Annotated in this window: 41 protein-coding genes, 1 tRNA gene and 1 pseudogene; 18 read left to right on the forward strand and 25 right to left on the reverse strand. The window is 64.1% G+C overall.

The features are described 5' to 3' along the window. Positions 1-314: 314 nt before the first annotated feature. The 4 genes from AB3X99_RS23850 to AB3X99_RS23865 form a co-directional block, all read right to left on the reverse strand. The gene (locus AB3X99_RS23850; RefSeq protein ID WP_342949740.1) at positions 315-1,061 is read right to left on the reverse strand and encodes an endonuclease/exonuclease/phosphatase family protein; all 747 of its coding nucleotides are present in this window, start codon (positions 1,059-1,061) and stop codon (positions 315-317) included. Next, a complete protein-coding gene (locus AB3X99_RS23855; protein WP_368618335.1) occupies positions 1,058-3,097 on the reverse strand; it encodes a VTT domain-containing protein in 2,040 nt (679 codons plus the stop codon). Before AB3X99_RS23855 ends, AB3X99_RS23850 begins: the two co-directional genes overlap by 4 nt. Positions 3,098-3,435: 338 nt before the next feature. Beyond that, the gene (locus AB3X99_RS23860) at positions 3,436-4,683 is read right to left on the reverse strand and encodes a phosphatidylserine decarboxylase family protein (RefSeq protein ID WP_368618336.1); all 1,248 of its coding nucleotides are present in this window, start codon (positions 4,681-4,683) and stop codon (positions 3,436-3,438) included. Between the two features lie 147 nt (positions 4,684-4,830). Continuing rightward, positions 4,831-5,832, reverse strand: a complete 1,002-nt coding sequence (locus AB3X99_RS23865; RefSeq protein WP_368602777.1) for an SDR family oxidoreductase — start codon at positions 5,830-5,832, stop codon at positions 4,831-4,833. A gap of 215 nt (positions 5,833-6,047) precedes the next feature. Between AB3X99_RS23865 and AB3X99_RS23870 the strand changes: the two genes are divergently transcribed. From AB3X99_RS23870 to AB3X99_RS23890, 5 genes are all read left to right on the forward strand, one after another. Continuing rightward, positions 6,048-6,239 carry a hypothetical protein gene (locus AB3X99_RS23870; protein ID WP_342949736.1) on the forward strand — a complete coding sequence of 64 codons (192 nt, stop codon included), beginning with the start codon at positions 6,048-6,050 and terminating at the stop codon, positions 6,237-6,239. A 235-nt stretch (positions 6,240-6,474) separates the two neighbouring features. Next, the gene (locus AB3X99_RS23875) at positions 6,475-6,987 is read left to right on the forward strand and encodes a DUF421 domain-containing protein (protein WP_368618337.1); all 513 of its coding nucleotides are present in this window, start codon (positions 6,475-6,477) and stop codon (positions 6,985-6,987) included. A gap of 91 nt (positions 6,988-7,078) precedes the next feature. Next, positions 7,079-9,475 (forward strand): FdhF/YdeP family oxidoreductase, encoded by a 2,397-nt coding sequence (locus AB3X99_RS23880; RefSeq protein WP_368618338.1) that lies wholly within the window; start codon positions 7,079-7,081, stop codon positions 9,473-9,475. Between the two features lie 580 nt (positions 9,476-10,055). Then, on the forward strand, positions 10,056-14,207 hold the full coding sequence (locus tag AB3X99_RS23885; protein ID WP_368618339.1) for a CheR family methyltransferase: 4,152 nt from the start codon (positions 10,056-10,058) through the stop codon (positions 14,205-14,207). Between the two features lie 103 nt (positions 14,208-14,310). After that, positions 14,311-15,309 (forward strand): chemotaxis protein CheB, encoded by a 999-nt coding sequence (locus AB3X99_RS23890; protein ID WP_368602780.1) that lies wholly within the window; start codon positions 14,311-14,313, stop codon positions 15,307-15,309. A gap of 78 nt (positions 15,310-15,387) precedes the next feature. Here the strand turns inward: AB3X99_RS23890 and AB3X99_RS23895 are convergent, their stop codons facing one another. From AB3X99_RS23895 to AB3X99_RS23910, 4 genes are all read right to left on the reverse strand, one after another. Continuing rightward, positions 15,388-16,503 carry a glycosyltransferase family 4 protein gene (locus tag AB3X99_RS23895; RefSeq protein ID WP_368602781.1) on the reverse strand — a complete coding sequence of 372 codons (1,116 nt, stop codon included), beginning with the start codon at positions 16,501-16,503 and terminating at the stop codon, positions 15,388-15,390. Positions 16,504-17,184: 681 nt separating this feature from the next. Then, entirely contained in the window at positions 17,185-18,096 is a 912-nt protein-coding gene (locus tag AB3X99_RS23900) for a manganese catalase family protein (RefSeq protein WP_368618340.1), read from the reverse strand. A gap of 82 nt (positions 18,097-18,178) precedes the next feature. Continuing rightward, a complete protein-coding gene (locus tag AB3X99_RS23905) occupies positions 18,179-18,679 on the reverse strand; it encodes a ferritin-like domain-containing protein (protein ID WP_368604743.1) in 501 nt (166 codons plus the stop codon). A gap of 148 nt (positions 18,680-18,827) precedes the next feature. After that, positions 18,828-20,063 (reverse strand): DUF2252 family protein, encoded by a 1,236-nt coding sequence (locus AB3X99_RS23910; RefSeq protein ID WP_069263053.1) that lies wholly within the window; start codon positions 20,061-20,063, stop codon positions 18,828-18,830. A 184-nt stretch (positions 20,064-20,247) separates the two neighbouring features. Between AB3X99_RS23910 and AB3X99_RS23915 the strand changes: the two genes are divergently transcribed. After that, a complete protein-coding gene (locus AB3X99_RS23915) occupies positions 20,248-21,540 on the forward strand; it encodes an Nramp family divalent metal transporter (RefSeq protein ID WP_069263492.1) in 1,293 nt (430 codons plus the stop codon). A 37-nt stretch (positions 21,541-21,577) separates the two neighbouring features. Here AB3X99_RS23915 and AB3X99_RS23920 read toward each other — a convergent pair whose 3' ends face one another. From AB3X99_RS23920 to AB3X99_RS23940, 5 genes are all read right to left on the reverse strand, one after another. Further along, the gene (locus AB3X99_RS23920) at positions 21,578-23,920 is read right to left on the reverse strand and encodes a PAS domain S-box protein (protein WP_368618367.1); all 2,343 of its coding nucleotides are present in this window, start codon (positions 23,918-23,920) and stop codon (positions 21,578-21,580) included. Between the two features lie 960 nt (positions 23,921-24,880). After that, on the reverse strand, positions 24,881-25,687 hold the full coding sequence (locus tag AB3X99_RS23925; protein ID WP_368618341.1) for an oxidoreductase: 807 nt from the start codon (positions 25,685-25,687) through the stop codon (positions 24,881-24,883). Between the two features lie 33 nt (positions 25,688-25,720). Then, positions 25,721-28,861: an efflux RND transporter permease subunit gene (locus AB3X99_RS23930; RefSeq protein WP_069263050.1), complete on the reverse strand. Its 3,141-nt coding sequence runs from the start codon at positions 28,859-28,861 to the stop codon at positions 25,721-25,723. Beyond that, a complete protein-coding gene (locus tag AB3X99_RS23935; RefSeq protein ID WP_368618342.1) occupies positions 28,858-29,973 on the reverse strand; it encodes an efflux RND transporter periplasmic adaptor subunit in 1,116 nt (371 codons plus the stop codon). The genes AB3X99_RS23930 and AB3X99_RS23935 overlap by 4 nt, the downstream gene beginning before the upstream one ends. A gap of 83 nt (positions 29,974-30,056) precedes the next feature. Beyond that, the gene (locus AB3X99_RS23940) at positions 30,057-30,674 is read right to left on the reverse strand and encodes a TetR/AcrR family transcriptional regulator (protein ID WP_069263048.1); all 618 of its coding nucleotides are present in this window, start codon (positions 30,672-30,674) and stop codon (positions 30,057-30,059) included. A gap of 76 nt (positions 30,675-30,750) precedes the next feature. Here AB3X99_RS23940 and AB3X99_RS23945 point away from each other — a divergent pair, with 76 nt between their 5' ends. Next, positions 30,751-32,211 (forward strand): efflux transporter outer membrane subunit, encoded by a 1,461-nt coding sequence (locus AB3X99_RS23945; RefSeq protein WP_368618343.1) that lies wholly within the window; start codon positions 30,751-30,753, stop codon positions 32,209-32,211. A 36-nt stretch (positions 32,212-32,247) separates the two neighbouring features. On the opposite strand, the gene AB3X99_RS23950 is transcribed toward AB3X99_RS23945, so the two are convergent. From AB3X99_RS23950 to AB3X99_RS23970, 5 genes are all read right to left on the reverse strand, one after another. Then, complete coding sequence (locus tag AB3X99_RS23950; RefSeq protein WP_368618344.1) at positions 32,248-32,541, reverse strand: DUF6566 family protein; 294 nt, start codon at positions 32,539-32,541, stop codon at positions 32,248-32,250. A gap of 81 nt (positions 32,542-32,622) precedes the next feature. Continuing rightward, the gene (locus AB3X99_RS23955; protein ID WP_368618345.1) at positions 32,623-33,036 is read right to left on the reverse strand and encodes an Hsp20/alpha crystallin family protein; all 414 of its coding nucleotides are present in this window, start codon (positions 33,034-33,036) and stop codon (positions 32,623-32,625) included. A gap of 34 nt (positions 33,037-33,070) precedes the next feature. Then, on the reverse strand, positions 33,071-33,511 hold the full coding sequence (locus AB3X99_RS23960; RefSeq protein WP_368618368.1) for an Hsp20/alpha crystallin family protein: 441 nt from the start codon (positions 33,509-33,511) through the stop codon (positions 33,071-33,073). A 289-nt stretch (positions 33,512-33,800) separates the two neighbouring features. Continuing rightward, positions 33,801-33,873: transfer RNA gene (locus tag AB3X99_RS23965), tRNA-Lys, on the reverse strand. Between the two features lie 44 nt (positions 33,874-33,917). Continuing rightward, the gene (locus tag AB3X99_RS23970) at positions 33,918-34,481 is read right to left on the reverse strand and encodes an Hsp20/alpha crystallin family protein (protein WP_069263043.1); all 564 of its coding nucleotides are present in this window, start codon (positions 34,479-34,481) and stop codon (positions 33,918-33,920) included. A gap of 180 nt (positions 34,482-34,661) precedes the next feature. Here AB3X99_RS23970 and AB3X99_RS23975 point away from each other — a divergent pair, with 180 nt between their 5' ends. From AB3X99_RS23975 to AB3X99_RS24010, 8 genes are all read left to right on the forward strand, one after another. Further along, positions 34,662-35,306, forward strand: coding sequence for a diguanylate cyclase (locus tag AB3X99_RS23975; protein WP_368618346.1), 645 nt, complete (start codon positions 34,662-34,664; stop codon positions 35,304-35,306). 168 nt (positions 35,307-35,474) lie between these two features. Next, positions 35,475-35,792, forward strand: coding sequence for a co-chaperone GroES (gene groES, locus AB3X99_RS23980; protein WP_238468788.1), 318 nt, complete (start codon positions 35,475-35,477; stop codon positions 35,790-35,792). 75 nt (positions 35,793-35,867) lie between these two features. After that, a complete protein-coding gene (groL, locus tag AB3X99_RS23985; protein ID WP_368618347.1) occupies positions 35,868-37,490 on the forward strand; it encodes a chaperonin GroEL in 1,623 nt (540 codons plus the stop codon). A 111-nt stretch (positions 37,491-37,601) separates the two neighbouring features. After that, positions 37,602-37,862 carry a hypothetical protein gene (locus AB3X99_RS23990; protein ID WP_069263040.1) on the forward strand — a complete coding sequence of 87 codons (261 nt, stop codon included), beginning with the start codon at positions 37,602-37,604 and terminating at the stop codon, positions 37,860-37,862. Between the two features lie 288 nt (positions 37,863-38,150). After that, positions 38,151-39,092 (forward strand): LysR family transcriptional regulator, encoded by a 942-nt coding sequence (locus tag AB3X99_RS23995; protein WP_368618348.1) that lies wholly within the window; start codon positions 38,151-38,153, stop codon positions 39,090-39,092. 73 nt (positions 39,093-39,165) lie between these two features. Further along, the gene (gene tcuA, locus AB3X99_RS24000; protein ID WP_368618349.1) at positions 39,166-40,575 is read left to right on the forward strand and encodes an FAD-dependent tricarballylate dehydrogenase TcuA; all 1,410 of its coding nucleotides are present in this window, start codon (positions 39,166-39,168) and stop codon (positions 40,573-40,575) included. Continuing rightward, the gene (tcuB, locus tag AB3X99_RS24005; protein WP_368618350.1) at positions 40,562-41,776 is read left to right on the forward strand and encodes a tricarballylate utilization 4Fe-4S protein TcuB; all 1,215 of its coding nucleotides are present in this window, start codon (positions 40,562-40,564) and stop codon (positions 41,774-41,776) included. The genes tcuA and tcuB overlap by 14 nt, the downstream gene beginning before the upstream one ends. 68 nt (positions 41,777-41,844) lie before the next feature. Next, entirely contained in the window at positions 41,845-43,161 is a 1,317-nt protein-coding gene (locus AB3X99_RS24010; protein ID WP_368618351.1) for an MFS transporter, read from the forward strand. 241 nt (positions 43,162-43,402) lie between these two features. Here AB3X99_RS24010 and AB3X99_RS24015 read toward each other — a convergent pair whose 3' ends face one another. After that, positions 43,403-44,356 carry a LysR family transcriptional regulator gene (locus tag AB3X99_RS24015; RefSeq protein ID WP_368618352.1) on the reverse strand — a complete coding sequence of 318 codons (954 nt, stop codon included), beginning with the start codon at positions 44,354-44,356 and terminating at the stop codon, positions 43,403-43,405. A 101-nt stretch (positions 44,357-44,457) separates the two neighbouring features. On the opposite strand from AB3X99_RS24015, the gene AB3X99_RS24020 reads away from it, so the two are divergent. After that, on the forward strand, positions 44,458-45,879 hold the full coding sequence (locus AB3X99_RS24020; protein WP_368618353.1) for an aldehyde dehydrogenase family protein: 1,422 nt from the start codon (positions 44,458-44,460) through the stop codon (positions 45,877-45,879). A gap of 84 nt (positions 45,880-45,963) precedes the next feature. Here the strand turns inward: AB3X99_RS24020 and AB3X99_RS24025 are convergent, their stop codons facing one another. Continuing rightward, on the reverse strand, positions 45,964-47,697 hold the full coding sequence (locus tag AB3X99_RS24025; RefSeq protein ID WP_368618354.1) for a methyl-accepting chemotaxis protein: 1,734 nt from the start codon (positions 47,695-47,697) through the stop codon (positions 45,964-45,966). A gap of 149 nt (positions 47,698-47,846) precedes the next feature. Further along, positions 47,847-48,752, reverse strand: coding sequence for a class A beta-lactamase (bla, locus tag AB3X99_RS24030; RefSeq protein WP_342949334.1), 906 nt, complete (start codon positions 48,750-48,752; stop codon positions 47,847-47,849). A gap of 97 nt (positions 48,753-48,849) precedes the next feature. Here bla and AB3X99_RS24035 point away from each other — a divergent pair, with 97 nt between their 5' ends. Continuing rightward, a complete protein-coding gene (locus AB3X99_RS24035) occupies positions 48,850-49,728 on the forward strand; it encodes a LysR family transcriptional regulator (RefSeq protein ID WP_069263031.1) in 879 nt (292 codons plus the stop codon). A gap of 28 nt (positions 49,729-49,756) precedes the next feature. Here AB3X99_RS24035 and AB3X99_RS24040 read toward each other — a convergent pair whose 3' ends face one another. Genes AB3X99_RS24040 through AB3X99_RS24055 form a run of 4 tightly spaced genes read right to left on the reverse strand, consistent with a single transcriptional unit; the run spans position 49,757 to position 53,314 of the window. Continuing rightward, a complete protein-coding gene (locus AB3X99_RS24040) occupies positions 49,757-50,254 on the reverse strand; it encodes a DUF523 domain-containing protein (protein ID WP_342949335.1) in 498 nt (165 codons plus the stop codon). 36 nt (positions 50,255-50,290) lie between these two features. Continuing rightward, on the reverse strand, positions 50,291-51,319 hold the full coding sequence (locus tag AB3X99_RS24045) for a Zn-dependent oxidoreductase (protein WP_368618355.1): 1,029 nt from the start codon (positions 51,317-51,319) through the stop codon (positions 50,291-50,293). A gap of 35 nt (positions 51,320-51,354) precedes the next feature. Continuing rightward, entirely contained in the window at positions 51,355-52,563 is a 1,209-nt protein-coding gene (gene manD / locus AB3X99_RS24050; RefSeq protein ID WP_069263028.1) for a D-mannonate dehydratase ManD, read from the reverse strand. 19 nt (positions 52,564-52,582) lie between these two features. After that, positions 52,583-53,314, reverse strand: coding sequence for a GntR family transcriptional regulator (locus tag AB3X99_RS24055; protein WP_368618356.1), 732 nt, complete (start codon positions 53,312-53,314; stop codon positions 52,583-52,585). Between the two features lie 135 nt (positions 53,315-53,449). On the opposite strand from AB3X99_RS24055, the pseudogene AB3X99_RS24060 reads away from it, so the two are divergent. Next, positions 53,450-54,049 (forward strand): annotated as a pseudogene (locus tag AB3X99_RS24060) (mannitol dehydrogenase family protein); the annotation flags it as partial. Between the last annotated feature and the right edge of the window lie 346 nt (positions 54,050-54,395).

The following is a 54,395-nucleotide window of genomic DNA, read 5'->3' on the forward strand; positions in this document are numbered from 1 at the left end:
GCGACTCGCTGCGCGACTCCCGGCGCTTCCCGCAAACCGCGGCGTCGAAAACGGCGTCAACAATGACTTTCAGCATTGGCCCTCCCGATGGAATCCTGAACAGCACACCCCAGAGTGGACGTAGAGAGCAATTTCTGAGCCTTGGGTGAATTCGTCCCGAGCCCGACATTGGAACAAGCCGTATTTCCGTGAACGAGTCCATCCGCGGCGGGCATACGGCCAGGGGCGATATCCTTCACACAAATAATCTGCCAGTTTGGAGGGATGCCTCGGCGCCTGTTATGTCGCTTTCCCACGCATTTGGCTGAGATAGCTCATCTATCGCGCGCCCCTGCCGCGATGTGTGCGACGACCGGCAGATGATCCGAGGCCACCGGTGCCTCGCCGTGGCTCCAGGCCTGCACGCTCGCCAGGCGCGACGCTGGATGCATCCACACGCGATCGAGCGCGAGCATGGGCCAGCGCGAGGGAAAAGTGGCTGGTGCCGGCGCTGCCCGGAAATGCCCGGCCAGCATGCGCAATGCGCGGCCCCATAGCAACCACTCGTTGATGTCGCCCGCAAGTATGACGGGAAGCCCCGGCCGGTCGAATGCTGTCAGCAGCTGGGCAATCTGTGCGCGCCGCTCACGCGGCCGCAAACCGAGATGCGTCGCGACCACACGCAGCGCCTCGCCGTTGCACAGGAGGTCGACGTCGAGTGCGCCGCGTGGCTCGCGCCCGCCAAAGGAGAGGTCGAGCGTGCGCGCCTCGGTCACAGGCCACCGTGTGAGCACCGCGTTGCCAAACCGGCGCTGAGGCGTATCAAGCGTCGGGCCCGCTACGGCCCGGCGGTTCGTGGCGCGGGCGAGTCCCGCCAAAACATCGGCGCTCGCCGCAGCCGCGCCGCCGAGTGGCACTTCCTGCAGCGCAACGATGTCGGCATCGATTTCGATAAGCACGCGCGCAATGCGCTCCGGTGCGCGCGCGCCGTCCGTTCCCACTGCGCCGTGAATGTTCCAGGTGACAAGCGTCAGCTCGCCGCCCCGCCCGCCTTGCACCTCCTTCACGAGACCGGCTGTCACTTCGGGCCGCCTTTCGCCGCAGCGTTTCCTTGCGATGCACGCGCTCCGAAAAAGCGCTGCAGCGCTGCGGACAGTGCCACCAGCACGGCACCGATTGCCACAAGCAATGCCACCGACCCGACTCCCGGATGGTGCACAGCGGCGGCAAGCTGTTGCGCGAAGGTGGCACCGAGGATAATGCCAGGCCCCATGCCAATGAGCGTGCCCAGCAGATAGTCGCGCAGTCCGATGTGCGAAGCGCCCGCCGCCAGATTGACGAGCACGAAAGGGGCCAACGGGAGAATGCGCAGCACGACCACCGCGGCCACGCCTTGTTTGCCAAGCCGCGCCGAAAGCAGGTTCAGGCGCGAACCGGCGTGCCGCCGCACCGCGTCGCGGCCAGCCCATCGGCCGATCGAATAGGTGATCAGTGCGGCGAGCAGCGATCCAGCCAACGCATAGAGACTACCCGCGAACGCGCCGAATAACACCCCCGCGCAGACGATCAGAACCGTGACAGGCACCGAAGCGACTGCCGCAAGCGCATAAGCGCCCACCACGAGCACGGGCCCGAAGCGCACGGCCGCCAGCGCCCGGGCCGCGTTGCCGATACTGGCGAGGTTCGCATAGCGAGCGAGCCCTGTGTAGTGCCACGCGAGCGTCATCAAAACGGCAAAGAGCGCGCCCAGGCCGAGCAGCATGAGCCGTCCGGTAATCGAGCGTCCCCCGCGGCCGGGCACGAACTCGCGCACGACTTCGTCCGGCACGGCAGGTTGCTCCGGATCGACTACGGCGCTTTCGGGAACCCATTGGTCGAGCATCGCACTCACCTTCGGCTCGAGCACGTGCAGACCGCGCGTGCCGCCTGCACAAGCACCGATCACGCGGTGGATGTCGCCCTCGAATCGCACGAAAGCGGCGTCGACCTGCGCGCGATCCACGCCCAGATGCTCGGCAAGCAGCGCATTGCGCATCGCCGCGATCGCGGCGCGCACACGTTGGTCGCCGGCGGCTTCCAGCACGACGTTGCATTCTGTATCGAGCACCATCGATCGATTGTTGAGGTTCGCACTCCCAACGATCAGCAGCGCATCGTCGACGATCATGAGCTTGCTGTGGACGTTTATGGATACGTCACCTGAGTCGCCGCTCCAAGGCGAGTACAGTCGTAGCCGCGCATACCGGTCCATATCACGCAGTCTACGATAGAGTCGCGCGCGCAGCGTGCCCATGGTCGCGGCTTGCAGCCAGCCGGTCTGTTCGCGCGGCATGACGGCGGCGACCGCGGGCGGATCGGGCTGCGAAAGCCGCTGCGCGAGTGCGTCGCCCACGGCACTCGCCGTAAAGTACTGATTCTCGATGTAGAGGGTTCGGCGCGCAGCGTCAATCGCGGCGCGATAGAGGGCGCCGATCTGCTGGACCCCTTCGCGGTGGTCATGGGGAGCGCACGTAAGCGCAATCCCCAGCTTCACGTCCTCGATATCGGGCGCGTAGCCCGGGGGCCAGGGATCGACGCTTGCAGATGGGGATGCCGGCGAGCGGACCGGCTCAGTCGCAGGCCACGGGGACACTTCCTGCGCGCGCGGGGCCCTCCGCGAGATCCTCTGCGCCATATGCCACCGCTCGTTCGCTATTGCCGCTACAGTGCGGGCGGCCTCGCCGTCGAACATGGCCTGTATGTCATGGGTCGGTCCATAGTACTGGCGCGGACCGTTGCTCCGGCGCGGCTCATATGGCGCGTGCGCGGACGAATCCCAACGTGAACGGGCAAGATCAATGCCTCCCACGAAGGCCAGCCGGTCGTCCACGACCACCATCTTCTGGTGATGCGAGGCACCCGGTGGGTGATGGCTGTCCAGCCGCACGTCCATGCGCTTGCCGCTGCGCCAGCCCAGCTTGTATGCGGGCAACCATTCGCGCTCGAGCGCATACAGCATGGCAAAATCCCACGCCAGAATCCGAACGTGCAACAGAGGACGGCTGGCCACCACGGCGGCAAGAAAATCGCCGAGCGGCTCGGGGAATCCATCGCCCGCGCCCGCGGGCACAAGCGTCATGCGGCTGTCAATGTCCCAGCCGACAATGATCACGCTGCGGCGCGCCCGGACTATCGCTACACGTAGCGCCGCGAAATAGTCCGCCGCGTCGATCAGCAGACGGAAACGCGCGGCATGACGAACGCATTCGCAGGTCTGGCCAGGCTGGAGCAAGTTTGGGGAACCGGCGCGCGGGTCCTCGAGCGCACCGCTTGGACGCCTCTTGATCTGCGGGTTCATGCGTGGACCGGCGCAATTCGCGGTCCCGAATCACTTAGCCTGCATACGACCGGATCAGACCACGGCTGGTCTCGGCGCAAGTGGCCCCGTGTAGATCACGGTTGCCACTGCGTTCCGGTTCAAGCGCCGCTGCGCGCGAAAGCCAACGCCGAATTGACGCGGAGTGGCGGCACGTCGTCATGCCACGGTGGTCGCGGCGCGAAGCGCTCGACGACGCCCGGCTGGAAAATCAGGCAGTAGGTGCTTCCCCCGTACTGAAACCACCCGAGCTCGTCGCCCTTTCCAAGCTCATCGCCTGGGCGTACGCATATCTGGCATGACGAAACCTCGGCCATGCCCACGAAGACGCACGCAACTTCCCCAATGACAGGGTTGTCGCTTTCGATGACGATCACTGCGCGAGCGGCAACGGCAGTGGTGTAGCCCTGGGAGTCGTTAAGTCCACTCGGGTCTTCGCCCTCCGCTTCGGCATCCGAATAGTAGGTGCCGTCGACGTTGTAGGCTTCGCGGACCCTGCCGTCGACAGGAGCGTGCCACCGATGGTAGTTGTACGCGCTCAGATAGCCCTGGTACACCGTGCCACCGACAAAGCGTCGGGCAAGCGCCTCGTCGCTCGACGTCAGTATCTCCTTGAGCGAATAGGGCTGCGACTTGATCCAGAAGCGGTCGATCAGCTGCACGCCCTCGCGCACGTCGAAGGGCGACGCTTCGCACGCGTTCACGATCACGGCAGGATCGTCCGGGCTCGCCACCGGCCGGGCGCCGGGACGCAGATGGCGCGTAAAGAAACCGTTCCACGAATCGAAGCCCCAATGCGCTCGCGTACGATCATGGACGAAGTCGTCCATCCCGAGCTTCTCCAACGCGGGAGGGCTGAACCAGCCCTTCGGCGCATCGTTGAGCCATACGCGTGACCGTGGGCCGCTGAGAAACGCGCACCACGTATTGAGGACGCGACGCAACTGCGCATTGAACGCCGGATCCCGGAAAACCGCATAGCCGGACGGCATGCACATTGGCCATTCAAGAACGGTATTGAGTGGCGTGGCCATCGGTGCATCGCTGTCGAATGGCGGGCTGTATGTCGTCAGATAGTCAATGATGGCGAGCAGCTCGTGGATATCCGAATACCCCAGCTGCTTACCCTGCTCAAGCGCCTCGCTTATCGCTCGCGCGAGGTTCATCCGTAGCACCGGATCGCCGTCAATGAGTTTTCCGAGATCCTGCACGACGCTGGACAGCGCTGCACGCGCCGCGCGCGCTCGGGCCTGCCGCGCGATTTCCAGCCTGAACGTCGCGCTTTTTTGCTCCTCGCCTGGCATCCAGTTACCGAGGCGCCGGCGCACTGCTCCCGTTTCCATACTCATTGCCCTCCTCCACGCAATGTCGAAGTCCCAGCAATCCGCAAGCCCGCTACGTTGGCCAGCCGCGTTCACGAACAGCCGTCCTGCCACTGAGCGAACCGTCAATCTCAGCATAGAGAGTGGCAACACGACGACCATTCGTCGCGATACTCACGGGTTGCCCGCTCCACCCGAGGCGCCATAGATCTGTCCGGTAATGTACGAGGCCTGCGCCGATGCGAGTTCGACATAGATCGGCGCGATTTCTGCCGGCTGACCCGGCCTGCCCATCGGCACCTGCTCGCCGAACTTCTGCACGTTCTCCATGGTCTGGCCACCACTCACTTGTAGTGCGGTCCAGAAAGGTCCTGGCGCCACACCATTGACCCGGATTCCCCGCTTGATCATTTGCTTCGCGAGCCCCTTGGTGAAGTTCGCTATTGCCGCCTTGGTCATGGCGTAGTCGAGCAAGTTAGCAGACGGGTCGTAGGCGTTAACGGAAGTCGTGTTGATAATTGCGGCGCCTGCCTGCATGTGCGGAATGGCCGCCCTGGTGATCCAGAACATCGCATACAGGTTGGTCTTGAGGGTCCAGTCGAACTGCTCGGTGCTGATGTCGAGGATCGAGTCGTGACTTTGCTGTCGTCCCGCATTGTTCACGAGGACCTCGAGGCCGCCTAGCCCTGACACCGCGCGTTCCACCAGCGATTGACACGCCGCTTCGCTGCGGATGTCGACTGCCAGCGGAACCGCCTTGCGGCCTGCAGACTGAATCAACTGTACAACTTCGCGGGCATCCGGCTCCTCCTGCGGCAGGTAGGCGATCGCGACATCGGCGCCCTCCCGCGCGAACGCGATGGCGGCTGCACGTCCAATGCCCGAGTCGCCGCCCGTCACGAGCGCCTTGCGGCCGCTTAGACGCCCGGTGCCGCGATAGCTCGTTTCCCCGTGGTCGGGCCGCGGCGTCATGCGTCCCGCGAGTCCGGGCCAGGGTTGCTGCTGGGCGGGAAATGGCGGATGCGGATAAGCGGCGCGGGGATCCTCCTGCGGCGTCGGACCACTCGCGGTACCCGGCTCCTGCGCCATCGCGGCGGGCGCTACTGCGGCAAGGACACCTGCCGAGGCGGCTTGCATCCAGTTGCGACGGGACGCCGATATTTCGCGGGAAGGCATGCTGGACTCCAATAGGGATGGGCAACGGAAAGGCGAACCTGTTTGTTTGTGCCCGCCTTCTGCGCATTCACCGTACCCACGGCCTCGGCCGGTACGCCGTCGCGGTGGGCGCTGCGGGAGGGTCTTCGCGGGCTGGGCATGGCGACTGCGCTCAATCCTGCCTGATCGTCAGGCCTGAAAACGCCAGACGGGCATTCACTTTCAAGGGGCTAGCCATGCAACGTTCAAAGCCGGAATCTGGCCAGAATGAAATTCCATTGAATCCGGGTGACGAAGGCCAACCGGGCGCGCCAGGCGTAGGCGAGGACCTGTGCGGAGCCTGCCACGGCACCGGGCTGGTGCAGGGCAAGCGCTGTGCCGTTTGCGGAGGCACGGGAAAGGTCATGCAAGGAATCGGCGGCGGCTGAACCGCCATCGCTGCGCGCGCCGCTTACGCTCACGTCGTGCGAGGCACGGCACAATGACTTTGCCTCGACGTCTGCTTGCTGGCGGTTGCGGTCCTGATCGCGCTGCTGGTTCATTGCATGCCGGGTATCGTTCCCGCGCCACGCACGGTTGATGCGTGGGAACGGGGCGGCGAGGTCCAGGCGCTCGCGTCGCCTCGCCCCCCGGTGCTCGAAGCAAGGACTGGAGGTGCGAAAAATGAACACACTGAACGCGGTTTTCGGGGAAGGCAAGGATCTCGACGCGTGGCAGATGGCTGCCCGCGCCGCAGCAGCGTTCCTGCTTACCCTCGTCCTCATCCGTATTTCGGGCAGGCGGTCCTTCGGGCAGCGCTCGACCTTCGACTATGTCGTTGCCATCCTGCTCGGCGCAACCCTGAGCCGGTTCATTGTCGGCGCGTCGCCTGCCGTCCCCACCGTCGCGGCGTCCCTCGTGCTCGTGCTGATGCACCGGGCGCTTGGGTGGCTGTGTGTGCGCTCACGCTTCGTCGAGCGCGTCATTGGCGGTGAGGCCCGTACGGTGTACCGCGACGGGACCTTCGATGATGCGCAGATGTCCGCGGCGCTCATCACGCGGGCCGATGTGCTCGAAGCCGTCCGCGTCGGACTTCACGGTTCCTCGCTCGATAGGGTCGAGGCTGCGCTGCTGGAAAGGAATGGCGAAATCAGCCTGATCGTGAAGCCCAGCGCCGACGAACGCAACAGCCGCTGACAAGGCACTGCAAATTTCGCCCCGGACGGCCGAGCGCGTGGAATGGGGCTTGCGCACCGGAAGCGCGTTCACGTCCCGCGCGAGGCATGCCATGGCAAAAGGTCAGAGATCGAAGGAAACGCCCCAGGCGCGGGAGAGCCGCCGGACTTCGGATTATCCCTACGCCTCCGGTGGCTGGGGATCGCTGAAGGCCGTCACCCGTATCCTCGTGAAGGAGAAGGTTGCGCTCAAGGACATGAGTCTGCTTCCCCTTCAAAACAAGCCGGAAGGCTTCATGTGCGTGAGCTGCTCGTGGGCCAAACCAGCCAGGCCACACGCCTTCGAGTTTTGCGAAAGCGGAGCAAAAGCCACGGCGTGGGACACGACGCCGAAACGGGCCGACCGGAAATTCTTTGCTGCACACAGCGTGACCGAACTCATGCAATGGCACGACCATGACCTCGAAGAGGCGGGCCGCCTGACCGAACCGATGCGCTACGACGCGGCAACCGATCATCTGGTGCCGGTCTCGTGGGAAGAAGCATTTGAGTCGATCGGCGCCGAACTTCGCGGGCTTGATCCGAAGGGCGTTGTCTTCTACACCTCGGGCCGCGCGTCACTCGAGGCGTCGTACATGCTCCAGCTTTTTGCGCGAATGTACGGGACCAACAACCTGCCCGACAGTTCGAACATGTGCCACGAAAGCACGAGTGTCGGCCTGAAGGAGGCCATCGGCGTGGGCGTAGGAACGATCGGCCTCGATGATTTCGACACGACCGACCTGATGTTTTTCTTCGGGCAAAACGTAGGCACGAATAGCCCCCGCATGCTCCACCAGTTGCAGGATGCGCGTCGGCGCGGCGTGCCGATCATCACCTTCAACCCGCTGCGCGAACCGGGCCTCGTCGCCTTTGCCAATCCGCAGTCGCCTCACGACATGCTGCTGCCTGCGAACACGCAGATCAGTACCCAGTACCATCAGTTGCGTGTGGGCGGCGACACGGCGGCGATAACAGGAATCTGCAAGGCCGTTATCGAAGCGCATGACAAGGCAGTTTCACTGGGGCAGCCGCCGGTACTCGATCTCGTCTTCATCGAAGCACACACCAAGGGTTTTGACGAATTCGCGCACTTCGTCCGCGAGACCGGCTGGGACGCCATCGAGCGAGAAAGCGGCTTGCAGCGCGTTGCGCTGGAAGCCGCCGCGCGCGAGTATAGCGTCGCCAACGCGGTCATCGTCCATTACGGCATGGGCCTCACGCAGCACCGTCTGGGCGTCCAGAACGTTCGCATGATCTGCAATCTCCTGTTTCTGCGTGGCAACATCGGCAGGCCGGGCGCAGGTCCCTCGCCAGTGCGCGGACACTCCAACGTGCAGGGACAACGCACGGTCGGCATCACGGAGAAGCCCGAACTCGCCCCGCTGGACGAGCTCGCGAAGCAGTTCAACTTCGAGCCGCCGCGCGATAAAGGGTTCAACACGGTCGAAGCCTTCGAAGCGATGCTGGAGGGCACGGTGAAGGCCGTCGTCAATTTCGGCGGCAACCTTGTGCGTTCGGTGCCTGACAGGAACCGCACACAACCTGCATGGGCGAACCTGCAACTTGCTGTGAACGTGGCGACGAAACTCAACCGCAGCCATCTGGTGCACGCGAAGACCACCTATGTGCTGCCTTGCCTGAGCCGTATCGAAATCGATCGAACCGGTGGACATGAACAGTTCGTCTCGATGGAGGACAGCACGGCGCGTTTCCATGGCTCGCGGGGCGTGGCCGAACCTGCCGCGCCGACTGTACGGTCCGAACCCTTCATCATCGCGGGGCTTGCTCGCGCCACGTTGCGCGAGCGTTCGACCGTCGACTGGGAGGACTGGTGCGCGGACTACGCGCGGGTGCGTACGGAAATGGGCAAGACATGGCCCGCGATGTTCGCCGGCTTCGAGTCGAGCATGTGGACACCTGGCGGGGTTGTACGGCCGCTGCCCGCGCGCGAACGCACGTGGAAAACCAAAAGCGGCAAGGCAGAATTCATGGTTCCCGAAGCGCTTTCAGAAGATCCCGACATGAATGAGCGCGAGCCCGACGCGCTGCGGCTGATGTCCCTGCGCGCGGATGGCCAGTTCAACACGACGCTTTATAGCCTTGATGACCGCTTCCGTGGCGTGAAGGGCTCGCGCATGGTTGTACTGATGAACCGCGATGACATGGAGGCACGCGACATAGAAGAGGGCGACCGCGTAACACTGCGCACCATCGCGGACGATGGCGTTGTGCGTGAGGTTGCGGGCCTTGCGGCGAAGCCCTACGATATCCCCCGCGGATGCGCCGCAGGTTACTATCCCGAATGCAATCCCCTGCTCCCGCTGTGGCACTACGCAAAGGAAAGCAAGGTCCCCGGTGCGAAATCGATACCGGTGCGCGTGGTCGCGATTGAACCAAAGCGTGCGCGCGGAAGTGGGTCCGACAGTGCGGGCAGCGACAAGTTGCCTGGAGCAACCGCTTCGCAATAAGTGCCACGACAGCGGGCAAGTGGCTCCAACGGTGAAACTCGTAGCGCCGGCAATGCGCCGCGGCGGCGGCCTGCTGGATGTCGACAAGACAGGATGGCCCCCCCTGGAGAACACCTGCCGTCGAGCGCCTGCTTCATCGCAACCCTGACGGCTGTCGGCCGTTCCGCGCGTTTCGTCTCGTCCGTGCGTGCGTCGTCGAACCCGCTCCTCCGAAGCCGGATCGCTTCGCGCCCGCCGTCCGGACATACAAACAACGCTTTTATCTGGTGATATCCCCTGCGTTCAACCGTGCCAGGTCGCCGAAAAACGCCATCCCTGTCATGTGGCCGCCTTGTCAGACAAGCGGGCAATGATGGTGAGCTGCGAAGAGCGGGCAAGTGCCGCGTTCCATGCAACCGGCCCTCCCCGGCGCGCCACGGCGGGATCAGTGTCGAGCGCCGTTGACCGTCGGTCTCATCGGCAGTAATGTGCGATTCCGTCAGCGCATACGGGGCGCCCTCGCCGTCGGTACGCTCCGCAATGAAGCCGGACTGATGGACCCCGCGTGCCGGGCCGGCGGTGACAACGAAAGGACTTCAGCATGACAACTAGTGCTCCAGGCGAAGACAGCCATGCCAGCGGCGCGCGCCGCGTGACGACTGGCTCGCCATTCGCGGTCGTCGGCATTGGGGCGTCTGCCGGCGGCGTCCCCGCGCTGGTCGACTTCTTCAGTAACGTGCCCGCCTCAATGGAGATGGCGTTCGTCGTCATTCTGCACCTCTCACCGGAGCACGAAAGTCATGCCGACGCGATCCTTCAACGGGCGACCTCCATGCCCGTGAAACAGGTCACCGCGTTGACGCGCCTGGAGAAGGATCACGTCTACGTGATCGCGCCAGGCAAGCAGCTGCACCTGTCGGACGGCTGCCTGAAGGTGACCGATCGCTACGAACATGACCGCAGGATTCTCACGATTGACGAGTTCTTCCGCACCCTGGCCGACGCCCAGGGCATGCGCGCCATGGGAATCGTGCTCTCGGGCACCGGTTCGGACGGCGCAGCGGGGCTCAGTCGCATCAGGGAAAGCGGCGGCGTGACGATGGCTCAAGACCCGAGTGACGCCGAATATCCGGAAATGCCTCAGCATGCCATCACGACCGGTCATGTCGACATCATCCTGCCCGCGGCTGCAATGCCCGGCAAACTCCGCGAATTAAGGAACAACGCCCAGCGGATCCACGTGCCCGAACTGGACGGGATGACGCCCGGGAAGGACGCACCGGATATTCCGCGAACCGGTGACGAACGCGCGCTCCAGGATATCCTCATGCACCTGCGAGTACGTACCGGCCACGATTTCCGGCATTACAAGCGCGCAACGGTGCTGCGCCGCGTCGAGCGGCGACTGCAGGTGAACGGGCTGACCGATCTCGAGAGTTATCGCAATTTCCTGCGTAGCACGCCGGACGAAACCAGTGCGCTGCTGGCCGATATGCTGATCGGCGTGACGCAGTTCTTTCGGGACCGGGAGGCCTTCGATGTTTTGCGGCACGCAGTGATCCCCGGTTTGTTCCGTACTGCCGCCAGCGATGGGCAGATCCGGGCCTGGGTTGCCGGCTGCTCGACCGGCGAGGAGGCGTATTCCGTCGCGTTGCTGATGGCGCAGGCGCGCGAGGCGGCCGGATCGGCTTCGGCGATGCAGGTATTCGCGACGGATATCGACGACGCGGCCATTGCGCGGGCGCGTTCAGGATCCTATCCCGAGTCGATTGCTGTCGACGTGCCCGCCGACCTGCTGCGACGCTACTTTACGCATGAAGGGGGGCGGTATGCCATTGTCAAGCCGGTACGTGAGCGCATTCTCTTTGCCGCGCACAGCCTGCTCAAGGATCCGCCGTTTTCCCATCTCGACCTGATTACGTGCCGCAACGTGCTGATTTACCTGGAGCGCTCGGTACAGAGACAGATCCTCGAACTGTTCCACTTTGCACTGCGCCCCGACGGCTATCTGTTCCTTGGGTCCGCAGAATCGGCCGATGCTGCCGATGATCTTTTCGCCGTCGTCGACAAGAAACATCGCGTTTATCGAGCGCGCAAGATCGTCAATCGTGCAAGGCAAGCTACGGCCTTTCCCTCGCTCGCGCAGGCGAGCGGGGTCCCCGAGGAGGTGCAGGCGGTCGCGGGAAGCGCAGTCCCGCCGCCTCCGGTCGAGCGCCGGAGCTTCTCCTTCTCCGCCCTGCACCAGCGGGTCCTGGAAGAATACGCGCCGCCGAGCGTCATCGTGGACCGTGATTCGGCGATCGTGCATCTATCCGACAACGCGGGCAGGTTCCTGCACCACGCCGGGGGCGAGCCGTCGACGAATATCATGACCGTCGTCGTGCCGGAACTGCGTCTCGATCTGCGTACGACATTGTTCCGTGCCCTGCAGACCGGAGCGAGCGTCGAGGCGAGGCGCGTGAAGATGGTCCGCGACGGCCGCCCGTCGTGGATCAACATGACTGTTCGCCCGTTCCATGATCAGGGCGTGAACGCCGACTTCTTCCTGGTGCTTTTCGACGAGGTGCAGGAACGCATGTCGGACGAAGGCGAAGCCGAGCAAAAGGGGCAGGACCCGGTTCTCATGCAGCTCGAACAGGAGCTGCAGCACAGCCGCGAGCAGCTGTCCACTACCATCGAGCAGTACGAAACTTCCGTCGAGGAACTCAAGGCTTCGAACGAAGAACTCCAGGCAATCAACGAGGAGCTCCGCTCGGCGACTGAGGAGCTCGAAAGCAGCAAGGAAGAGCTGCAGTCCGTCAACGAGGAACTCACCACGTTGAACTCGGAGCTGCACGCGCGTGTCGAGGAAACCGCCAAGGCTAACGATGACCTGCAGAACATCATCGTCTCGACCGAGATTGCGACCGTGTTTGTCGACAGGAAGATCCAGGTCAAACGCTTCACCCCGAGCGCCACACACATCTTCAAGCTGATCGAGTCCGACATCGGACGCTCGCTGTTCGACATCACGCACTCCCTGAATCACCCCACGCTAGCCGCGGACGTCAAGGAAGCCTTCGAGACGCTAAAGCTGATCGAGCGCGAACTGCAAAGCCAGGATGGGCGTTGGTATCTGATGCGTCTGCTTCCCTACCGAACGGCCGACGACCGTATCGACGGCGCCGTGCTCACGCTTATCGATATCACCGCGCGCCACGAGGCAGAAGAGCAGGCACGCATCGGCGAGCAGCGGCTGCGGCTCGTGGCGCAGTCAACCAACGACTATGCCATCATCGTTCACGATCGCGCCGGCAGCATTGTCAGCTGGAATACGGGCGCGGAACGGATCTTCGGCTACACCGAACGCGAGGTCATGGGCCAGGATATCGCGCTCATCTACGAGCCGGACGACCGCGACGCGCACGTTGCGGCGAGCCAACGGGAAGCCGCCGGCATTGAGGGCCGCGCTGACGATGAGCGCTGGCACGTCACCAGGGACCAGCGGCGCGTATGGTGCAGCGGCGTCGTCACGCCGATCGCCGATGCCTCCTTCACCGGCTTCGCCACGATCCTGCGCGATCTCACGCAGCGCAAGCAGCGCGAGGATGCAAAAGAGATCGCGTTGCTGCACGAACAGGAGGCAAGGCAAAGGCAAAGCGAATCGAACCAGCTCAAGGACGATTTCATTGCGGTCCTTTCGCACGAGCTGAAGCACCCGTTGAATCTGATAGGCATGAAGGCAGAAATATTGACGCGGCAGCCCGAGACCCGCGAGATCACGTTTGTGCGGGAAACCGCCGACGCGATTCGCCGTGCGGTTCGGGGCCAGGCGCAGATCATCGACGACCTGCAGGACCTGTCGCGGGTGCGCACCGGCAAACTGGCGCTGGAGCTGGAGCCGCTCGACATTGCCTCGATGCTGCAGGGCATCGCGGGCGCCTGCACACAGGATACAAGGGCGAAAGGCATCGACCTGTCGGTAACCGTCCCCCCACCGCCGGTTATGGTCCATGCGGATCGCACCCGCTGCGAACAGATCCTGTGGAACCTCGTTTCCAATGCGATCAAGTTCACCGGTGACGGCGGCAGGATCGAGCTGCGCCTCGCTCCTGAAGCGTCGATGGTGCGGATCGATGTGATCGACAGCGGCCAGGGCATCGCCCAGGAGGAACTCCCGCACATCTTCGACATGTACCGCCAGGGAATCCGCGGCCGCTCAAAGACAGGCCTCGGAATCGGGCTTGCACTGGTCAGGCAGCTGGTTGAAATGCATGGCGGGCGCGCGGTCGCCCATTCCGACGGTCCGGGCCTCGGATGCGCGATGACAGTGTGGCTGCCGGCCGTCGAAGCGGCAGGCGAGTCCGGCGCTGCAGCGCTACCGGCCGGTTCGCTCTCAGGTGTACGAGCCATGATCGTACTTGATGATCCGGATACCGCAGCCTCGTTGGGAAAACTTCTCGAACTGGAGGGCGCATCGACCGTGATGCTGGCTGGCGCAGACACGGTCCTGGCGGCACTGGAAGCAGAAGTCGTTGATGTCCTGATTTGTGACATCGGCAGCTCTGGCATCGACGCCGCCACGATCACCGCCCATCTGAGGTCAGATCCGCGGCTTGCGAATCTTCGATCTGTCGCGGTGACCGCGAACGACACCGAGGCGAACCGGCGCGCCGCACGCGAAACTGGCTTCGACGCGCATGTGAGCAAACCGGTCGACTTCCAGACACTGGTTCGGGTGCTCCGCGACCTCCTGCCAGCGCTGCGCCGGTAAAAAAGGGCGGCGTGCCTGAGCGCGACGCGGCCGCTGCATGCAGCGGTGTGCCGTTCCTGCCGGTCGCTGCACAGCGGGACCGCCAAATGCGCTCGCTAGAGGCATGGAACAACGTGACATTGTCGTCATTGGCGGCTCACGCGGTGCGTTCGGCGTTTTGCGCATGATCGCCGCCGGTCTGCCCGCCGATCTCCCGGCCGCCATCTGCATCGTGCTGCACGTTGGCAGGCACGATAGCGTGCTGCCTCAGTTGATGTCGAATTGGGGCCCCCTGCCTGCCAGCCATCCCGCCGACGGCGAAGCGCTCGAGAATGGCAGGATTTACATCGCGCCGCCTGACCGGCACATGCGGGTGTCGCAGGGGCGACTCAGACTGGATAGCGGAGCCGCCGAGAACTTCGCGCGACCCGCGGCGGATCCGCTATTCAGGTCGGCCGCGCTGGATTACGGAGCCCGCGTGGTCGCCGCCGTCCTTACCGGCGACCTCGATGACGGCGCGGCAGGCCTTGCCACCGTCCGGGCGCATGGCGGCTACTGCATCGTGCAGGATCCTGACGATTGCGAGGCGCATTCGATGCCCCGTTCGGCGCTTGCGGCCGCAGGCGCGGACGCTATCGCCGACGCGGCGCATCTGGCAGCGCGCATCGTCGCCGCAGTGCGCGGCGCTCCAGTGAAGGAGCCGCTCCCGATGTCCACGAACGACCTTTCTCTTGAGGCACGTCTGGACCAGCTTGACGTGCTGCAGCCCGAGGACCTCGACCGGATCGGCGAGCGCTCGCCGCTCGCCTGCCCGGAATGCGGCGGCATGCTATGGCGCGTGCTTGACGATCGGGTGCTACGTTACCGCTGCCACACCGGCCATGCATACAATGCACTCTCCCTCGAAGATGGCCATGAAAAGGCTGAAGAAAACGCGATCTGGACGGCCATACGGACGATCAACGAACGCATTGTCTTTGCAAGAGAGCGGCAGAAATGGGCCGAGCGCGTCGGTGACAAACAGCAGATAGAGATCGAACAGGCGCGCATCAACGAAGGGATGACGCTCCTTGACGCGCTCCGGCATGCGTTTCCCGCAACCCGCACTGACCGGCGGCCTTGAAGCCGATACGACTACCGAGGCATACCCGCGTAGTGGATAGACAACCTGCCGCTCTCCCATGCGTGCGGCCAATCGCGGTTATGACGCGAGCCTCGTTCGGCTCGCCTCACTCGCTTGCGATAGGCAGCTCCCGACCCATGCTGGCGCTGTATGCATCGCGCCGCGTCGCGCGATCAGCGTGTCGTATGCGGCGAGATAGTCATCGCACATGCGTTCGGCCGTAAAGCGTCGCTCGAATTCGGCGCGGCAGCTGTCGCGGGAAAGCGAAGGCAAGCGTGCTACCGCATCGACGGCCGCTTCCAATCCATCGACGATGAACCCGCTGACCCCATTGCGGAGGACCTCGGGCACAGCGCCGCGCCGGTTGGCAATCACTGGCGTTCCGCTCGCGAGTGCCTCGATCATGACAAGTCCAAACGGCTCGTCCCAGGTGATCGGCATCAACAACGCTTCAGCGCGGCTCAACAGCATCGTGCGCAACTCGCCGCCCACTTCCCCGAGATACTCCACGCAGCTGGCATGTCGCCTGAGCAGTGGACGCATACGATCCTCGAACCAGGCGCGCTCTCCCGAATGGACTGCTGCCGCCATCTTCAACGGCTTGCCGGATCGTCGGGCGATTTCGATGGCCGCGTCGGGCCCCTTGCCGGGCATCATGCGGCCCATCCACAGCAGATAGCCGTCGTGAACCGCGCTGGGCCTGAACAGATCGAACGGCAAGCCGTGCCCGATCGTCGAGAGCCAGTTCGCGTGCGGAGCGCCCTCGCGCTGCGCTTGCGACAGTGCGACGAGCACCGCGTCCCGCGATACATCCAGCAGCACGCCCAGATCTTGCGGGCGGATTACGCCGTGCAGCGTCGTGAGCGAAGCGACGTTCAGTCGGCACGCCAGCGGCAGATGCAGCGGTTCGGTGTGAAAATGCATGACGTCGAACTCGTGCGCTCGCGCGGCCACCCGCTCCAGCTGCGCAACATGGTGAACCAGTGTGTCGGTAACGTCCCGGTCGTGCCATAGGGCCCGCGCGCAGCAGGGGATGAGGGTGGCGTGAGTCTGCGAATCGCCACTCGCGAACAGCGTCACCTCGTGGCCGCGCTCGACGAGGGCTTCGGTCAGGTAATGCACGATCCGCTCAGTGGCACCGTAACGCTGCGGCGGTACGCATTCATAAAGCGGGGCGATCTGGGCAATACGCATGTCATTCCTTCGCAAGCGCTACCGGCACCGGGAAATGTCGGCGCACTAGTCGGGGCCTGGTACGCGGCGCGCGACTCGATGGATGAGGGGCGAACGGTTCCGACGCCACTGTGAGCGTCGGAGCGCGCACCCACTCGGTCGTGCCGGGCAGGACGACTTCACTGCGTCGAGCTCGCCTTCGGATGGGTCGTCTTCCGGTGGTGCATCGTCCCGCTCGACGGGCCAGAATTGCCCATGGTGTTGCCACCCTGGGCATTCGATTCCGTGGCCGTAGAGCCGCCGGAGTTGGGCGCGCTCATGCCTGTGCCGCCGCCACCGCCAGAGCCTCCTCCGGTGCCTCCTCCGGTGCCGCCTCCACTGCCACCTCCACTGCCGCCACCGCTACCCCCACCTCCACCGCCTCCGGCGGCGAATGCGCCACCGGAAAGCGCAATACAAGCCAGCGCTGCTATCAATTTAGACTTCGTCGTCATGTTTGCCTCCATTCCAATCGATTCGAAACTCAAGGGGTCGTCTCGCGACATCGACGCCGCCAGAGTCAAAGCCAGCGAGTGCGCCATGCAAAGCGCGGCAGTCGGCGTCCGCGGCGGCAGCAGTCACAATCCGCAAGGCACATGCCGGGTGACGGGGCCGGCGCATACGCACCACGCAGCCAGTCGACAATATGCTTCTGCGCTGTGGTCATTTTGAGTCTCCCTCAGGCGGCACCTCAACAGGGCTCTTGGGCCGGATGGCTGCCTCGCCAAGCTCGGCTCCCGTCTGCGGGTCAACGGCGGTCTCCGAACTCAGTCGCTCGCGCATGGCTTTCAGCGCGGCCTGCTGGCTCTCGTCCAGGTTGACCCACGCGTTGCCGTCGCCGCCATCAACCGCCGGTTCACCCTGGCGCATCTCCAGGCCGTTGCCGCTGTTCCATGGCGCGGCGATCGTTTCGCCTCCGTGCGACATCTTGTAGTAGACGTTGGCGAATTCGGCGACGGGCGGACGCTTTCCCGGCGGGAAGTTGCCCTGTATCGCATACAGGGCCTTCTCGAATGACTTCTGGTGCGAGACCTCGCGCGTCATCAGGAAGCCCAGGGCGTCACGGATACCAGGATCGTCCGTCACATTGATCAGCCGTTCATACACGATCTTTGCCCGTGCTTCCGCCGCGATATTCGAGCGCAGGTCTGCCGTCGGTTCACCGATGGTGTCGATGTAACCTGCGTTCCAGGGCACGCCTGCGGAGTTGACCAGCGGCGGCCCGCCACCGAACAGGACCTGCGTGACGTGGCTGTCGTTGCCAGCGCCGTTGAGCTTGCGGTAAAGCTCAGCCTGCTCATCTACGGCTTCGGCAAGCTCGCCCTTCGCACCCTTGTTGAGCATGGCGACGATCGACCCGATGATTTCCAGATGGCTGAGTTCCTCCGTGGCAATATCGAAGAGCATGTCCTTGCGGCCGGGATCTTCCTCGGCAACCGCCTGGGTGAAATAGCGCATCGCAGCGGCCAGTTCCCCCTGCGGCCCGCCGAACTGCTCGAGCAGCAGGTTGGCGAGACCAGGATTGGTCACGTCGACGCGGACGGTGTACTGCAGTTTCCTGTTGTGCATGAACATCAGGATCTCCCGGTATGACCGAAAAAATTACGCATTGCTAATCAGTCGTTGCCGCACGAAGCAGGCGCCGCTGCCGGGTCGCTCACCCCTTACCCGCCGCCTTCGCGTTGCCCGCCGACTCGGCAAACTTCGAGAGCTTCAGATCGGTAGCCTTTTCTTCCTCAAGCGTTTCCTTGAGCAGCTTCACCGCCTCGTCGTGACCGAGAAGCTTGCCCAGCGCACAGAGGCTGCCGTATGCCGCTATCTCATAGTGCTCCACCTTCTGTGCCGCCGCGATGAGGCCGGCATCGAGGACCGGGCCCTTTTCGATTTCCTCGATCAGTTCGTCGGCTTCCTCAATCAGGCCTTCCATCGCGACGCATTTCATGCGCTTCAGTCGCAATCCGGTGGATTCAACCGCCTTGTCGATGCGCTCGATCTGCCCGTGCGTTTCTTCCAGATGCGTCTTGAACGCTCCTGAAAGCTCAGGATCGCTGACCGTACGCGCGAGCTTTCCGAGGGCGCGGGTCAGCTGCTTTTCTGCGCTGTAGATGTCCGACAGCATATGGACGAACAGGTCGTCTACCGTCTTTCTCTGGCTCATGATCACCTCCGTGGTTTGGGTGATGCGCTTCACGCAACAGCCATTCCTGAGGGAGGGATTCTGGACGGAAACCGCGCGCTCGCCGCTTCTCTGCGCGGCTCGTCAATCGACGCCAAACGGGGGCGGCACGGCCAGCTGTCTCGCGGCATCACCGCTTGCCGGCGCCCCGACGAAGCGCGTAGCGCCGGCAATGCTCGAGATACTCCGCTTCATGGGCGACAGCCAGCTCGACCATGCTGCGCCAAAGCCACGATGGCGCGCCAGGCGATCCGGGCCGCCTCGCCTGCAGTTCATGCAGCCAGCTCCGGCGGGTCGGGGCATCCATCTGTCCCGCGTGCGCCTGCCCGACCACCAGCGCCAGGAAGTGTGCAGCTTTCACTGCGTCGGCTTCCGTGAGCCGGTCTGCGTCGATTTTGAGATCCTGTGGCATGAGCTCGCGGATCACAACCGCGCAGCCATCCAGACGGGCGGCGAGCATGCGGTCTCCAAGCAGCGGCGAGACGTGTCTGGCACCCTCCGCCACCCGCTTTGCGTTGTCGCGCGGCATCGTGGCGCCGGCGTGGCGAGGCGCCGCGGCGGCGGCGGCCTGCTTGATGTCGACAAGACAGGGCGGCCCTCCTGGAGAACACGTGCCGTCGATATCGAGCAGCACGGCATAACGCCGCCGCCCGAGGGAGCTGCATCCCTTTACCCAGAAGGCAGCGTCAAGGACGTCTATTTTCCCGCCGCCCCGCACAGCGCGGCCCAGCGCTTCCCGTACCGCAAGCCCTGACTGCGATTCGAACAGCGTGCGCACCGCCTGCGATTCCTCTTCGGACAGGGGCCAAAAACGTTTGCCAAGTGGTATGCGAGGCGCGACGCCGTCAATCGTCTGCCGGTCCAGCTTGCGCCACGAGCGGTGCAGCGCCTGCTTCATCGCAACCCTGACGACTGTCGGCCGTTCCGCGCGTTTCGTCTCGTCCGTGCGTGCGTCGTCGAACGCCTGTTCGTATCCGTCGATAAGCGCTTCAGCCATACGGCTGGTGATCACGCCGGGCAGATCCGCGCTACGGGCGGCGGTGGTCAACGACAGTCCCAGGCGCAGGAGATCGTGCACCGGGTTGCCGATGACGCTTTGATCCAGGTCCCGGATCTGGACTGCCACCCGCCCTGAGGCATCGGCCAGCGGGCCGAGATTGCCGAGGTGGCAGTCGCCGCAAATCCATACGGGAGGCCCGTCAGGCAACGTCCCGGATGCCTGGCTGTCGAGCCACGCATAAAAGCGGTCCGCGCTGCCGCGTACATACGCATGCGCTGATCGCGCCATCTTGCGCATGCGTAGATCCGCCAGGCGGGGCGCCCGCTCCTCCGGAGTCGGGACACCTTTTAGCGATGCTTTTTTCACGACTTCTCCCTCAGCGCAACACCGGCTGCACACGGCCGCTGGCGCGGCCTGAACCCCGGCGCGCAAGGACCGTGCCAGACGCGCCGAAGCGGCAGTCGGGATTCGGCACGGAAGTTGCGGGATGGGGCTATGCCGCAGGCTGCGGCTTCGAAAGGAGAGCTGCGCCGTGCCGGACGAAAAGGATCTGGAACAGGACCATCTCGAGCCCGAGGCCGCGGTCACCGACCGCACGGAACGCTCGTGGCTGTCGCGCCTCGGCCCCGGCCTCGTGACCGGCGCGGCGGACGACGACCCGAGCGGCATCGGGACGTACTCGCAAGCGGGTGCGCAGTTCGGCTTTACGCTGCTATGGACGCTTCTGCTGTCCTATCCGCTCATGGTCGCCATCCAGATGACGAGCGCGCGCATCGGCCGCGTCACGGGCAAGGGACTCGCCTCGAACATGCGCGCGTTCGGTCCGAAATGGCTCGTCGTCGTGCTGGTGCTGCTGCTGGCCGTGGCCAATACCATCAACATCGCAGCAGATCTCGCCGCGATGGGCGCGGCGATCCATCTTCTTGTTCCTGGCCCCGAGCATCTCTATGTCGTTGCCATTGGCGTGCTCTCGGCCATCCTTCAGATTTCGCTGCCCTACGAGAGCTATGCGCGCCTTCTCAAATGGCTGACCCTGGCGTTGTTCGCCTACGTCGCGGTCGCGTTCGTCGTCCCGGTCGACTGGACAAAGGTCGCCGTCTCACTGGTCTGGCCGCGCGCCAATATTTCTGGCGAGTATCTCACCACCGTTGTGGCCGTGCTTGGTACCACCATCAGCCCGTACCTGTTCTTCTGGCAGGCGTCACAGGAAGTCGAAGAAATGCGCTCGAAGCCTGGCGAGCGGCCGCTGCGATGGATTTCATCGTTCCGGGCGTATCGGCACATTGACCGGATCACGGCTGACACCTGGATCGGTATGGCCGTCTCGAACGGAGTGGGATTCTTCATCATGCTGACGGCCGCCGCGACGCTCTACACGCATCACATGAAGATCCAGACATCCGCCGATGCAGCGAGAGCCCTCGAACCGGTTGCAGGCCATCTGGCGGCATACATCTTTGCCGCCGGCATTGTCGGCACAGGCCTGCTCGCGCTGCCTGTTCTGGCCGGCTCCGCGGCGTACGGGGCTGCTGGCGCGTTCCGGTGGCGCAGCAGCCTTTCTCTGCACCTCACTCTTGCGCGTGAGTTCTATGCCGTCATCGCCCTGGCCATCCTCGGCGGCACCGCCATCACGTTCTGCCACCTCGATCCGGTCAAGGCGCTGTACTGGAGTGCCGTCGTCAACGGACTGGCGGCCGTGCCTGTCATGGTCGTGGTCATGCTGATGGGTACCAACCGGCGCGTGATGGGCAAGTTCGCGATATCCGGGCTGCTGAAAGCGGGCGGCTGGATCGCAACGGCATTCATGGCGGCTGCGGCCGTGGGCATGTTCATTCCCGGCTAGTGGACAACGTTGCAGTGCCGCGAGAGTGGGTGAAGCGTCAGGAAAGTGCCCCGCGCAGGTCGTCAGCCGTATAGGGCTTGCGCAGTTCGCGCCATGAAAAAGGCAGCTGGCCGGTTGGGGGAACGCTCGAGCCCGATCCAAATATCACGCGAATATGGGGCCGTTCGCGCACGGCTTTCAGGGCGAAATCCACGCCTGACATGCCAGGCAACGAGATGTCCGTCAGCAATACGTCGAACTCCTGCTTGCGCAGTGCCTCGTCGGCGCTCTCGGCCGATTTGTGCAACTGAGGGCAATGCCCAAGCATTTCGAGCAGTGCGCCCACGGCATCGGCCGAGCCCGCGTCGTCGTCGACCACCAGTACGCGCAATGAGCCGGGGGCCAACCCTTGTTCGCGCTCGCCTTCCTCGACCACTTCGAGATCGATGCCGGGCGAGCCAAGCAGGCGGCGGATCTTCCGCGCCAGCTGGTCGCGGCTGTACGGCTTGCTGAGGAGTTCAACGCCCTCGTCCAGCCGCCCGCCATGCACGATGGCGTTCTGGGTGTACCCGGAGGTGAACAGCACCTTTAGCTGAGGCAGCGTCTCGCAAGCCTGCCGCGCCATGTCCGGACTCTTCAGCGGACCCGGCATCACGACGTCCGTAAAAAGCAGGTCGATATGCACGCCGCTACGGATGATGGCCAGCGCCTGTTGTGGGTCGTCAGCCTTGAGCACCGTGTAGCCAAGGCCGCCCAGCATGTCGACAACGGTCGATTGCAGCTTCGCATCGTCTTCCACGACGAGCACGGTTTCCCTGCCACCGCGCAGCGGTGTGCTGACGGGCGACGGACGCTCGATCGCACTCCCCATCGAGCGCGGCAAATACACCTTGACGGTAGTGCCTTGGCCGACTTCGCTATAGAGTCGCAAATGGCCGCCGCTCTGCTTGACGAAGCCGTAGACCATGCTCAGACCCAGGCCTGTTCCGTAGCCTTCCGGCTTTGTCGTGAAAAACGGGTCAATCGCCCGCGCCAGTATGTCGGGGGACATTCCCACTCCCGTGTCCGTCACTGCCAGCAGAACGTATTGTCCCGCTGGAACGTCCTGCAGTCCGGCCACATAACGGTCATCGAGCATTGTGTTGCCGAGTTCGAGCGTCAGCCTCCCGCCGTCGGGCATCGCGTCGCGGGCGTTGATCGCAAGATTCAGAATGACGTTTTCGAGTTGATGGACGTCCGCATAGGTGTTCCACAGACCACCGGCCACGACGGTTTCGACCTGGATGGTTTCGTCGAGCGCGCGGCGCAGCATGTCGTCCATGTTGCGCAGTGCCGTTGCCAGATTGATGACAACCGGCTGTAACGGCTGCCGCCGCCCGAACGCGAGCAATTGCGAAGCGAGCTTGGCCCCGCGCTCTACGGCGTCGATCGCCTTGTCGAGGCGCTCCTGTATCTGGCTGTCGCGACTGAGCCTGCTCTCGATCAGCTCGAGATTCCCGCGCACGACCTGCAGCACGTTGTTGAAGTCATGCGCGACACCGCCAGTGAGCTTGCCAATCGCCTCCATTTTCTGCGACTGGTACAGCGCCATGCGCGTTTCGTCGAGCGCGCGTTCCGTCTCGCGCTGCTCGGTAACATCCCGCGTGATTTTCGCGAAACCGGCCAGCGCACCGTCGTTGTCGCGAATCGCATCGATGACTACATGCGCCCAGAAGCGGCTGCCGTCCTTGCGCACACGCCAGCCCTCGGATTCGAAGCGACCCTCGCGCGCGGCCGTTTCGAGCCCGCGCTGCGGCAGCCCTGCCGCGGCATCCTCGGGCGTATAAAAACGCGAAAAATGGGAGCCGATGATTTCAGGTGCCGCATAGCCCTTGATTCGCCGTGCACCCTGGTTCCAGTTTGTAACGCGCCCATCGGGCGACAGCATGAATATGGAATAGTCCGTGACGCCGTCTACCAGCATCCGGAATCGCCGCTCGCTTTCGACCACCGCGTCGTGCGCCCGCTTCTTGTCGCTCATGTCGCGCACAATCTTGCCGTAACCAAGCAGTTGCCCGGCAGGATCGTGCAGTGCCGTGAGAATCACACTTGCCCAGAAGAGACTCCCATCCTTGCGCGAGCGCCAGCCTTCGGCTTCGCTGCGACCGGTTTCCCGTGTCTCGCGCAGTACGTCCTCGGGTACACCGTCGCGACGGTCCTCGTCCGTATAGAAGATGGATAGTGGACGCCCCAGAATTTCCTCGGGGGCATATCCGTAGACCGACTCGCCGCCGGGATTCCAGCTCGCAACGCGTCCGTCGGTCGTCAGCGCAAAAATCGCATAGTCGGAAGTTGAGTCAATCCATCGGGCCGCCCAGTCTGTCGTCTCCCAGACTACGGTCAGCTTGTGCGATTCGGCCATACTGGTCCCCTCTTTTGCACGAATGACGTCCCCGCACTGCCTGAAGCGCGGCGCAGCCCGCCGCGCTTCGCGCTTCGCGACGACAGTCGAAATGGCACCTTCGCCATTTTGCATGCTGTCGGCAAGTCGATCCGTTGCATTTCGTCGACGCGCCGCCCACGCGCCCTGATTTCATCGCCGTGCCGGGACGGAGTTCGCTGCACGGCTACGTAAAGGATGCGGCACCGGAAACCCGGCGAGAGAAAACTGTCATCCAGGCCGGCGCTCGGGTTGCGCCGCACGCGCAACCCCGGCCCGTTGGGCGGCATCGCGACACACAGTTTGCACCAGTTTGAAGGCGGGGCGCCTCAACGAAAGCGAACGCGCATGCCGTGATCCTGGATCAACCGGGTGGCATGTGAACGGGAACACAAGCGCCAGGTCACGACGTGCAAGCTCTGCGAGACTATGCGAGCGACAGCTCCGTCACGTCAGCCAGACGAGATGCAAACTGGTTTGCAGGTGCCAGTCCTGAGAGGCACTCTCACGCCAGAACAATATTCCCATATGTTGGGATATCTGGCACGATGGAATGGTGTCCACCCAAGGAAACCGCTCATGCGGCCCACGTCGAGCGTACCGGGAGTCGTGCACTTCGCTCACGCCTGCATCCACCCTCCGTCTAAGGTGGCGCTCTCACGACTTCCGGACCGACGACGGGGGTGCCACTCGTGACACCCAACAGGTGGCTGCTTCTCGGCGTATTGCTGCTTGTCGCATCGATCGCCGCACTGTTCATATGGCACTGATTGCGCGTCTATTGACTCGCAAGGATGCGCCTCACATGGCTTCGGGCGTCGCGGCGAACGGGCAGCTTGTCCAACATGCGTCGCGAGGTTCGCAAACGTTCCGATCAATCAAACATCACCCATCCCGGCATTGCGGAAAGCGCAGGAACTCGGGCTGGCTGATGGTACGGCTTCACAGGAGTCCGAACGTTTTCCTCAAGCTTGAATCGACGGGGCCGGTGGGCATAAAGCGTCGCAATTTTCTCAACAGAGAGGCCTCACCCGCCGGTGTGCGACGCATGCGCCAGCTCCCAAGCGCCGCTTCGACAATCGTGTTCGCTACGCCGTCGGGCGCGGGGGCGCCTTTGACACTCTTGACGACTGCGCTCGATGCAAGGCTACGCTCGCGATCATAGGCGGCGATTTTCGAGCTTGCCAGAGGGGCGTTGGTGTCCAGGTTGGTCCTGGTAAAGGACGGTTCGACCAGCGTTGCGCGTATGCCGAACTGGCGCACCTCATGGTCCAGGGTCTCGGTCAGCCCTTCGACGGCATGCTTGGACGCCGAATAGAGACCCATGTAGGGGGCGGGAAGGAAGCCAAGCACCGAACTGACATTGACGATCCTTCCGCCACGCTGTTCCCGCATGTGAGGGAGTACCGCCTGCGTCGTGCGTAGAATGCTGAATACATTGGTATCGAACAGCGACACGGCCTCGGCAGCCGAAGTTTCCTCCACGGCACCGATCAGGCTCATTCCCGCATTATTGACGAGCACATCGATTCGCCCGGCGAGTTCGATGACGGACTGGATTGCGGCCCGGACCGATGCATCGTCGCGAACGTCCATCTCGACGAGCTCGACGCCGGAGACAGGCACCGCTGTTGCGATGCTGCGCACGGTACCCAATACGCGGCAACCCCGGCCGGCAAACTTCTCGGCGGTGGCGCGTCCGATACCCGATGACACCCCGGTCACAACGACAACGGTGGATTTCGACATGAACAGCTCCCCTCAGGTGAAATTGATGATGTTTTAAGTGCGCGCGTCGAGCGCATCCTGTGTCACCGGTTCTGAATGCGATGACTGGTTATCCCGGCTCTTGTGCGAACCCGCGGAAGTGCCGGGGCGGATCTTGAACCAGATGGAATACATCGCCGGCAGGAACACCAGCGTGAGAATCGTCCCGGCGAACGTACCGCCGATCAGCGTGTAGGCGAGCGTTCCCCAGAACACCGAGTGGGTCAGCGGGATGAAGGCGAGGATCGCCGCCATGGCCGTCAGGATCACCGGGCGGGCGCGCTGCACGGTGGCTTCGACAACCGCATGGAACGGATCCAGCCCGGCATGTTCGTTCTGATGAATCTGCCCGATCAGGATCAGCGTGTTGCGCATCAGGATGCCCGACAGCGCGATGAGGCCGACCAGCGCGTTGATGCCGAAAGGCTGCCGGAACAGGATCAACGTCGGCACCACGCCGATCAGGCCGAGCGGGCTCGTCATGAACACCATCACCATCGCGGAAATCGAGCGAACCTGGAAAATGATGATGACCAGCGTGATCGCCAGCATGATCGGGAACAGCGGCAACATGGCGGTCGTCGCCTTGCCCGATTCCTCGATGGAGCCCGCCTGCTCGATGCGATAGCCGCCGGGCAGCTTCGCGATGATCGGCTGAAGCTGCCGCGTGATGGCCGTTGAGACGTCCGGTGGCTGCAGGTTGTCGGCAATGTCGCCGCGTACCGTGATCGTCGGCACGCGATCGCGCCAGCGCACGACCGGCTCCTCCATGCGCACGTCGACCTTGCCCACCTGCGACAGCGGGATGCGCTGCCCGTTGGCCCCGGCCAGCGTGAAGTCGCCGAGCCGGGCCGGGTCGAGACGCACATCGCCGGCCGAACGCGCGATGACCTGCACGCTTCGAATATCCTCACGCACCGCGGTGACGGGCACGCCGGTGAGCAGGAACTGCAGTTGTTGCGCGACGGCGCTGGAGGTGAGCCCCACCGCCTGCAGACGGTCCTGCTGCAGCGTGAAGTGCAGCGTGGGCGAGCGCGTGCCCCAGTCGGTGTTGACCGTGCGCATCATCGGACTGGCCTCCATCACCTGCTGAACTTCAGCCGCGATTGCGCGCAGCTTGTCCGGGTCCGGACCGGTGACGCGATAGGCGACGGGAAACGGCGAATACGGCCCGAACACGAGTTGCGTGACCCGCACGCGCGCTTCCGGGGCGAGACCGTCGGCGATGGCCTGACGCAGTCGCTGCTTCAACGCGTCGCGCTCGTCCTGGCTGTCCGTGCGGACCACGATCTTGGCGAACGACGGATCGGGCAGCTCCGGCCCCATGGCCAGGTAAAAGCGCGGCGCACCTTGCCCGACATAAGCCGTGACGATTTTGGCTTCCCTCTGTTTTGCCAGCCACGCCTCCACCTTTTCGGTCGCGGCGCTGGTTTGGGAAATGGAGGTGCCATAGGGCATCTGCACCTCGACCAGCACTTCAGGACGGTCGGAGATCGGGAAGAACTGCTTCTTGACCACGCCCATACCGAGGATGGCCAGGGCGAAGAGGCCAACGACCGAACCGGCGACCAGCCATTTGTGCGCGATGACACGCGTGAGCAGCTGACGGAAGCGGTTGTAGCGGGGCGTGTCGTAGATCGCGTCGTGGCCGCCTTCGACCTGTTTGAAGTCGGGCAGCATCTTCACGCCGAGGTACGGCGTGAAGACCACAGCGACGACCCAGGATGCGATCAGCGCGATGCCGACGATCCAGAACATGTTGCTCGTGTATTCGCCCGCGGTGGACCGTGCGAAGCCGTTGGGCATGAAGCCGACCGCCGTCACCAGCGTGCCCGAGAGCATCGGCGCGGCGGTGTGGCTCCAGGCATAGGCGGAGGCGGCCACGCGGCTATAGCCTTCTTCCATCTTCACCACCATCATTTCGATGGCGATGATCGCGTCGTCGACGAGCAGGCCCAGCGCCAGGATCAACGATCCCAGGGTGATGCGGTCGAAGTTCTTGCCTGTCGCGGCCATGACCACGAACACGATGGCCAGCGTCAACGGCACGGCGGCGGCCACCACCAGGCCCGCGCGCCAGCCCATGCTCACGAAGCTTACGAGCATGACCACCAGCAGCGCGGCAAAAAACTTGAGCATGAACTCGTCGACCGCCGAATGAATGTTGACGGCCTGATCGGTGACCTTGGTCAGGCTCATTCCCAGCGGCAGCCCGGCATTGATTGCGCCGACCTCGCTGTCCAGTGCCTTGCCGAGATCGAGCCCGTTCCAGCCGTCGCGCATGACGATGCCGAGCAGCAAGGCCGGTTCGCCGTTGTTGCGGATCATGAAGGTTGCAGGATCTTCATAACCGCGCTCGACAGTGGCGATGTCCGACAGCTTCAGCGTGCGACCTTGCACGACGACGGGCGTATCGCGGATCTTCTGCAGCTTGTCAAAGGCGCCGTCCAGGCGAATCAACACTTCCGGTCCTTTGGTCTCCACGGAGCCGGCTGGCGTCAGGGCGTTCTGGCCATTGAGCGCGGCGAACACGTCCTGCGGGCCGACACCGAGCGTTGCCAGCCGATCATGTGAGAACTGGACGTAGATGCGCTCGGCCTGCTCGCCGATGATGTCGACCTTCTTCACGCCCGGCACGTGCAGCAACCGCTGGCGCAGCGACTCGGCGTCGCGCACGAGCCGGCGTTGCGGTTCGCCCCTGGCCTTGAGCGCAAAGAGTGCGAAGGTGACGTCCGCGTATTCGTCGTTGACCATCGGCCCGATCACGCCAGCCGGAAGGTTGGCGGCTTCGTCGCCGATTTTTTTCCGGGCCTGGTAAAACTCCTCCTGCACCTCCGACGGTGGGGTGCTGTCGAGCAACGTCAGCGTTGTGAAGGCGAGGCCGGGCCGCGTGTAGGTCTCGGTCCGGTCGTACCAGCGCAGCTCCTGCATGCGCTTTTCGATTTTCTCCGCGACCTGATCGTGCATCTCCTGTGCGGTGGCGCCAGGCCACGCGGTGACGATGGTCATCACCTTGATGGTGAACGCCGGGTCTTCGGCGCGACCCAGCTTGAAGAAGGACAGGAGTCCGGCCAGCGAGATCAGGCAGATCAGGAACAGGGTGATGGAGCGCTCGCGCACGGCGAGCGCCGACAGGTTGAATCGGCCTTCGCTCACGGACGTGCTCCCCGGTTCGCCACTACGACGCCCTGGCCGGACATCCGGACCTGTTCGCCTTCGCGCAGCAACTGGGCGCCTAGCGCGACGACGCGCTCGCCCTGTTTCAACGTACCTGACACGCGAGCGCTGTCGTCGTCCAGGTGAAGGACCGTGACCGGCCGCCATGCAACCCTGGCCGGCTCGCCGTTGACGACCCACACGCCGGGCCCTTTGCCCGCGTCGAGCACCGCACCGATCGGCACCTGCAAGCCGCCCTGGAGCGCCACGCGTGCGTCCGGTATCTCGATCGTGACGGTGGCGCCCAGCGGCGCGTCGGCCAGCGCACCCTGCAGGACATAACGCGCTTCGAAAGTGCGGGTACGTGGATCCGCCGTATCCGAGAGCTGGCGCAGCGTGGCTGGCACGCTCACGCCGCTGTTGCCGAACAGGGTGGCCTGGGCGACCGAACCGATGGCGGGGCGCAGGGTTTCCGGTAGCTGGATGACAGCCTCGCGGCGCCCGGCGTGGGCCAGGCGCACCACGGGTTGTCCGGCGCTGACGACCTGACCCGGCTCGGCCAGCGTTTCCATCACGACGCCATCCCCGTCCGCCACCAGCTCGGCATAGCCCGTCGCGTTGCGCGCCACGTCGGCGTCAGCCTCGGCCGCGCTGAGCTGCGCCCTGGCTGCATCGGCGGCCGCCTTGGCCTGGTCGTAGGCCGAAGCCGAGATCGCACCCGTGCCGCGCAGGTCGCGATAGCGCTCCTCATCCTGCGCGGTCTGCTGCGCCCGTGCCCGTGCAGCGGTGACCGCCTCCTGCCGGGCCTGCGCGGCAAGCTTGAGGTCGATGGGGTCAACGCGCATCAGCAGCTGGCCGCGTTTGACGGTTTGCCCGGCATCCACCAGCCGTTCCAGCACCTTGCCGGAGACGCGAAATCCCAGGTCGCTTTGCACGCGTGCGGCGACGGTTCCGGTAAACGAACGGGATGCGGGAATCGCGGCCTCGGCGATGGCGGTGCGCACCAGGGGCGTCTCGGTGCGCGGATCGGAAGGCGCTTTGTCGCCGCAGGCGGCTAGCGCAAGTGGCAGTGCGTAGACGACTGCAGAGGTAGCGAGGCGACGCCGGAGCATGAAAGTCCCATTGATGGAGGAATCGGGGCTTTCATTGTGGTTCTTGTGACCAATTTAGTCAATGGTCACAAACGAAATTTCCATCAAGGCGACAGACTGCGGAGCACTAGGCTGGACAGTTGCGCGGGCGCGACCTTCGTGTAATCGAAGCTGTACTGCAGGAGCATCGGGTTCAGGTAGGGGCGCATGACCAGATAGATCGCCATCGCGGTCTCATCGAGCGGTGTTTTGCGCTCGAAGTCCCCGCTCTGCCGGCCCTCCTGCAGGATGTCCTGAAGCAGCTTCTGGACGCGCGCCTCATACGAAACCACGGCCTGCCAGTTCTCCGTAGCCGCTGATGCTGCAATCTCGTAGAGCTTGCGGTCCTGGAAAAACAGACGAAGGCTCGCCTCGGTGAAGACGCTGAACATTCGCCGCAACTTCTCCGGCGGCAGATCGGTCTGGGCGATGGCCGCCCTGACCTCGGTTTCGATCTCGTGCAGGCAGTTCGCGCAAATCATCTCGCCAATGGCTTGCTTGGACTCGAAAAACTTGTAGATGTAGGCCTTGGAAAACCCGATCGCCCTGGCAAGATCGGAGACCGTCGTTTTCTCGTAGCCATACCGGCTGAAGTGCTCGGTGGCGGCGGCAACGATCTGATCTCGTACCTCGTGGTCAGCGGGGCCGCGAGTCGTGATGGGAGGAGTGGTGGCGTTTTTCATGGGATAAGCATACAACAATAGACAACCAGTGACCGTTTGGTATTATGGTCACCACAGTAACCCTGCGAAGACGCTCATGCTACCCAATCACATGCTTGCCGCGATCATCGTTGCCGGCCTCTCGACAGCCTGCGCCGTGGGCCCTGATTACGTCCGGCCCAGTGTAGCCATGCCCGGGCAGTTCCAGGGCCAGGACGCAGTGGATCACCGGCACGCGATGGCCAGTTCTGACCTCGTCACGTGGTGGACGGGTTTCGGCGATCCGCAACTCACACGATTCGTCGCGCTCGCGCTGGAACAGAACCTGGACCTCGAGCAGGCCGCCGCGCGCGTCTCGCAGGCGCGCGCAGGACTCGGCGCAGCGAATGCCGCGCTGCTGCCTTCAGGCAATGTCAGCGGCCAGGCGGCGCGAGTCTACCAATCTGTCGAAACGCCCTTGGGGCGCGTCCTGAATTCAACGCCCGGATTCGACCGCTACGGCAACGACTACGAGGCCAATTTCAGCGCGAGTTGGGAACTGGATGTGTTCGGTGGCCTGCGTCGCGGGCGGGAAGCGGCACTTGCCGAGTATCAGGCTTCGGAAGCCGGCGCGGTGGCCACGCGCCTGGCTGTGGCGGCGCAGACTGCCGATATTTACATCACGATTCGCGGATTGCAGGCCCGTCTGAAGGTGGCCCGGCGGCAGGTGCAAACGCAACAGGATCTGCTTTCGACCATCAAGCTTCTGTATGGAAAAGGACTGGCGGCCGATCTTCAGGTAAGCCAGGCTGAGGGTGCGCTGGCCCAGGTGCAGGCATCCATCCCTGTCCTGGAGACGACACTGGACGCGGCCATGAACGCACTGGATGTGATGCTGGGCTCACAGCCCGGCACGCATCAAGCCGAACTGGTCGATGCTGGGGACATCCCGCCCGCCCCGCGGATCGCGCACACGGGAACGCCGGGAGAGTTGCTCAGGCGCCGACCCGACCTGATCGTGGCCGAGCGTCGCCTGGCTGCGTCGAACGCGCGTATCGGAGTGGCCATCGCCGAGTATTACCCGAAATTCTCGCTGAGCGGACTGATCGGGAGCGCAACGTCAATGGCCGCGGGCAATCTGTTCACTGGCGGCGCCAGTCAGGCGGCCGGGGTGTTGGGTCTGCGCTGGCGTCTGTTCGATTTCGGCCGTATCAATGCACAAATCGCGCAGGCCAGGGGCCAGGACGCCGAAATGTTGGCCGCGTATCGGCTCGCCGCACTGCATGCCACGGAAGATGTGGAAAACGCCTTTTCAGCGCTCGTCAAGCGGGAGGAACAGGCCGCGGTGCTCACCCAGGGAGTGAACTCACTTGGTCGGGCACGAGCCGCTTCGTTTTCGGCCTATCAAAAAGGTGTCGTCAGCCTGATTGAAGTCCTGCAGGCCGACGAAAATCTACTGCGCGCATCCGACGAGCGGGTGCAGGCGCAAACGGAATCGGCCCGCGCAGCCGTCGCTGCCTTCAAGGCACTTGGCGGTGGTTGGCAGCCCGGCGATCCCGAGGCCGTGGCAAGCCGGTAGACAGCACGATGTATGCCTCATTCAGCCTCCGTCGCCTCACCCGAATGATTCCGGTCGCCTCGTCTCTGCGAAGCTTTCCGTGCCGGCGAAGCGTCCCGCATCGATCGCGCGGATGGCGTACTCGACGGTCTCCCGATGTGCGTCTTCCGCACTCGCCCAGCGCTGTGCGACGCACGGCAGGTGCCAGTCCTCGACCGTCTGCTCGCCGCGCCGGATACGCACAATGGCCATGTACCTGCCCGATCCCTGCGGAAGTACGCAGTGCCGCACGGCAATAGCGCTGGTTTCGATCGCGAAGCCTTTCCAGTTCTGATTGCGTGTATCGTCCATGGTTGTCTGAGCGCATGTGCCGAAACGGCGCGGACCCGGCGGCCCGCGCCGCACGACCGGAAACATTCCTGTGCAATGTACCTAGCCAACGCTCACCTCGATACGACGGGGTTTCGCTTCCTCACGGCGAGGAATCGTCAGCATGAGCACGCCATCGCGCAGTTGCGCGTCGATGCGCGAAACGTCGAAGTCCGGGCTGAGCGCGAAGGCGCGGCGGAAATGCGGGTGGCGAACTTCGCCATGCTGCAGCCTCAGCCCGGATGGTGTCGGAATCACCGCCTCGGCCTCGATCGTCAGATTGCCGTCCTGTACCCGCACATCGAGCTTCTCGCGCGGTACCCCCGGCAGGTCCGCATATAGCGTGATGCCCCTGCTGTCCTCCAACACGTCGACGGCGGGCGTGAGGCGGGTGGGCTGCTTCGCGGGTTCGCCGCGCTCATGGTCGGCGACGTCGTTGCGCGCCGCACCGGTGGTCAGTTCAGTGCTGTCGTTCATGATGTACTCCGTGATCTCCTGGCTCACACCGTGCTCACTGCACGGTGACCGCGCGCGGCTTCGACGCCTCGGAACGTCCGATGCTGATGGTCAGGCAACCATTTGCATAGCGCGCATTGACGTTCCCGGGATCCGCGTGCGGGGGCAGCTCGATCACGCGCCGGAACGCGCCCATGAAGCGTTCGCTGGCATACACGCGCGTATCGTCCCCCGCTTGCCGCTCGGGCGCCCTGCGTTCACCACTGATCGTCAGCAGTCCTTTGTCAATCGAGACGTCGATCGCCGCCGGATCGAGCCCCGGCGCAAACGCAACGATCTCGACACTGTCGTCGGTGCTGCCGATGTTGAGTAGTGGAAACATCTCGCTGCGCGTGGCGCGCAGGCTTGCGGGAAAGGCTGGAAAGAGGCTGGCCATCTGCCGTTGCAGGCGGTCGAATTCGCCCAGCAGATCGGTGCTGAAGAAGGGATCGCTCATGACTGGCTCCTGGAAAACCGGGGCCGACACGGAGGACGAATGGAACCACGCGCTCCAGTCCGCCTGTCCGTGGGAAACCCCGCCGACAAACAAATCGAAACACGCAGCGCTTGTCGCGACTGCCTGAGCGATGAACAAAATAGCGCATGGAACGAAAATTTCAAGAGGCCCCGCAGCATGTCACGAGCGAAGTCTCATGGACGATAGCGAGAGGCTTCAGGGACCGGCGCGAGTTTGCGCACGCCGCTGCAGCCGGTGGCCGCTGCGACGCACAAGCCCCGGTTGGATGTGGGCCGTACTGGATTCGAACCAGTGACCAACGGATTAAAAGTCCGCTGCTCTACCAGCTGAGCTAACGACCCGGTCGACTTCACCGTCGCCGTCACAGCGCTTTCGTGTGCTTGCCCTAACCGATATCGATCGTCCGGTGCGCGGACGGCGCTGGTTCCATTTTCGGAATCGTCAACGTGAGAAGGCCATTGTCGAACTTCGCCAGAGCGCGGCCGGGATCGGCATATTCGGGCATCGGAATCGTGCGCACGAAGCGTCCGTGGGCACGCTCCAGCCGGTAGCAGCCGTTCTCCTCACTGTGTACGTCCTGCTTCTTCTCACCTCGGAGCACGATCGCGCCGTCCTCGACGCTCACTTTCACGTCTTCGCGCTCCATTCCGGGCAGCTCGGCAGTCACACGCAGCACCGGTCCTTCGTCGACAACGTCGATACGCGGCTGGAAACGCGACGAACTGAAGTCGCCAAACCACCGGTCGAGCGCACCACGGCCCGCAAACGGGTCAAGAAAAAATTCCTCCATTGCGCGCCATGGTTCGCGTGAAAACAGCCGCGCGATGTCGGGCATCGAGGCACGTTCGTTTTCGCTCGCCGACGTGCTTTCCCGGCCTTGCGCATCGGACTTGCGGGAAGCTGCTCGAAGGAACTTGAAGGGATTCCACCTTCTCGGATCAGGGCTCATCGTATCCTCCCCCAATGTTCTGGAAGGGCAACCGGACTGTGTAGCCGCAAGCGCCAGTGATCCCGCACGGGAGTCTGGCTGCATGACAGCAACGCTTGGCGCGGCTGCCGGAACGATGCATAAAATAGCCCATGGAACGGAAATTTCAAGTGGCCCTTGCAACAAGCCACGGGAGGCTTCATGGACCTTTTCGACAGACTTCGGGAACAGGCCGAAAGCGTGCGCCTGCCGCTCTTCGCGGTCACCGTCAGCGCCGCTGCGCAGGTCAATACGCCGCTCGTCGCGATACTTCACTGGCACGGTTTCCGGCGCGCGACGCCGCTCGTGCTGCCCGATGTGGAGATACCGGCGCGGCCAGTCCCCGGCACCGCCATCCAGATTGATGCGCCCTGGCAGAGCGTGGAAGCTGTCGACGCCATGCTGCTCGACGCGGCCTGGCAGTTCGGTGCGTGGGAGGTCGAGCGCATAGTGCGGCGCGGGTGCAATACGATCGGCGCCGGCGGTGCCGAAGCGCTCGCCTGTCGCCAGGCGTTTGGCGACTACGGAAGCGACATCCCGCCCGACGGGGCACTCATTGACGGCGCGGGTGATCGCGATGGCCTGATGCGACTGGCCGCGCGACGCGGCTACGTGCGCTGGCTCTTCCGACCGGTGAAGAGTGGCGTGTGGCGGGCGCTTGATGAAGCCGACGACACCCTGGATGCGGACGGCGGCCGGCAGCCGCCCTGCCCCGTGCACCCGCAGCCGCGCAGCGCGCACAAGCGCGCGCTCGGACGTACGGTCTACCGCCTTGGGACCGTCGGCCGTATCCTCTTGCCGCGTTGAAATATTTAGTTACATTTGCGATTCGCGCTCCCTCTTGAACCTCGAATGCGGCGCCTCTATTTCGCTTTCCGCCAGACACTGGCACGGCTGCACGGAGGCCTCCCACGCGCCTCGTTCACGCAGCCGGATTCCCTTATTGGTGATCCTTTAATCGCTCAGGAGATGGAAATGCAGATTCGTCCCCTCTACGACCGGGTTATCGTCAAGCGAATCGAAACGCAGCGGACGACGGCCTCGGGCATCGTGATTCCCGATTCAGCGGCAGAAAAACCAGAACAGGGCGAAGTCGTCGCCGTCGGCAGCGGCCGGCTGCTGCAGGATGGAACGCTGCGCGCGCTCCAGCTGAAGGTCGGTGATCAGGTTCTCTTTGGAAAGTACGCAGGCCAGACCGTCAAGGTCGATGGCGAGGAACTGCTCGTCATGCGCGAGGAGGACGTCATGGGCGTCCTCGAGGCCGACGCGGGTGCCGCCCGCAAGGCCGCCTGAACTTTCGACCGGTCGCGGACACCCGCCCGGTCGTTCGCGGCGTGTCGAGTCAACGACTTTACCCGGAGCAAGAACATGAGTGCCAAAGACGTCAAATTCCATGACAGTGCCCGCGCCCGTATCGTCAAGGGCGTGAACGTGCTCGCCGATGCCGTGAAGGTCACGCTCGGACCCAAAGGCCGCAACGTGCTGATCGAGCGCAGCTTCGGCGCGCCGACCATCACGAAGGATGGCGTGTCGGTCGCGAAAGAAATCGAACTGAAGGACCGCTTCGAGAACATGGGTGCGCAGGTGGTGAAACAGGTTGCATCGAAAACCGCCGACGTGGCGGGGGACGGCACCACCACAGCCACGGTGCTTGCCCAGGCGATCGTGCAGGAAGGTATGAAACACGTCGCCGCGGGGATGAACCCGATGGATCTGAAGCGCGGCATCGACAAGGCTGTCGCCGCCGTGCTCGACGAACTGCGCAAGCTGTCCAGGCCGATTTCGACGAACCGCGAAATCGCTCAGGTCGGTTCCATCTCGGCCAACGCTGACGAGGCAATCGGGAAAATCATTGCTGACGCGATGGAGAGAGTCGGCAAGGAAGGCGTAATCACGGTCGAGGACGGCAAGTCACTCGAGAACGAACTCGACGTGGTCGAAGGCATGCAGTTCGACCGCGGCTACGTGAGCCCCTACTTCATCAACGATCCCGACAGGCAGGCCGCATATCTCGATGACGCGCTGATCCTGCTGCACGACAAGAAGATCTCGAATATCCGGGACCTGCTCCCGGTTCTCGAAGCGACGTCCAAGGCAGGCAAGCCCCTGCTGATCGTCGCGGAGGACATTGACGGTGAAGCGCTGGCCACGCTTGTGGTCAACGCGATGCGCGGCATCCTGAAGGTCGCCGCCGTCAAGGCGCCCGGCTTCGGCGATCGTCGCAAGGCGATGCTCGAGGACATCGCCATCCTCACGGGTGCGACCGTCATCTCGGAAGAAACCGGCAAGCAGCTGCAGAAGGCCACGCTCGAAGATCTCGGATCAGCAAAACGCGTCGAGGTCCGCAAGGACGACACCATCATCATCGATGGCGCCGGTGACGAAAAGCGCATCGAGGCGCGCGTGCACTCGATCCGCAGGCAGATCGAGGAAGCGACGAGCGATTACGACCGCGAAAAGCTACAGGAGCGCGTCGCGAAGCTCGCGGGCGGCGTGGCCGTGATCAAGGTCGGCGCGGCCACCGAGGTCGAGATGAAGGAGAAGAAGGACCGCGTCGACGACGCGCTGCACGCCACGCGTGCGGCGGTCGACGAAGGCATCGTGCCGGGTGGTGGCGTCGCGCTCGTGCGTGCGCGTTCGGCCGTGACGAGCCTGAAAGGCGTCAACAGTGATCAGGACGCCGGCATCCAGATCGTGCTGCGCGCACTCGAAGCGCCCATGCGCGTGATCGCCTCGAATGCGGGCGATGAGCCTTCGGTGGTCATCGCGAAGGTGCTCGAAGGCAAGGGCAACTTCGGCTACGACGCGGCCACCGGCGAATACGGCGACCTTGTCGTGGCGGGCGTAGTCGATCCGACGAAAGTCACGCGCACGGCTCTGCAGAATGCGGCATCGATTGCAGGGCTCATCCTGACGACGGATGCAACGGTGGCCGAAGCGCCGAAGGACGACAAGCCGGCGCAGGCGAGCGCGCCGGAACTGGAGTACTGACCGCATCGGTTCCGCTCTGCACCGGTCATCAAGCCCGGCCGGTGCATTTCTTCGGCATCGTTCTTCCTGTCTTCGCGGGAGCGGTGCCGCTTTTTTTGCACCATAACCGTCATGAAACTCGAACTTCATATTGACTCAAGACCGCTCGACGTCGAGATCGATGATGTCGTGGCGGGGCTACTCGCCGTGCGGCTCAATCTGCCTGACGGCGAGGACCATCGCGACGCCCTCGCGCGCTATCTGAGCGAGAAGGGGAAACCCTGGATCCTGGACGAAGAGCATATGCGCAGGCGCATCCTTCGCCGGCTGATTCTGGAAATTGCCGACCCGGCGCTCGTAATCCGCCATCTGATGGCAGACGATTCACCGTGAGCAGACAGCCGAAATACGCTTTCCGCACGCGACTCTATTCGCATTCCTGCATGAAATCCGACGATAAGCGAGCGCGCGTCTGATCATCAACGAGGCTTCCTCCCGGCGTGCCCGATCTCTGCCTCGATCAGCCGGCAACCCCACTCGATCGCGACGCCGGGCCCGATTCATGATGAAATGGCAAGTGGCGAACCTGTTACGTTAGCCGCGCTTATGGGCATCGAGCAGCGGAAACTAACTGGATGCGCGCGAACCGGTTCTCCGGGACCGCATACTCTGAGACTTTCGATGGAACTTCGGCAGTTGCGATATTTTGTCAGCGTCGTCGAACACGGCAGCATGGGCAAGGCCGCGCTCGAGCTAGGCATCGTCACGTCGGCGCTCAGCCAGCAGATCAGCAGGCTGGAAAGCGAACTCTCGACGCGCCTGCTACAGCGAACTTCGAGCGGCGTCGTTCCCACCGACGCGGGACTCGCCTTCTGGCGCCAGGCGCAACTCGCGCTGCGCCACGTCGACGATGCCGCACTTGCCGCGCGCCAGGCTCGCCTTTCGGGCCATGTCAGCGTGGGCCTCGCGCCGAGCACGACAGGCGTGCTCGGTCTCGCGTTCATGCAGGCAATGCGCGAGCGGTATCCCGACGTGCGGCTGCGCATGGTCGAAAGCCTCTCCGGTTATCTCGGCGCGATGCTCGGCGCCCGGCAAATCGATCTCGCGATTCTGTTTCGTGAAGAGCCCGCGCAGCGCTGGAGCGTCATGCCCTTGCTCGATGAACGGCTGTTCGTAATAGGCGCGTCGACGCTGCAAGGCATGCCCGGAACATCGCGCACGTCGATCGCGAAACTGGGCCCCCTGCCGCTGATCCTGCCGAGCGGCACACACGGCCTTCGCGCACTGCTCGACGCCGCATTCAAGCGCGCTGGCTACACCCCGCGCATCGCCGCCGAAGTCGACGGCCTCGCCATGCTCATGGACGCCGTGCGCGGTGGGCTCGGCGCGACGATTCAGCCCGGAGCGGCGCTCGCACGCGCAGAAAACGCTTCACTGGCGAGCGTGCCGCTCGTCGAGGCATACGCGACAAGGCCGAACCTGATTGCGAGCGTCTCGGACGACGAACTTTCTCCCGCGGGGCTTGCCGCGCGCGTCGTACTCGCCGATGTCGCGCGCGATACCGTCCTGGCAGGCCGCTGGCCCGGCGCAACGCTGCGCCAACCCGCCCTTCACGAATCCTGAAGACCCCTTGCCGTCTCCCTGATGGCCGCGCCGGACGGAGCTTCTTATAGTTGTCTCAAAGGAGACAACCCAGATGGTGGACGTTCTTGTAATCGGCGGAGGCAATGCCGCGCTGTGTGCCGCTTTGATGGCGCGAGAAGCCGGCGCCTCCGTCCTGCTTCTCGAATCGGCGCCGCGCGAATGGCGCGGCGGAAATTCCCAGCACACTCGCAATCTGCGCTGCATGCACGATGCGCCGCAAGACGTGCTGGTCGATGCTTATCCGGAAGAGGAATATTGGCAAGACTTGCTCAAGGTGACCGGCGGCATCACGAATGAGGCGCTCGCGCGGCTCGTGATCCGGGCATCGTCGACATGCCGTCCGTGGATGCGCAAGCACGGCGTGCGCTTTCAGCCGCCGCTTTCCGGTGCCCTGCACGTCGCGCGGACCAATGCGTTCTTCATGGGCGGCGGCAAAGCGCTCGTGAACGCCTACTACCGCAGCGCCGAAGCGATCGGGGTCCAGATCCGCTACGACACGCCTGTCGACGCAATCGAACTCGACGCAGGCCGCTTCGTCGCGGCGCGCAGCGGCGTGCAACGTTTCGAGGCGCGCGCCTGCGTGCTCGCGGCCGGCGGATTCGAATCGAATCGCGAGTGGCTGCGAGAAGCGTGGGGGCAAAACGAGCGCGGCGAATGGCCCGCCGACAACTTTCTCATTCGCGGCACGCGCTTCAATCAGGGCCTGCTGCTCAAGCACATGATCGAAGCAGGGGCGGATGCGATTGGCGATCCGTCGCAGTCGCACTGCGTCGCCATCGACGCCCGCGCGCCGCTCTATGATGGCGGCATCTGCACGCGTATCGACTGCGTGTCGCTCGGCGTAGTCGTCAATCGCGACGCGCAGCGTTTTTACGACGAGGGCGAAGACTTCTGGCCGAAGCGCTATGCGATCTGGGGACGGCTCGTCGCGCAGCAGCCGGGCCAGATCGGCTATTCGATCATCGACGCGAAGGCCGTCGGGCGGTTCATGCCTCCGGTGTTCCCGGGCGCGAAAGCCGCTTCGCTGAACGAACTGGCGCGTCAACTGCATTTGCCCGAAGCGGCCTTCGTCGAGACGATTCGCGCCTACAACGCCGCGTGCCGCGACGGTACCTTCGATCACACGGCACTCGATGACTGCCGCACCGAAGGCCTCACGCCAGCGAAAACCCACTGGGCGCGGCCCATTGATACCCCTCCCTTCTTCGGCTATGCATTGCGGCCGGGCATCACGTTCACGTACCTGGGACTCGAGGTGAATGACCATGCGCAGGTGCATTTCGGCGGACGCCCCAGCGACAACCTTTTCGTTGCAGGAGAAATGATGGCCGGCAACGTGCTCGGCAAGGGTTATACCGCGGGCGTCGGCATGTCGATCGGCACCGCGTTCGGACGCATTGCCGGCACACAGGCTGCGATGGCTGCTGCTCATTACACTGGAGTTCAACGTGCAAAAGCTTGAAGCGCTTGCCCGCGAGGCGCGGGAACTCGCCTCGCCTTCCGTCATCACCGGCTACACGGCCACGAGCGAGCCCGCGGCGCCGATCATCCGCGTGCTCCCGCTCACGCAAAATGAAGCGGAAGTCGCACGGCAGATGCAGATCTGCAATGCGTGCCGTTACTGCGAAGGATTCTGCGCGGTCTTCCCCGCGATGACACGGCGCCTCGAATTCGCCAAGGCAGACGTCAATTATCTCGCCAACCTGTGCCACAACTGCGGCGCGTGCTATCACGCATGCCAGTATGCGCCGCCACATGAGTTCGCCGTGAACGTGCCGAAGGCGATGGCCCAAGTCCGTGTCGAAACCTATGCGGAGTATGCGTGGCCCGCACCGATGGGCGCACTCTACAAGCGCAACGGATTGACCGTCGCGCTTGCACTCGCGATCGGACTCGCCCTCTTTCTGATGCTTGGCATCGGGTTCAGGGGTTCGCTGTTCGCAGGCAATCTGGGCGGCAATTTCTATGCGATTTTCCCGCATAACCTGCTCGCGGCGATGTTCGGTTCGGTCTTCGGCTTCGCGATCCTCGCGCTAGGCGTCGGCGTGTCGAGATTCTGGCGTGACGTGTCTGCGGGACCGGCCAGCGCGCCGGCCATCGCCGAGGCCGCGAAGCACACGCTTACCCTGACGTATCTCGACGGAGGCCATGGCGACGGCTGCAACGAGTCGAATGACGCCTTCACGCTCGCACGCCGGCGTTTCCATCATTTGACCTTCTATGGATTCATGCTGTGCTTCGCGGCTACGGCGGTGGCCACCTTCTCTCACTATGCGCTCAATCTGCACGCGCCTTACCCGGTCCTGAGTCTGCCCGTGATGCTCGGCACAGCGGGTGGTGCCGGTTTGCTCGTCGGGCCGGCGGGCCTGCTCTGGCTCAATCTGCGCCGCGACCCGAGCCGGGGCGATCCGAAGCAGCGCCCGATGGACCGTGGATTCATCGCGCTGCTGCTCTTGACCAGCGTTTCGGGTCTCGCGCTGCTCGCGTGGCGCGACACCGCCGCGATGGCGTGGCTCCTGGCCCTCCACCTCGGCGTCGTGATGGCACTCTTCGCCACGCTGCCTTACGGCAAATTCGCCCACGGAATCTATCGCTGTGCGGCGCTTCTCAAGTCATCGATCGAAAAACGACAGGCCAGCCGCCTGCAACCCGGCTCGGACTAACGGCGGTCCTCGAGGCAATACCTTCGACGGGCGGCCGCACTCACATAACACATCCATGGAGACAACTCATGCATCCCTCATCGCTCAACGCCGGGGATAGCGCGCATGGCCGAACGTCGAAGTTTGGCGCAGTGCTGCGCGTGACCAGCGGCAATTTTCTGGAGCAGTTCGACTTCTTTCTTTTCGGCTTCTATGCGACTTACATCTCGCGCATCTTCTTTCCGTCCACGAGCGAGTTCGCCTCGCTGATGCTCACCTTCGCCGTGTTCGGCGCGGGCTTCCTGATGCGCCCGCTGGGCGCGATCATACTGGGCGCATACATCGATGAAGTGGGGCGCCGCAAAGGGTTGATCGTCACACTGTCGATCATGGCGAGCGGAACGATCCTGATCGCGTGCGTCCCCGGATATGCGACGATCGGATTTCTGGCACCCGCTCTCGTGCTGCTCGGGCGCCTGCTGCAAGGCTTTTCCGCTGGCGCCGAACTGGGCGGCGTCTCTGTCTATCTGGCAGAAATGGCGACGCCGGGGCACAAGGGCTTCTATACGAGTTGGCAGTCCGCGAGCCAGCAGGTTGCAATCGTGGTCGCAGCCGCTCTCGGCTATCTGCTCAACCATCTGATGACGGCCAGTGAAATCGGCGCATGGGGATGGCGCGTTCCCTTCTTCGTCGGTTGCGCTATCGTGCCGGTTATCTTTCTGTTGCGACGCACGCTGCAGGAAACCGACGAGTTCAAGGCGCGCACGCACCATCCGCGCGCACGCGAAGTGTTCGCCACGATGCTGCAAAACTGGCGGACGGTGCTCGCGGGCATGATGCTGGTCGCCATGACGACTACCACGTTCTACCTCATCACGGTCTACACGCCGACCTTCGGCAAAGCCGTTCTGAAGCTCACTACCGCAGACAGCCTGATCGTCACGCTTTGCGTGGGCCTCTCGAACTTCTTCTGGCTGCCCGTTGGTGGAGCGCTCTCGGATCGCATCGGCCGCAGGCCGATTCTTATCGCCATCACCGCGCTCGCTATCTGCACGTCGTATCCGGCGCTCTCCTGGCTGTCATCGGCGCCGAGCTTTGCTCGCATGCTCGTCGTGCTGCTGTGGCTCTCGTTCTTCTTCGGCATGTACAACGGCGCGATGGTTGCAGCACTCACTGAAGTCATGCCCGCCGAGGTCCGCGTGGCCGGTTTCTCGCTCGCGTTCAGTCTCGCCACCGCGGTTTTTGGAGGTTTCACGCCCGCCGTATCGACGTATCTCATCGAGATTACCGGCGACAAGGCCGCGCCGGGATACTGGCTCAGTTTCGCCGCCGTGTGCGGACTCGTCGCGACTCTCGTGCTGTATCGCCGGGGCGGCGCAGCCGGGCGGTTCGCATCGCTCGCCTGAACGCTACGCCTGCGCCAGCCACCGCAAGCGAGGCCACCGCGGTGTCCCTTTTCCGTGTCGGCATTGAGAAACCTTGAATGATGACGTTCGCAGTCTTCGTGCGCGCGGTTCGATTCGTGATGTCCGTTTCCATGCGTCTCTCCATCGTGGAGGGGTCAGTATTGCGTTCGGACCGTACGCAACGGAAACGGGAATCCACGATAGCCGCGATCGGAACCGGCGATGATCGCGTGCGCCACGATCAACCCTTGGTGGCAGCCCCGCGCCGGCTCTTTTTCGCGGGCGCGGCAGCACGCTTACGCACGGCGTCGGCGTGTGCGCGAATTGTCTCGATCAGCGCGCGTAACCCCGCCGGCGCGTGCCGCCGCCCGGTGTAATAGAGGCAGAGCCCGTCGAGCGGCGGCGTCCAGTCCTCCAGCACGCGTACCAGCGTGCCCGCCGCCAGGTCCGCATTCACGTTCCATTCGGTCAAATATGCAAGGCCGAGTCCGTCGCGCGCGGCCGCGAGCATGAGACCGGGCTCGTCGAGCGTCAACGTGCCCTCCACGTCCACGCGCACGGCTTGCCCGCGCCGCTCGAACTCCCACTGGTAGATTTGCCCGCTCGGCATGCGACTGCGTATGCAGCGATGCGCCTTCAGATCGGCTGGCGTACGCGGCGGCTTGTGCTTCGCAAAGTACTCCGGACTGCCAACCACTGCGAAACGCTGACGGTCGCCGAAGGGCACGGCGATCATGTCCTGCGGCACCGTTTCGGCGAGACGAACGCCGGCGTCGTAGCCTTCGACCACGATGTCGATGAGCCGCCCTTCCGTAACGAGATCGAGCTTCATCTCGGGATAGCGCTGCAAATAAGCGATGAAAACGGGCATCACCTGCTTCGCCGCGCCTACCGAAGCGTTGATGCGCAATGTGCCGGAGGGCGTGTCGCGAAAGCTCCCGGCCTGGTCGAGCGCCTCGCGGATCGTGGACAACGCGGGCGCGACGCTGCCCACGAACTGCGCGCCTGCTTCCGTCAACGCCACGCTGCGCGTCGTGCGGTTGAAGAGCCGCACGCCGATGCGTGCTTCGAGCGCCGCCACCGCGTGGCTGAGCGCCGAAGTCGACACGCTCAGTTCGTCTGCCGCCGCGCGGAAACTGCGATGGCGCGCCACGGCCAGCACGGCTTCGAGTTCCACCAGGCCCGATGTTTTCATTGTCCCAAATCGCTCAACAGGTCATGCTTCATTGTACGGCTAGTCAACGCAATGCAAGGCGTCTATCTTGCGTTCATCGACTCACGTTTTCTGGAACAGCCATGCAGATCATCGACAAAATCTATATCGACGGCGCGTTCGTCACGCCGCACGGCGAGGAACACTTCGACCTCTTCAACCCCGCGACCGAGACGGTGATCGGCCGCGTGCGCCTCGCCGACGCGGCGGACGCTGACGCGGCGATCGCCGCCGCGAAGCGCGCGTTCCCGGCGTTTTCGCGCACGCCGAAGGCGCAGCGCATCGAGATGCTGATGGCGCTGCACGAGGCCGTCGTCGCGAGCGAGGACGCGCTCTTCGAAGCGATTGTGCAGGAGTACGGCGCACCGGTCTCGCGCGGCCGCTGGATGGCGCAGCACGCCTCCAACGTGCTGCGCGACGCCGCGCAGACGCTGGAAAGCTACACATTCACGCGGCGCGCAGGCACGGCTGAGGTCACCATGCAGCCGCTTGGCGTAGCGGGGCTGATCACGCCGTGGAACAGCGACGCGGGCTTCATCTGCGGCAAGCTGGCAGCCGCGCTCGCGGCGGGCTGTACGGCCGTCATCAAGCCAAGCGAGATGAGCGCGATCCAGACGCGCATCGTGACCGAGGCGCTGCATTCGGCAGGCTTGCCTGCGGGCCTCTTCAACATCGTCACGGGCCGCGGCGACACCGTGGGCGCGCGTATCGCCGCGCATCCCGACGTCGCCAAGATCTCGTTCACGGGTTCGACCGCAGTGGGCAAGTCGATCCTGCGCACGGCAGCGGAAACGCTCAAGCGCGTGACGCTCGAACTGGGCGGCAAGTCGCCGGTCGTCGTGCTCGACGACGCGAATTTCGACGTAGCCGTGCCGCTCGCGCTGCAGGCCGGCTTCATGAACAGCGGGCAAGCATGCATTGCGGGCACGCGCATTCTCGTGCCGCAGTCGCGGCTCGTCGAATTCGAAGCGCGTGTCGTGGAAGCCGTCGCGCAGATTCACGCGGGCGATCCGCGCGACACGCGCACGAGCGTCGGCCCGATGGTGAGCCAGAAGCAATGGGAACGCGTGCAGCGCTATATCGGCATCGGCATCGAACAAGGCGCACGCCTGATTGCGGGCGGCGCGGGGCGGCCCGAGGGTATCGAGTCGGGCTGGTTCGTGCGTCCCACTGTGTTCAGCGGCGTGACGAACGACATGACCATCGCGCGCGAGGAGATTTTCGGGCCCGTGCTTTCGATCATCGCGTATCGCGACATGGAGCACGCCATCGAGATCGCCAACGACACGCCCTACGGCCTGCAAGCCTACGTGCTCTCGACCGATGTCGCGCGTGCGCGCCGCGTGGCCTCGCAGATCGAAGCGGGCCGCGTGCTCGTCAATACGCTCGCCCACGAGCCGGCTGCGCCGTTCGGCGGCTTCAAGCAATCGGGGATGGGGCGCGAGTACGGCGCCTTCGGGATCGAAGCGTTTCTGGAACCGAAGTCCACGCTCGGCGTGCTTTGATGCGCTGCTAGCCGCATCAAAAATGCAAACGCCCCGGTTGTGCTGCTAACCGGGGCGTTTGAACTGCGCTTTTAGCGCACTACATCAGAAGGTCTGCCAGTCGTCATCGGACGTGGCCGTTGCCGGTTCGCGGCGGTCGGCCTTCGGAGCGGACGCAGCGGGGGCACGCACGGGTGCAGGCCTGGAAGCTGCGGGACGCCTGACCGTTGCGCTCGCAACGGCCTTCGCCGCCGGCGCGATGCTCGTCGTGGCCGCACGGCCCGCCGAGCCGATGTTGAACACGGACACCAGTTCGCGCAACGCCGCTGCCTGCGAGGACATCGACTGCGCGGCCGCCGACGCTTCCTCGACGAGCGCCGCGTTCTGCTGCGTGACCTCGTCCATCTGCGTGACGGCCTGGTTGACCTGCTCGATGCCGGTGCGCTGCTCGCCCGAAGCCGCCGAAATCTCGTTCATCAGGTCGGCAACGCGCTTGACCGATTGCACGATCTCGCCCATCGTGCGGCCCGCATCGTCCACGAGCGCCGTGCCGTTGTTCACGCGCTCGACCGATACGCTGATGAGTTCCTTGATTTCGCGCGCTGCCGTCGCGCTGCGCTGCGCCAGTGTGCGCACTTCGCCGGCCACCACCGCGAACCCGCGGCCCTGTTCGCCCGCACGCGCCGCTTCCACGGCCGCGTTGAGCGCCAGGATGTTGGTCTGGAATGCGATACCCTCGATCACCGAGATGATCTGCGCGACCTGCTCGGAGCTGTTGGCGATATCGCGCATCGTATCGACCACGCGCCCCACCACTTCGCCGCCGCGCGTGGCCGTCTGCGAAGCCTGGCCCGCCAGCGTGTTGCCCTGGGTCGCGTTATCGGCGTTCTGCTTCACGGTCGCGGTGAGCTCTTCCATGCTCGCCGCCGTTTCTTCGAGCGAAGCGGCCTGCTCTTCGGTGCGCTGGCTCAGGTCTGTGTTGCCGGCCGCGATCTGCGCGGAAGCCGTCGCAATGCCTTCGCTGCCCGTGCGCACGCGGCCCACCAGGTCGACGAGCCGCTCGTTCATGTGACGCAGCGCGCCGAGCAACTGGGCCGCCTCGTCGGTGCCCACCACTTCGATGCGTGCGGTCAGATCGCCGCGCGCCACCGTTTCGGCCACGTCCACGGCGCGAGCGATCGGGCCCGTGATCGAACGCGTGATGAAGAGCGCAATCGTGGCCCCAAAGCCGATGGCGATCACGATCAGCGCGATCGTCCACGCGACCGCGCTTCGGTACGCCGCCTTCGCCGCGGCGACTTCGGCGGTCGAGCCATTGTGATTGAGGGTCACGTCCTGGTTGATGAGATCCATCACGCCCGTGAACGACTTCGCCGATGCGGACGCGACCGCAGCGCGGGCATCCGGCGCTCCGCCGTCGGCGGACATGATCAAGGCCTCGATCTTCTTGTCGTCGTCCAGATATTGCGACCATGCGGTGCCGATCGAATCGGCCACGCGGCGCTCTTCAGCCGAAGAGACCAGCTTGGAATAGCTGTCGAACATCGTGCCGAATTGGCTGATCATCTGGGCGTGCTGGTCGTGCAGTGCGGCCTTCTCGCTGGCGTCGTTGGTGATCAGCATGCGCAGCGACGTGCGGCGCACGTCCTGCGCCTGATTGCGCATGTTCCCGAGCGTCTCGACGCTAGGCAGCCAATTCGTGCCGATTTCTTCCGTGCCGTCGAATATGCGCGAGGCCTGAAGGAGCCCGATGCCGCCCACCGCGCCGAGCAGGAGCAACACAATGGCAAAGCCCGCGCCGAGACGCGGACCGATCTTGATTCTGGTAAGGAATGACATGGGGACGCCGTAGTGAGAGGTCATCCCTATTGACGACATCGACGTCAAAAAATTAAGTCAATGTTGCAAATATAACAACGCGTAAGGAAGCGAACGTTGAGCGAACGATCGGTCTCTTTTCATACGATCAGGATGCCGTATCAATTGCATCAGAGATTCGCCGCCCATACTCCGACCTGCGCGATCGCCGCATCGCGCTGAGCCGAACTCGCATGCGTGGCGCCGGTGAGATACGTCGTGACGAGAATAGGGGCGCGTTCCGTGGGCCAGACAATTGCCACATCGTTTGCCGTGCCACGGTCGCCGGTGCCGGTCTTGTCGCCCACGCGCCAGTCTTTCGGCAAGCCTGCGCGCAAACGCGCGTCGCCGGTCTTGTTGGCGACGAGCCATGCAATGAGCTGCTCGCGCGATGCCGCAGACAGACGCTCGCCCAGCAGCAATTCGCGCAGGTTCGCGACCATGGCGGCAGGCATGGTCGTATCGCGCGGGTCGCCGGGGATCGCTTCGTTGAGCGTGGTCTCGTTGCGATCGAGGCGCGTGACCGGGTCGCCAATGCTGCGTGCGAAGGCGGTGATCGCGGGCGGTCCGCCAATGCTTTCCAGCAACAGGTTAGCCGCCGTGTTGTCGCTGCGCGTGAGCGCGGCTTCGCACAGTTCGGCCACCGTCATGCCCTCACTACCCGCGCGCGGTCCGCTCACCGGCGAATACGACACGACTTGCGCAGGCGAATACACGATTTTGCGCGCGAGGTCTTCCTTGCCGTGATCCTTGCGCGTGAGCACGGCCGATGCGAGCAACACCTTGAACGTGCTGCACATCGGAAAGCGCTCGTGCACGCGCCATCCGCGCACGTGCCCGTTCGCCGTATCGAGCATCGCCACGCCGAGCCGCCCGCCTGCCTGCGCCTCGATGGCGGCGAGCTGCTTTTCCACTGCGCCAGCGGGCGCCGCGCCCGCTTCCGGCGCTTGTCCCGCCGTGGCGCCGAACGCGTGAGATGCAACGCCAGCTATCGCACTGCCCAACACTGTCATCGTGAATCGACGTCGCGTGATCATGGCCTCTCCCTGAAGTGCCGCCACTATCGCGCGTTCTCGCCAGGGTGACAAACGATGATAAATTGCGCGTTGCCCCAGAAAAACTTATGACTCGATCATGCGAACGTATCTGCCCCTCAATGCCCTGCGCGCCTTCGAAACGTCGGCGCGGCACCTGAGCTTCACACGCGCGGCGAGCGAGCTGAACGTCACTCAGGCGGCCGTGAGCCAGCAAGTCCGCACGCTCGAGGAGCGGCTTGGTGCGACCCTCTTCAAGCGCCTGCCGCGCGGCCTTGCGATCACCGACGAAGGTCTCGCGCTGCGCCCCGTGCTCACCGATGCGTTCGACCGGATCGAAGCCGTATTGCGGCAATTCGAGGGCGGCCACTTTCACGAGGTGCTGACCGTGGGGGCCGTGGGCACCTTCGCGGTGGGCTGGTTGATGCCGCGCCTGAAGTCGTTTCACGACGCGCATCCGTTCGTCGAGCTGCGCATCATGACGAACAACAATCTCGTCGATCTCGCGGGAGAAGGTCTCGACTTCGCCATCCGGTTCGGCGACGGCACCTGGCCCGGTTCGCGCGCCGCGAAGCTGTTCGACGCGCCGCTCGCCGCGCTCTGCACGCCCGATATCGCGCAGCGTCTGCAAAGCCCTGCCGATCTCGCCAACGAAAAACTGCTGCGCTCGTATCGCGCCGACGACTGGACGCTCTGGTTCGAAGCCGCCGGGCTCGCCCCGCGTCCGGTGCGCGGGCCCGTATTCGATTCGTCGCGGCTCATGGTGGAAGCGGCAATGCAGGGCGCGGGCATCGCGCTCGCCCCGGTTTCGATGTTCGAGCGCGATCTCGCGGCGGGCAGGCTCGTGCGGCCCTTCGATATCGAGGTGCAGGCCGGCAGCTACTGGCTCACGTCGCAAAAGGGGAAAACGGCGACGCCCGCCATGCGCGCGTTCAAACAATGGATCGTGAGGGAAGCCGGCAGCGGCGAGGAAGCGTGATTGCGCGGTAATCGCCGTAGTTACGGCGCTACGCGCTGGCCTGCGTGAGCCGCGCGTGAAGCGCTTCGATTTCCGTTTCGGCAAAGACCTCGATGCCGTGCTCGCGCAGCAACGCAGTCGTCACCCCTGCGCCCGCATGCTTGCGGCCCGCAAAGCTGCCGTCGTAAATGGCACGGCTGCCGCACGAAGGGCTGCCATCGGTCAGCAACGCATAGCGGCAGTCGTGGGCTAACGCCAGTTCGAGCGCGACGCGGGCGCCTTCGACGAAATACGCGGAGACGTCCTCGCCGCGCACGTCGATCACGTGTGCGATCCCCGCCAGCACCGCAGCGCCCGAAGCGGCGTTTGCGATCTCCGCAGGCGGCCTCGGCACGCCGAACCCGCCTGAAACTTCCGGGCATACGGGCACGAGCCGCCCCTCGCGCTGCCACTGCTCCATCAATGCATGCGCAACGGTTTTCGCCGAGCCGTCGTATCGAACCGGATGGCCAAGCAGGCAAGCGCTAACGAGTATTCGGGGGAGCATGCGCGAAGAGATTCTGTTGCACGAATGTCCCGCATTTTACGCGCCGAAGTCGAGCAACACCTTGCAAGTTTCGCGCGGATTGTGCTCCGCCAGTTCGAACGCGCTGCTCACCTCGCGAAAATCCACCTTGTGCGTGATGATCGATTCCGGTGTGACGAGCCCGCGCTCGAGCCAGTCGATCACGGTCGGGAACATCGCGCAGTTCAGGCGCGAGGCGCACAACGTGAGTTCCTTTTTCGTCAGCTCCTGCTGCGCGATGGCCGAAGGCGTCGACGAAAAGCCGAGCAACCCGATACGTCCCGCAGGCGCCGCGAGCTGTACCGCTTCTTCGAGGATGGTCGGATGGCCCACCGCGTCGAAGATCAGCGTGGGGCCGTCTTCCACGCCGCGCGTGCGCAGCGCGTCGGCCAGCGGCTCGTTGCGCGTGTTGATCGTTTCGTCGGCCTGCGCCCCGCAATTGCGTGCGAGTTCGAGCCGCTCATCGAGCTGATCCGTAATGAAGGCACGCACGCCGTACACGCGCTTGAGCACCTGGAGGATCGTCAGGCCCACGGTGCCCGCGCCGTAGATCAACGCAACGTCGCTGGCCAGCACACCGGTGCGCGCTGTAACGTTCGCCGCCACGGCGAACGGCTCGACAATCGCCGCGCACGATTGCGCAATGCGCTCGGGAATGCGGTACGCGTTGCGCGCGGGCGCACACACATACTGGCTGAAACCGCCGTCGCGATGCACGCCCAGCACGACGAGATTGCCGCACACGTTCTGCCGCCCGATCTGGCATGCGTGGCAACGCCCGCAGCTGATGACGGGATCGACGGCCACGAGTTCGCCCACGCGCGCGGTATCGACACCCTCGCCCACGGACTCGATGCGGCCCACGAACTCATGGCCGATGATTCGCGGATACGACACGAACGGATTGTGCCCGCGATAGATGTGCAGGTCCGAGCCGCAGATGCCCGCATAACGCACCCGCACGCGCACTTCTCCCGCTGCGGGCGTGGGCGTGGGCATCTCGCGCACGGCGAGGCTGTTCGGTTGATCGACTACGACGCTCAACATAGTGGACGCTTCCATGAATATTTGATCAGGTCTGCCTACCAGTTCCACATCGACCCGTCGCGCAGACGGGCGACCGGCAGATAGGCGCGTTCATAGGGATACTTCGCGGCCAGCGTCTCGTCGATGTCCACGCCGAGCCCCGGCGCTTCGTCCATCACGAGGAAACCGTTCTCGAAGCGGTACTGATGCGGGAACACGGCATTCGTGAGCGCGTTGTGCGGCATCAGTTCCTGAATGCCGAAGTTCGGCGCCCACAGGCCGAAGTTCACGGCGGCGGCCATGCAGACCGGCGAAAGATCGGTGGCGCCATGAAAGCCCGTGCGCACCTGGTACATGGCCGCGTAATCGGCAATGCGGCGCATATGCGTAATGCCGCCCGCGTGCACGATGGTCGCGCGGATATAGTCGATGAGCTGCTCGCGTATCAGGTCCTTGCAGTCCCAGATCGAGTTGAACACCTCGCCCACCGCAAGCGGCGTGCTCGTGTGGCTGCGGATCAGGCGGAAGCTCTCCTGGTTCTCGGCCGGTGTCGCGTCCTCCAGCCAGAAGAGGCGATACGGCTCCAGGTCGCGGCCCAGGCGCGCGGCCTCGATCGGCGTGAGGCGGTGGTGCGCGTCATGCAGCAGATGCGGGCCGAAGCCCACGGCCTCGCGCACCTTGCGAAAGAGTTCGGGCGTATGGCGCAGATAGAGCGCCGTGTCCCACGGTTCCTCGGGCGGCAGCCCCTTTTGGGCGGGCTCGTATTCGCCCTTGACCTTGCCCACGCCATACACCTTGTCGAGACCGGGCACGCCCGACTGCACGCGAATCGCCTGGTAGCCCTCCTCCACATGCTGGCGCACCGCGTCGATGGCTTCTTCGTGGTCGCGTCCGTTTGCGTGGCCATAGACCATCAGCCCTTCGCGGCTCTTGCCGCCCAGCAACTGATACACGGGCATGTTCGCGAGCTTGCCCTTGATATCCCAGAGCGCCATGTCGATCGCGGCGATCGCCGTCATCGTGACCGGGCCGCGCCGCCAGTACGCGCCGCGATAGAGGTATTGCCAGATGTCCTCGATATTGCGGGGGTCGCGGCCCACGAGGCACGGAAACACGTGATCTTCGAGGTACGAGCGCACGGCCAGTTCGCGGCCGTTGAGCGTCGCGTCGCCGAGACCGTACACGCCTTCGTCGGTCACGATCTTCACGGTCACGAAATTGCGGCCGGGGCAGGTGACGATCGTCTGCAACCGTTCAATCTTCAATCGCTGTCTCCACTCTGTTTCATTCGACGAAATAGTCGGGCACGCGCGCCTGCACTTCCGGCAGATGCGAGCCCACGCGGTCGATATGGCTCGCCACCGTCGCGCCCAGTTGCGCGAAGTTGCGCGAGGCAATATGCGCGAGGATCAACTCGTGTTCGCGCAGCGCGCGCTGCGCATGGTCCGCCACGCGGTCGAGCAGCAACCAGCGCACGCGATCGAACTGGCGTTTCATTGGCTGCAGCATTTCCCACACATGCGAGCGGCCCGCGAATTCGAACAGGCGCCGGTGCATCAGCTCGTCGAGATCGAAAAAGCGATCGACGTCGCCGCGCGCGACGGCGTCACGCTGGTCATCGACGATCCGGCCGAACTCCGAGAGCTGCTCGGGCGTGATGGTCTGGGCCAGCTGCACGTGGTTCGCGCATTCGAGCGTGCTGCGCGCGAAGCGTCCCTCTTCGAGCTGGGAAACGGAGATCGGCGCGACGATCGTGCCGACCTTGCGGTAGATGTTCACGAGATGTTCGTCGGCGAGCTGCGCAAGCGCTTCGCGCACCGGCGTGCGGCTGACCTGCAGCGCTTCGGCAATCGCGGCTTCGGAAAGGCTTGCGCGCGGCGGCAGCGTGCCGCGCACGATGGCGTCGCGCAGGAAGGCGTGCACCTGCGGGCGATAAGACGCGTCGGGATTGGCGACGAATCCGCTCAGTGCGGCGAGGACGGTGTCCTCTTGCGGTTCGATGACGGTCTGGCTCATGTCGGTAACGGGAAACAGTTTGTACCATGGTAGCAAATGCGCTTTACGGTCACCGCATAGCGTTAACCCCGATAAAACGAGATAAAACATCGGACTAAGCTTCAGTCATCCGTATTCGTACCATGGTACAAAACAATGACGGCACCTCTTCTATGCGAGCGCTCACTAACTAAGGCCGCGTCGACCGTGCGCCAGCCGGGATACGACCGCCAGCGCGTGCGCCCCGGCATCGTCCATCTCGGGCTCGGTGCGTTTCATCGCGCGCACCAGGCGCTCTATACGGAAGCGCTGCTCGAGCGCGGCGACACGCGCTGGGGCACCGTCGGCGTGAGCCTGCGCGAGCGGCGCGTGCCGCAGGCGCTGGCTGCCCAGGACTACCTCTATTCGGTGACTGAGCGCAGCGGCGAGACGGCGGCGTGCCGCGTGGTCGGCGCGCTACGCGGCGCGCTTTACGCGCCCGAGGCGATGGACCGGGTGCTCGGCGCAATTGCGGACCCCGGCGTGGCCATCGTGAGCCTGACCGTGACCGAGAAGGGCTACAGCATCGCGCCCGCCGGCGCCGAGCTGGACGCCGGCGACCCCGGCATCCGCCACGACCTCATGACACCCGATGCGCCCCGCACCACGCTTGGCGTGCTCGCCGCGGGCATCCGCAGCCGCCTGGCCGGCGCGCCGCTTACTGTGGTCTGCTGCGACAACATGCAGGCCAACGGCGACACGCTGCGCAAGCTCTTGATCCATGCATGGACGCCCCCAGTTTGCCAAGCGCTCAGTTCGTGACAGGTTATAGGTCAAGATTGCAGCCATGCATTCGGACTTCGCACGGCACTCGCCGACGGTCCCTGATGGAATTTGCTGGTCAAGGTCTCATCAGTTTGGCGTGCTCTCGCGCACACTGGATCAATCAGATTTTCTTGACCACGGTCTTACCTATCTCGCCATCACATCTTGATTGCCTGTGCAATCGGCTGAAGTCTCCTGCTGTTCGTTACAATTTATAGGTGCATCGAAGTTTATGCCGCACTCGCGCTCGCCATGTAGTCACTTCGGAACTCGCGTGCATGAGTCAATAGTGCCCACA

The sequence above is a fragment of the Paraburkholderia sp. BR10882 genome (genome assembly GCF_040948855.1).
In the GTDB taxonomy this organism is placed as follows: Bacteria; Pseudomonadota; Gammaproteobacteria; order Burkholderiales; family Burkholderiaceae; genus Paraburkholderia; species Paraburkholderia nodosa_A.

Coding starts and splice junctions, on each gene's coding strand:
- AB3X99_RS23855 (WP_368618335.1), bottom strand. CDS start 3,097: ATGACGCTTGTGCCCGCGGGCGCGGGCGATGGATTCCCCGAGCCGCTC.
- AB3X99_RS23860 (WP_368618336.1), bottom strand. CDS start 4,683: ATGAGTATGGAAACGGGAGCAGTGCGCCGGCGCCTCGGTAACTGGATG.
- AB3X99_RS23865 (WP_368602777.1), bottom strand. CDS start 5,832: ATGCCTTCCCGCGAAATATCGGCGTCCCGTCGCAACTGGATGCAAGCC.
- AB3X99_RS23870 (WP_342949736.1), top strand. CDS start 6,048: ATGCAACGTTCAAAGCCGGAATCTGGCCAGAATGAAATTCCATTGAAT.
- AB3X99_RS23875 (WP_368618337.1), top strand. CDS start 6,475: ATGAACACACTGAACGCGGTTTTCGGGGAAGGCAAGGATCTCGACGCG.
- AB3X99_RS23880 (WP_368618338.1), top strand. CDS start 7,079: ATGGCAAAAGGTCAGAGATCGAAGGAAACGCCCCAGGCGCGGGAGAGC.
- AB3X99_RS23885 (WP_368618339.1), top strand. CDS start 10,056: ATGACAACTAGTGCTCCAGGCGAAGACAGCCATGCCAGCGGCGCGCGC.
- AB3X99_RS23890 (WP_368602780.1), top strand. CDS start 14,311: ATGGAACAACGTGACATTGTCGTCATTGGCGGCTCACGCGGTGCGTTC.
- AB3X99_RS23895 (WP_368602781.1), bottom strand. CDS start 16,503: ATGCGTATTGCCCAGATCGCCCCGCTTTATGAATGCGTACCGCCGCAG.
- AB3X99_RS23900 (WP_368618340.1), bottom strand. CDS start 18,096: ATGTTCATGCACAACAGGAAACTGCAGTACACCGTCCGCGTCGACGTG.
- AB3X99_RS23905 (WP_368604743.1), bottom strand. CDS start 18,679: ATGAGCCAGAGAAAGACGGTAGACGACCTGTTCGTCCATATGCTGTCG.
- AB3X99_RS23920 (WP_368618367.1), bottom strand. CDS start 23,920: ATGGCCGAATCGCACAAGCTGACCGTAGTCTGGGAGACGACAGACTGG.
- AB3X99_RS23925 (WP_368618341.1), bottom strand. CDS start 25,687: ATGTCGAAATCCACCGTTGTCGTTGTGACCGGGGTGTCATCGGGTATC.
- AB3X99_RS23935 (WP_368618342.1), bottom strand. CDS start 29,973: ATGCTCCGGCGTCGCCTCGCTACCTCTGCAGTCGTCTACGCACTGCCA.
- AB3X99_RS23940 (WP_069263048.1), bottom strand. CDS start 30,674: ATGAAAAACGCCACCACTCCTCCCATCACGACTCGCGGCCCCGCTGAC.
- AB3X99_RS23945 (WP_368618343.1), top strand. CDS start 30,751: ATGCTACCCAATCACATGCTTGCCGCGATCATCGTTGCCGGCCTCTCG.
- AB3X99_RS23950 (WP_368618344.1), bottom strand. CDS start 32,541: ATGGACGATACACGCAATCAGAACTGGAAAGGCTTCGCGATCGAAACC.
- AB3X99_RS23955 (WP_368618345.1), bottom strand. CDS start 33,036: ATGAACGACAGCACTGAACTGACCACCGGTGCGGCGCGCAACGACGTC.
- AB3X99_RS23960 (WP_368618368.1), bottom strand. CDS start 33,511: ATGAGCGATCCCTTCTTCAGCACCGATCTGCTGGGCGAATTCGACCGC.
- AB3X99_RS23970 (WP_069263043.1), bottom strand. CDS start 34,481: ATGAGCCCTGATCCGAGAAGGTGGAATCCCTTCAAGTTCCTTCGAGCA.
- AB3X99_RS23975 (WP_368618346.1), top strand. CDS start 34,662: ATGGACCTTTTCGACAGACTTCGGGAACAGGCCGAAAGCGTGCGCCTG.
- groES (WP_238468788.1), top strand. CDS start 35,475: ATGCAGATTCGTCCCCTCTACGACCGGGTTATCGTCAAGCGAATCGAA.
- groL (WP_368618347.1), top strand. CDS start 35,868: ATGAGTGCCAAAGACGTCAAATTCCATGACAGTGCCCGCGCCCGTATC.
- AB3X99_RS23990 (WP_069263040.1), top strand. CDS start 37,602: ATGAAACTCGAACTTCATATTGACTCAAGACCGCTCGACGTCGAGATC.
- AB3X99_RS23995 (WP_368618348.1), top strand. CDS start 38,151: ATGGAACTTCGGCAGTTGCGATATTTTGTCAGCGTCGTCGAACACGGC.
- tcuA (WP_368618349.1), top strand. CDS start 39,166: ATGGTGGACGTTCTTGTAATCGGCGGAGGCAATGCCGCGCTGTGTGCC.
- AB3X99_RS24010 (WP_368618351.1), top strand. CDS start 41,845: ATGCATCCCTCATCGCTCAACGCCGGGGATAGCGCGCATGGCCGAACG.
- AB3X99_RS24015 (WP_368618352.1), bottom strand. CDS start 44,356: ATGAAAACATCGGGCCTGGTGGAACTCGAAGCCGTGCTGGCCGTGGCG.
- AB3X99_RS24020 (WP_368618353.1), top strand. CDS start 44,458: ATGCAGATCATCGACAAAATCTATATCGACGGCGCGTTCGTCACGCCG.
- AB3X99_RS24025 (WP_368618354.1), bottom strand. CDS start 47,697: ATGTCATTCCTTACCAGAATCAAGATCGGTCCGCGTCTCGGCGCGGGC.
- bla (WP_342949334.1), bottom strand. CDS start 48,752: ATGATCACGCGACGTCGATTCACGATGACAGTGTTGGGCAGTGCGATA.
- AB3X99_RS24035 (WP_069263031.1), top strand. CDS start 48,850: ATGCGAACGTATCTGCCCCTCAATGCCCTGCGCGCCTTCGAAACGTCG.
- AB3X99_RS24040 (WP_342949335.1), bottom strand. CDS start 50,254: ATGCTCCCCCGAATACTCGTTAGCGCTTGCCTGCTTGGCCATCCGGTT.
- AB3X99_RS24045 (WP_368618355.1), bottom strand. CDS start 51,319: ATGTTGAGCGTCGTAGTCGATCAACCGAACAGCCTCGCCGTGCGCGAG.
- AB3X99_RS24055 (WP_368618356.1), bottom strand. CDS start 53,314: ATGAGCCAGACCGTCATCGAACCGCAAGAGGACACCGTCCTCGCCGCA.